The 57,671-nt window shown below is 64.8% G+C and carries 47 protein-coding genes, 2 tRNA genes and 1 pseudogene; 23 read left to right on the top strand and 27 right to left on the bottom strand.

Annotated elements, in window-relative coordinates; all coding sequences use genetic code 11:
- The first annotated feature begins 605 nt into the window (after positions 1-605).
- Both IAE37_RS14455 and rmuC read left to right on the top strand, forming a co-directional pair.
- Positions 606-968: a sel1 repeat family protein gene (locus tag IAE37_RS14455; RefSeq protein WP_201174650.1), complete on the top strand. Its 363-nt coding sequence runs from the start codon at positions 606-608 to the stop codon at positions 966-968.
- Between the two features lie 155 nt (positions 969-1,123).
- Positions 1,124-2,497 carry a DNA recombination protein RmuC gene (gene rmuC, locus IAE37_RS14450; protein ID WP_201174747.1) on the top strand — a complete coding sequence of 458 codons (1,374 nt, stop codon included), beginning with the start codon at positions 1,124-1,126 and terminating at the stop codon, positions 2,495-2,497.
- On the opposite strand, the gene IAE37_RS14445 is transcribed toward rmuC, so the two are convergent.
- Positions 2,469-5,945, bottom strand: a complete 3,477-nt coding sequence (locus IAE37_RS14445) for a PAS domain-containing hybrid sensor histidine kinase/response regulator (RefSeq protein ID WP_201174649.1) — start codon at positions 5,943-5,945, stop codon at positions 2,469-2,471. The two genes, rmuC and IAE37_RS14445, sit on opposite strands and share 29 nt — an antisense overlap.
- Positions 5,946-6,159: 214 nt before the next feature.
- On the opposite strand from IAE37_RS14445, the gene IAE37_RS14440 reads away from it, so the two are divergent.
- From IAE37_RS14440 to IAE37_RS14430, 3 genes are all read left to right on the top strand, one after another.
- Complete coding sequence (locus IAE37_RS14440) at positions 6,160-6,891, top strand: GntR family transcriptional regulator (RefSeq protein WP_201174648.1); 732 nt, start codon at positions 6,160-6,162, stop codon at positions 6,889-6,891.
- A 132-nt stretch (positions 6,892-7,023) separates the two neighbouring features.
- Positions 7,024-8,298, top strand: a complete 1,275-nt coding sequence (locus IAE37_RS14435; RefSeq protein WP_201174647.1) for an MFS transporter — start codon at positions 7,024-7,026, stop codon at positions 8,296-8,298.
- 36 nt (positions 8,299-8,334) lie between these two features.
- Complete coding sequence (locus tag IAE37_RS14430; RefSeq protein ID WP_201174646.1) at positions 8,335-9,168, top strand: amidohydrolase family protein; 834 nt, start codon at positions 8,335-8,337, stop codon at positions 9,166-9,168.
- A gap of 145 nt (positions 9,169-9,313) precedes the next feature.
- On the opposite strand, the gene IAE37_RS29210 is transcribed toward IAE37_RS14430, so the two are convergent.
- Together IAE37_RS29210 and IAE37_RS29205 are read right to left on the bottom strand one after the other, a co-directional pair.
- Positions 9,314-10,177 (bottom strand): methyl-accepting chemotaxis protein, encoded by an 864-nt coding sequence (locus IAE37_RS29210; protein WP_442967822.1) that lies wholly within the window; start codon positions 10,175-10,177, stop codon positions 9,314-9,316.
- Positions 10,169-11,233 (bottom strand): annotated as a pseudogene (locus IAE37_RS29205) (methyl-accepting chemotaxis protein); the annotation flags it as partial. The pseudogene IAE37_RS29205 and the gene IAE37_RS29210, both read right to left, overlap by 9 nt.
- Before the next feature lie 268 nt (positions 11,234-11,501).
- On the opposite strand from IAE37_RS29205, the gene IAE37_RS14420 reads away from it, so the two are divergent.
- The gene (locus IAE37_RS14420; protein WP_201174644.1) at positions 11,502-13,379 is read left to right on the top strand and encodes an MFS transporter; all 1,878 of its coding nucleotides are present in this window, start codon (positions 11,502-11,504) and stop codon (positions 13,377-13,379) included.
- A 9-nt stretch (positions 13,380-13,388) separates the two neighbouring features.
- Here IAE37_RS14420 and sugE read toward each other — a convergent pair whose 3' ends face one another.
- The 3 genes from sugE to rdgC form a co-directional block, all read right to left on the bottom strand.
- Complete coding sequence (sugE, locus tag IAE37_RS14415) at positions 13,389-13,706, bottom strand: quaternary ammonium compound efflux SMR transporter SugE (RefSeq protein ID WP_201174642.1); 318 nt, start codon at positions 13,704-13,706, stop codon at positions 13,389-13,391.
- A 204-nt stretch (positions 13,707-13,910) separates the two neighbouring features.
- Positions 13,911-14,876, bottom strand: coding sequence for a bile acid:sodium symporter family protein (locus IAE37_RS14410; RefSeq protein ID WP_201174639.1), 966 nt, complete (start codon positions 14,874-14,876; stop codon positions 13,911-13,913).
- A gap of 125 nt (positions 14,877-15,001) precedes the next feature.
- Positions 15,002-15,922 carry a recombination-associated protein RdgC gene (rdgC, locus tag IAE37_RS14405; protein WP_201174638.1) on the bottom strand — a complete coding sequence of 307 codons (921 nt, stop codon included), beginning with the start codon at positions 15,920-15,922 and terminating at the stop codon, positions 15,002-15,004.
- 217 nt (positions 15,923-16,139) lie between these two features.
- Here rdgC and IAE37_RS14400 point away from each other — a divergent pair.
- Both IAE37_RS14400 and IAE37_RS14395 read left to right on the top strand, forming a co-directional pair.
- Positions 16,140-16,215 (top strand) — tRNA-Val (locus tag IAE37_RS14400).
- A 13-nt stretch (positions 16,216-16,228) separates the two neighbouring features.
- Positions 16,229-16,305, top strand: a tRNA-Asp gene (locus IAE37_RS14395).
- 146 nt (positions 16,306-16,451) lie between these two features.
- Here IAE37_RS14395 and map read toward each other — a convergent pair.
- A complete protein-coding gene (gene map, locus IAE37_RS14390; protein ID WP_201174637.1) occupies positions 16,452-17,228 on the bottom strand; it encodes a type I methionyl aminopeptidase in 777 nt (258 codons plus the stop codon).
- A gap of 338 nt (positions 17,229-17,566) precedes the next feature.
- On the opposite strand from map, the gene IAE37_RS14385 reads away from it, so the two are divergent.
- From IAE37_RS14385 to nirD, 3 genes are all read left to right on the top strand, one after another.
- On the top strand, positions 17,567-21,595 hold the full coding sequence (locus tag IAE37_RS14385; RefSeq protein ID WP_201174636.1) for a bifunctional nitrate reductase/sulfite reductase flavoprotein subunit alpha: 4,029 nt from the start codon (positions 17,567-17,569) through the stop codon (positions 21,593-21,595).
- Between the two features lie 294 nt (positions 21,596-21,889).
- Positions 21,890-24,442: a nitrite reductase large subunit NirB gene (nirB, locus tag IAE37_RS14380; RefSeq protein WP_201174635.1), complete on the top strand. Its 2,553-nt coding sequence runs from the start codon at positions 21,890-21,892 to the stop codon at positions 24,440-24,442.
- Positions 24,442-24,804, top strand: a complete 363-nt coding sequence (nirD, locus tag IAE37_RS14375) for a nitrite reductase small subunit NirD (RefSeq protein WP_201174634.1) — start codon at positions 24,442-24,444, stop codon at positions 24,802-24,804. The genes nirB and nirD overlap by 1 nt, the downstream gene beginning before the upstream one ends.
- 11 nt (positions 24,805-24,815) lie before the next feature.
- On the opposite strand, the gene IAE37_RS14370 is transcribed toward nirD, so the two are convergent.
- From IAE37_RS14370 to IAE37_RS14345, 6 genes are all read right to left on the bottom strand, one after another.
- Positions 24,816-25,541, bottom strand: coding sequence for a DUF6708 domain-containing protein (locus tag IAE37_RS14370; RefSeq protein ID WP_236409961.1), 726 nt, complete (start codon positions 25,539-25,541; stop codon positions 24,816-24,818).
- Between the two features lie 74 nt (positions 25,542-25,615).
- A complete protein-coding gene (locus tag IAE37_RS14365) occupies positions 25,616-26,566 on the bottom strand; it encodes a T6SS effector BTH_I2691 family protein (RefSeq protein WP_328822738.1) in 951 nt (316 codons plus the stop codon).
- A 290-nt stretch (positions 26,567-26,856) separates the two neighbouring features.
- Positions 26,857-27,807 carry a 2-hydroxyacid dehydrogenase gene (locus tag IAE37_RS14360; protein WP_201174633.1) on the bottom strand — a complete coding sequence of 317 codons (951 nt, stop codon included), beginning with the start codon at positions 27,805-27,807 and terminating at the stop codon, positions 26,857-26,859.
- A 29-nt stretch (positions 27,808-27,836) separates the two neighbouring features.
- On the bottom strand, positions 27,837-28,601 hold the full coding sequence (locus IAE37_RS14355) for an SDR family oxidoreductase (protein WP_201174632.1): 765 nt from the start codon (positions 28,599-28,601) through the stop codon (positions 27,837-27,839).
- A 16-nt stretch (positions 28,602-28,617) separates the two neighbouring features.
- Entirely contained in the window at positions 28,618-29,328 is a 711-nt protein-coding gene (locus tag IAE37_RS14350) for a fumarylacetoacetate hydrolase family protein (protein ID WP_201174630.1), read from the bottom strand.
- 151 nt (positions 29,329-29,479) lie between these two features.
- Positions 29,480-30,823: an MFS transporter gene (locus IAE37_RS14345; protein ID WP_201174629.1), complete on the bottom strand. Its 1,344-nt coding sequence runs from the start codon at positions 30,821-30,823 to the stop codon at positions 29,480-29,482.
- 448 nt (positions 30,824-31,271) lie between these two features.
- Here IAE37_RS14345 and IAE37_RS14340 point away from each other — a divergent pair, with 448 nt between their 5' ends.
- The 9 genes from IAE37_RS14340 to IAE37_RS14300 all read left to right on the top strand — a co-directional run bounded on the left by IAE37_RS14340 (position 31,272) and on the right by IAE37_RS14300 (position 39,726).
- The gene (locus tag IAE37_RS14340) at positions 31,272-32,201 is read left to right on the top strand and encodes a helix-turn-helix transcriptional regulator (RefSeq protein WP_201174628.1); all 930 of its coding nucleotides are present in this window, start codon (positions 31,272-31,274) and stop codon (positions 32,199-32,201) included.
- 9 nt (positions 32,202-32,210) lie between these two features.
- Positions 32,211-33,143 (top strand): pca operon transcription factor PcaQ, encoded by a 933-nt coding sequence (pcaQ, locus tag IAE37_RS14335; protein WP_201174627.1) that lies wholly within the window; start codon positions 32,211-32,213, stop codon positions 33,141-33,143.
- Between the two features lie 226 nt (positions 33,144-33,369).
- Entirely contained in the window at positions 33,370-34,125 is a 756-nt protein-coding gene (locus IAE37_RS14330) for an FKBP-type peptidyl-prolyl cis-trans isomerase (protein WP_201174626.1), read from the top strand.
- 255 nt (positions 34,126-34,380) lie between these two features.
- Positions 34,381-34,821, top strand: coding sequence for a YkvA family protein (locus tag IAE37_RS14325; RefSeq protein ID WP_201174625.1), 441 nt, complete (start codon positions 34,381-34,383; stop codon positions 34,819-34,821).
- A gap of 100 nt (positions 34,822-34,921) precedes the next feature.
- Positions 34,922-35,260 carry a helix-turn-helix domain-containing protein gene (locus IAE37_RS14320; RefSeq protein WP_201174623.1) on the top strand — a complete coding sequence of 113 codons (339 nt, stop codon included), beginning with the start codon at positions 34,922-34,924 and terminating at the stop codon, positions 35,258-35,260.
- Positions 35,257-35,625, top strand: a complete 369-nt coding sequence (locus IAE37_RS14315) for a hypothetical protein (RefSeq protein WP_201174622.1) — start codon at positions 35,257-35,259, stop codon at positions 35,623-35,625. The genes IAE37_RS14320 and IAE37_RS14315 overlap by 4 nt, the downstream gene beginning before the upstream one ends.
- 174 nt (positions 35,626-35,799) lie before the next feature.
- Entirely contained in the window at positions 35,800-37,308 is a 1,509-nt protein-coding gene (locus tag IAE37_RS14310; protein WP_236409960.1) for an OmpA family protein, read from the top strand.
- A 15-nt stretch (positions 37,309-37,323) separates the two neighbouring features.
- Positions 37,324-38,895: a hypothetical protein gene (locus tag IAE37_RS14305; protein ID WP_201174621.1), complete on the top strand. Its 1,572-nt coding sequence runs from the start codon at positions 37,324-37,326 to the stop codon at positions 38,893-38,895.
- Positions 38,896-39,726 carry a hypothetical protein gene (locus IAE37_RS14300; RefSeq protein WP_201174620.1) on the top strand — a complete coding sequence of 277 codons (831 nt, stop codon included), beginning with the start codon at positions 38,896-38,898 and terminating at the stop codon, positions 39,724-39,726.
- A gap of 142 nt (positions 39,727-39,868) precedes the next feature.
- Here IAE37_RS14300 and IAE37_RS14295 read toward each other — a convergent pair whose 3' ends face one another.
- Positions 39,869-41,950 carry a carboxy terminal-processing peptidase gene (locus IAE37_RS14295; RefSeq protein WP_201174619.1) on the bottom strand — a complete coding sequence of 694 codons (2,082 nt, stop codon included), beginning with the start codon at positions 41,948-41,950 and terminating at the stop codon, positions 39,869-39,871.
- Between the two features lie 145 nt (positions 41,951-42,095).
- Between IAE37_RS14295 and IAE37_RS14290 the strand changes: the two genes are divergently transcribed.
- Positions 42,096-43,058 (top strand): NAD(P)H-quinone oxidoreductase, encoded by a 963-nt coding sequence (locus IAE37_RS14290; RefSeq protein ID WP_201174618.1) that lies wholly within the window; start codon positions 42,096-42,098, stop codon positions 43,056-43,058.
- Positions 43,059-43,160: 102 nt separating this feature from the next.
- Here IAE37_RS14290 and IAE37_RS14285 read toward each other — a convergent pair whose 3' ends face one another.
- The 13 genes from IAE37_RS14285 to minC form a co-directional block, all read right to left on the bottom strand.
- Positions 43,161-43,814 carry an HAD family hydrolase gene (locus IAE37_RS14285; protein ID WP_201174617.1) on the bottom strand — a complete coding sequence of 218 codons (654 nt, stop codon included), beginning with the start codon at positions 43,812-43,814 and terminating at the stop codon, positions 43,161-43,163.
- A gap of 10 nt (positions 43,815-43,824) precedes the next feature.
- Entirely contained in the window at positions 43,825-44,814 is a 990-nt protein-coding gene (locus IAE37_RS14280) for an ABC transporter ATP-binding protein (RefSeq protein ID WP_201174616.1), read from the bottom strand.
- A 1-nt stretch (position 44,815) separates the two neighbouring features.
- Positions 44,816-45,610 carry an ABC transporter permease gene (locus IAE37_RS14275; RefSeq protein ID WP_201174614.1) on the bottom strand — a complete coding sequence of 265 codons (795 nt, stop codon included), beginning with the start codon at positions 45,608-45,610 and terminating at the stop codon, positions 44,816-44,818.
- Positions 45,600-46,439, bottom strand: a complete 840-nt coding sequence (locus IAE37_RS14270) for an ABC transporter permease (protein WP_201174612.1) — start codon at positions 46,437-46,439, stop codon at positions 45,600-45,602. The genes IAE37_RS14275 and IAE37_RS14270 overlap by 11 nt, the downstream gene beginning before the upstream one ends.
- Entirely contained in the window at positions 46,436-47,242 is an 807-nt protein-coding gene (locus tag IAE37_RS14265; RefSeq protein WP_201174610.1) for an alkaline phosphatase family protein, read from the bottom strand. Before IAE37_RS14265 ends, IAE37_RS14270 begins: the two co-directional genes overlap by 4 nt.
- A gap of 66 nt (positions 47,243-47,308) precedes the next feature.
- Positions 47,309-48,373, bottom strand: coding sequence for an ABC transporter substrate-binding protein (locus IAE37_RS14260; protein WP_201174608.1), 1,065 nt, complete (start codon positions 48,371-48,373; stop codon positions 47,309-47,311).
- Between the two features lie 232 nt (positions 48,374-48,605).
- Positions 48,606-50,759, bottom strand: coding sequence for a mechanosensitive ion channel domain-containing protein (locus IAE37_RS14255; RefSeq protein ID WP_201174606.1), 2,154 nt, complete (start codon positions 50,757-50,759; stop codon positions 48,606-48,608).
- Positions 50,760-50,804: 45 nt separating this feature from the next.
- A complete protein-coding gene (locus tag IAE37_RS14250) occupies positions 50,805-50,972 on the bottom strand; it encodes a hypothetical protein (protein ID WP_201174604.1) in 168 nt (55 codons plus the stop codon).
- A 205-nt stretch (positions 50,973-51,177) separates the two neighbouring features.
- Positions 51,178-52,467 (bottom strand): M18 family aminopeptidase, encoded by a 1,290-nt coding sequence (locus IAE37_RS14245; protein ID WP_201174603.1) that lies wholly within the window; start codon positions 52,465-52,467, stop codon positions 51,178-51,180.
- A gap of 44 nt (positions 52,468-52,511) precedes the next feature.
- The gene (locus tag IAE37_RS14240) at positions 52,512-53,147 is read right to left on the bottom strand and encodes an RluA family pseudouridine synthase (RefSeq protein ID WP_201174602.1); all 636 of its coding nucleotides are present in this window, start codon (positions 53,145-53,147) and stop codon (positions 52,512-52,514) included.
- Between the two features lie 148 nt (positions 53,148-53,295).
- Entirely contained in the window at positions 53,296-53,550 is a 255-nt protein-coding gene (gene minE, locus IAE37_RS14235; protein WP_021782476.1) for a cell division topological specificity factor MinE, read from the bottom strand.
- 3 nt (positions 53,551-53,553) lie between these two features.
- A complete protein-coding gene (minD, locus tag IAE37_RS14230) occupies positions 53,554-54,366 on the bottom strand; it encodes a septum site-determining protein MinD (RefSeq protein WP_136913427.1) in 813 nt (270 codons plus the stop codon).
- 96 nt (positions 54,367-54,462) lie between these two features.
- A complete protein-coding gene (gene minC / locus IAE37_RS14225) occupies positions 54,463-55,224 on the bottom strand; it encodes a septum site-determining protein MinC (protein ID WP_201174601.1) in 762 nt (253 codons plus the stop codon).
- A 111-nt stretch (positions 55,225-55,335) separates the two neighbouring features.
- Here minC and IAE37_RS14220 point away from each other — a divergent pair, with 111 nt between their 5' ends.
- Positions 55,336-56,271, top strand: coding sequence for a lipid A biosynthesis lauroyl acyltransferase (locus IAE37_RS14220; RefSeq protein WP_136913429.1), 936 nt, complete (start codon positions 55,336-55,338; stop codon positions 56,269-56,271).
- Between the two features lie 146 nt (positions 56,272-56,417).
- Positions 56,418-57,584: a patatin-like phospholipase family protein gene (locus IAE37_RS14215; RefSeq protein WP_201174600.1), complete on the top strand. Its 1,167-nt coding sequence runs from the start codon at positions 56,418-56,420 to the stop codon at positions 57,582-57,584.
- Positions 57,585-57,671: the final 87 nt, after the last annotated feature.

Here is a 57,671-nt window from a genome sequence, read left to right as displayed (position 1 = left end):
GACTTTCAGCTGGGTACTAACGGGGCGCACCTTAACCCAGATGTGAGTGCTTGGCAAGCGTTTTTACTTTTCACCAGGCGAGCCGCACAGTATGGCGCTAATCGCGGTTGCTGTGAAGAGGGGGAAATTGGCCGACAACCTTCGCGATGTGCCGAGCCGGTGCATGGCAACGACCAGCGCAACGCAGTTGTGCACATTTGCGGTGCGGCTTGTAACGGGGCGGCGACAGCCTGGTCGAGGCTCGCCAATGACTTGACTGGACCCTTAAGTCAATGAAAAAAAACACTAATTTTTGCTGGTGAAAAAATCGTCAGTTTGACTGTAGCCCCCGTTTCACGGGGGTTTGAGAGGTCTTTGAAGGCGTTGTCCACCGACTTATCCACAGGAACTGTGGATTGTCCCGAGCGCTTGCTCTAGGACGGGCGTGCCAGCAATTTACAGAACTGTCCGACAATCAGAAGGCACCTGGCGACTGACTGGTCCTGGGCTTTGAAACGTCAAGAAAAGATCATTTAAATTTTTTTACATCCGAGCATGATCTGCACACGGTGAGGCAAAAAAGAGAGTAGAGTGGCGCGCTTTTCGAATTGCCATGCTGCTCACTCATGAAGTTTCGCGGTAAATCCCTCGCCACACCTGCCATGCCATCGTCGGCCGCGCCAGCCAAACGCTTTTCGCTGAAAGTCGCCCTGTGGCTGCTCGACAACCCGCGCCTGGGCGACAAGCCCCAGGTCAAACACATCGCTGGACGTCTTCTCAAGCAGCCGGCCCGCCAGGGTGTGGTGGTGGCGCAGAGCCGCCTGGGACAGATGCTGTGTCGCGATTGCGGCAACTCCCGCGACCGGCGTATCGGCCACGAGCTGCTGCGCCAGGCAGCCCGTGCCGGCGACCGGCAAGCCCAGCAGGAATATGCGCGGCTGTGCCAGGCCAGTGAGCCGGACCAGGCTCGCACAGACTCCGCAGACTGATAAGCTGCACCGCACTTGCATCAAGACCGATCGGGGTGACCATGGCAGTGGATCTGACCAGCATTCTGCTGGGCATCGTAATGGCGGCGCTGCCGTGCGTAGGCTGGGTCATCCAGCAACAACGTCGTTACAGCCGCCGCGAGGGTGAGCGAGCGCTGCTCGAAGAGCGCCTGAACAGCGCACAGCTGGCCCAGGAAGGTCTGCAGGCCCAGCTCGAAGCCAATCGCGACGAGATCAGCGACCTCAGTGAAGCCAACACCGTCAAGCAGACCCAACTCGCCGCCCAGGGGCGCGAGCTGGAGCTGTTGCAGGTCGAGCGCGACAACGCCCGCGATGCCGCCCACGCCTGGAACCTCGAACGCGCCAACCGCGAAGCCGAACTGCGCCGCCTCGAAGCCCAAACCGCACGCCTGGAAGCCGAACTGCGTGAACAGCAGGAAAGCCACCAGCAGCGCCTGGACGACCTGCAGGAAGCCCGCGACACCCTGCGTGCGCAGTTCGCCGACCTGGCCACCAAGATCTTCGACGAGCGCGAACAGCGCTTCGCCCAGACCAGCCAGCAGCACCTCGGGCAGTTGCTCGACCCCCTCAAGGAACGCATCCAGGCCTTCGAGAAACGCGTGGAAGAAAGCTACCAGCAGGAAGCCCGCGAGCGCTTCTCGCTGGGCAAGGAACTCGAGCGCCTGCAGCAGCTCAACCTGCGCCTGTCCGACGAGGCGACCAACCTGACCCAGGCCCTCAAGGGCCAGAAGACCCAAGGCAACTGGGGCGAGCTTATCCTCGAACGGGTGTTGGAGCACGCGGGGCTGGAGAAAGGCCGTGAATACCAGACCCAGGTCAGCCTCAAGAGCGCCGATGGCGAACGTTTCCAGCCCGACGTGCTGATCATGCTGCCGGGCGACAAGCAGGTGGTGGTGGACGCCAAGGTCAGCCTCACCGCCTACCAGCAGTTCGTCAGCAACAACGACGACAACGCCCTCAAGCAGCATGTGCAATCGCTGCGCAGCCACGTCAAGGGCTTGTCGAGCAAGGACTACAACCGCCTCGAAGGCCTGCACAGCCTCGACTTCGTGCTGCTCTTCGTGCCGATCGAAGCGGCGTTCTCGGCGGCCCTGCAAGCCGAACCGAACCTGTTCCAGGAGGCCTTCGATCGGCAGATCGTGATCGTCAGCCCGACCACCCTGCTGGCTACGCTGCGGGTCATCGACAGCCTCTGGAAGCAGGAACGCCAAGGTCAGAACGCCCGGGAAATCGCCGAGCGCGCCGGATGGCTGTACGACAAGTTCGTGCTGTTCATCCAGGACCTGGACGAACTGGGCAACCGCTTGCAGCAAGTGGACAAGGCCTATGCGGCGGCGCGCAACAAGCTGTGCGAAGGGCGCGGCAACCTGGTCAGCCGCAGCGAACAGCTCAAGCTGCTCGGCGCCCGGGCCAGCAAGAGCCTGCCGGCCGACCTGCTGGAGCGGGCGCTGTCCGACGAGGCCCTGGCGGGCGAGGCGGTTACTGAACCAGGCTCAGATGACGGTTGAGCAGGGCGCGTAAGGCGGCCGGCTTGACCGGCTTGGCCAGGTAGTCGAGCCCGGCGGCGTGCACCGAGGCAATGGTCTCGTTGCGCCCGTCGGCGCTGATCACCACGCCCGGCACCGGTTCACCCAGGCGCGCCCGTAGCCAGCCCATCAACTCGGTGCCAGTTTCGCCGTCATCGAGGTGGTAGTCCACCAGCGCCAGGTGCGGGCGCATGCCCTTGGCCAGCAGTGCCTCGCATTCCTCGCGGTTGCGCGCCGTCCATACCTGGCAGCCCCAGCGGCTGAGCAGGCTGTGCATGCCGATGAGGATGCTGTCTTCGTTGTCGACGCACAGTACCTGCAACCCTGCCAATGGCTGGCTGCTCTGTTCGACCACGGCGACCGGTGCCGGTGCGGCCTGCCTGGCGACCGGCACGCTGACCCGGAACACCGTGCCGCGCCCGGGCCACGAGCGCACTTCGAGCGGGTGGCCAAGCACCCGGCACAAACCGTCGGCGATCGCCAGGCCCAGGCCCAGGCCCTTTTCGGCGCGGGTCTGGTGGCTGTCCAGGCGTTTGAATTCCTGGAAGATCACTTGCAGCTTGTCGTCGGCGATGCCTGGGCCACGGTCCCACACTTCCAGCCACAGGCGCTCGCCCTGGCGGCGCACGCCGAGCAGGATCGGGCCCTTGCCGTAGCGCAAGGCATTGGTGAGGAAATTCTGCAGCACCCGGCGCAGCAGCTTCATGTCGCTGTCGATGCGCAGGCGGCTGCCGCGCAAGCGGAACTCCAAGCCTTTTTCCGCCGCCAACAGCTTGAACTCGGCGCCGAGGGTATCGAACAGCTCGTTGAGGGCGAAGGGCTTGGCATCAGGGGTGACCTTGCCGTTTTCCAGGCGAGAGATGTCCAGCAGGTCGCTGATCAGTTCCTCGGCCGAGCGCAGCGAGCTGTCCATGTGCTGCACCAGTTGCTGCGCCTCTTCGTTCATGGCGCCCTCGGCTTGCTGCGACAGGGCCGCGGAGAACAACCGGGCGGCATTGAGCGGCTGCATCAGGTCGTGGCTGACCGCCGCCAGGAAGCGGCTCTTGGACTGGCTGACCGCCTCGGCCTGGCTCTTGGCCTCGCTCAACGCCTGGTTCAGTTGCGACAGTTCATGGGTGCGTTCGGCCACCCGTTGTTCCAGGCTCTCGTTGGCCTCGCGCAGGGCCTGCTCGGCCTCGCGGAACGGTGTGATGTCGGTGAAGCTCATGACGAAGCCGCCGCCGGGCATGGGGTTGCCGATCAGCTCGATGACCCGGCCGTTGGGGAACAGGCGCTCGGAGGAATGCGCACGCCCCTGGCGCATCCAGTGCAGGCGCCGGGCCACGTGCACTTGCGCTTCGCCCGGGCCGCACAGGCCGCGCTCGGCGTTGTAGCGGATGATGTCGGCGATCGGCCGGCCGACGCTGATCAGCCCGTCGGGGTAGTTGAACAGCTCCAGGTAGCGGCGGTTCCAGGCCACCAGGTGCAGGTTCTGGTCGACCACGCTGATGCCCTGGTTGATGTTCTCGATGGCGCCTTGCAGCAGGGCGCGGTTGAACTGCAGCACCTCGCTGGCCTCGTCGGCGATGCGCACCACGTCCTCGAGCTGCATGTCGCGGCCTTCGATGGCCGCCTTGACCACGGCCCGCGTGGATGAGGTGCCGAGCACGCCGGCAAGCAGGCGCTCGGTGTGCTCGATCCAGTCGCCATCGGCGTTCTGGTTGGGGTTGAAGCCCTTGCCCTGACGATAGGCGAAGCGGATGAAGCTTTGCCGTGCGCGCTCCTCGCCGACGAAGCGTGCGGCCAGCTTGAGCAGGTCGTCGATCTGCACCGCCAACAACGGTTTGCCGCTGGGGCGGGTGGTCTGCTGGCCGATGAAGCGACCGGCTTGCCAATGCTCGGACACCCGTGTGCGCGACAGGATCGAAACCCAGGCGAACAGCGTGAAGTTGCCCGCCAGCGACAGCACCACGCCTTGGGTGAGCGGTGTGATCGGCAGGTTCAGCGGGTTGCCGTGCAGCCAGGCCAGGCCCGGGAACAGCGTCAGCGGCACGTTCAGGCTATGGGCGATGATCGGCAGCACCAGGGTGTAGAACCACAGGAAGATGCCGGCGGCGAGGCCGGCGAACACGCCGCGGCGGTTGGCCTGCTTCCAGTACAGCGCGCCGAGCATGGCCGGCGTCAGCTGGGTGACGGCGGCGAAGGCGATCTGGCCGATGGTCGCCAGGCTCGCGGTGGAACCCAGCAGGCGGTAGCTGACGTAGGCCAGCAGGAGGATGACCACGATGGTCACCCGGCGCACCGAGAGCATCCAGTGGCGGAACGCTTCGAACGGGCGTTCGGCGTTGTTGCGGCGCAACAGCCAGGGCAGCAGCATGTCGTTGGAAACCATGGTCGACAGCGCCACGGCCTCGACGATGACCATGCCGGTGGCGGCCGAGGCGCCGCCGATGAACGCCAGCAGGGCCAGGCTTGGATGCGCTTCGGCCAGCGGCAGGCTGATCACGAACGAGTCGGAGATCACCGTGCCCGGCAGCAGCATCTGCCCGGCCAGGGCGATCGGCACCACGAACAGCGCGGCCAGCGCCAGGTAGGCGGGGAACACCCAGCGCGCCAGGCGCATGTCCTGGGGCTCGATGTTTTCCACCACGGTGACGTGGAATTGGCGCGGCAGGCAGATGATCGCCATCATCGCCACGGCGGTCTGCACCACCATCGACGGCCAGTTGATGGTTTCCTGCCAGTAGCTGTCCAGCTGGACTGCCTGGCGCGCCTGGCTGAACAGGTCGTCGAAACCGTCGTACAGGTTGAAGACGATGAACACGCCCACGGCAAGGAAGGCCAGCAGCTTGATCAGCGATTCGAAGGCGATCGCCAGGACCATGCCGCGGTGGTGCTCGGTGACGTCCAGGCTGCGCGTGCCGAAGACGATGGCGAACAGCGCCAGCACCAGCGACACCACCAGCGCGGTGTCCTGCACGCGAGTGCCGGTGGCGTCGGCGTTGGCACCGATCAGCAGGTTGACGCCGAGCACGATGCCCTTGAGCTGCAGGGCGATATACGGCAGCACGCCGACCAGGCAGATCAGCGCCACGACCACCGCCAGGCTCTGCGACTTGCCGTAGCGGGCGGCAATGAAGTCGGCGATCGAGGTGATGTTCTGCTGCTTGCTGATCAGCACCATCTTCTGCAGCACCCAGGGCGCGAAGATCATCAGCAGCACCGGGCCCAGGTAGATGGGCAGAAACGCCCAGAGCTGCTCGGCGGCCTGACCGACCGCGCCGAAGAACGTCCAGCTGGTGCAATACACCGCCAGCGACAGGCTGTACACCCACGCACGCAGGCGCGGCGGCAACGGCGTGCTGCGACGGTCGCCGTAGAAGGCGATGGCGAACATGACGGCCATATAGGCCAGGGCGACCACGGCGATCAGCCCGCTGGACAACGACATGAAGACTCCGGAGCAAGAAAGATTACGCGGTCCCGATCAATCAGTCTGGCACGCAGGTGGCGGTTCGTCAGCGCCGACGTTGGTCGCAAGGGCAGGTTGTCGCAGGCTTCATTGTCGTGCGACCAGCGGAGGATTGACAGCCCCGCTGCCCACGGGGAATACTCTGCGCAGAATTCATATAGATGTTTATATAACAAGACGAGAGCGAGACCCCATGCACCCACTGTCCGGTGATGCTCGACTGCCCCGCTACCAACAGCTGCGCGACCACCTGGTCGAGCAGATCGCCAACAATCGCTGGCGCCCGGGCGAGGCGATTCCAACCGAGGCCGCGCTGGCCAGCGAGTTCGACATGTCCGTCGGTACCGTGCGCAAGGCAGTCGATGCCCTGGTGGCCGAAGGCGTGCTGGAACGCCAGCAGGGCCGTGGCACCTTCATTCGCCGCCCGCAGTTCCAATCCTCGCTGTTCCGCTTCTTCCGCTTCGAGGCCGCCGATGGCCAGCGGGTGATGCCGCAGAGCCGCATCCTGTCGATCGAGCCGCTGCAGGCGCCTTCGGCGGTAGCCCAGGCCCTCGGGTTGCCTGCCGAGGCCGAGGTGATCCGTCTCGTGCGTACACGTCTGCTCGGTGCACAACCGGTGCTGGCCGAGGAAATCTGGTTGCCTCGGCAGACCTTCCAGCCGCTGCTGGACGTCGACCTCGACCGCGAGGGGCCGTTGCTCTATCCCATCTACGAAGCCTTGTGCGGCCAGGTGGTCGCCTATGCCGAGGAGACCTTGACCGCCGAAGCGGTCGATGCGGTGCATGGCCGCCTGTTGCAACTGCCGGCCGACAGCCCGGTGGTGGTGATCGAGCGCCTGGCCCGTGACTACGCCGGCAAGCCTCTGGAATGGCGCCGCTCGCGCGGCCATGCGCAGCACTTCCGCTACCGCATCGACATTCGCTGAGCCGGCTGTTTCGCCCTGTTGCCCGTCTGCGCCGTTCTGCCACGGCGCAGCGGTTTTGCCTGCCCGGTCGCCAGCGTGCCAAGAGCTTCGGTGCGCCCGACCGCTACACACACGACTAGAAGGATAACAATCATGTTCAGCTGGTACCGCCAGATCACTTCCCGGGAGCGCAAGACGTTCTGGGCCTGTTTCGGGGGCTGGTCGCTCGATGCGCTGGAAGTGCAGATGTTCGGCCTGGCCATTCCGGCCTTGATCGCCGCGTTTTCCCTGACCAAGGGCGACGCCGGTCTGATCAGCGGCGTGACCCTGATCACCTCGGCCATCGGTGGCTGGCTCGGTGGCACCCTGTCCGACCGCTACGGCCGGGTACGCACCCTGCAGTGGATGATCCTCTGGTTCTCCTTCTTCACCTTCCTCTCGGCGTTCGTCACCGGCTTCTATCCACTGGTGTTCGTCAAAGCCATGCAGGGGTTCGGCATCGGCGGCGAGTGGGCCGCCGGCGCGGTGCTGATGGCCGAGACCATCAACCCGAAATACCGCGGCAAGGTCATGGGTACGGTGCAGAGCGCCTGGGCCGTGGGCTGGGGCCTGGCGGTCGGGCTGTTCGCGCTGATCTACTCGCTGGTGCCGCAAGAGTTCGCCTGGCGCGTGATGTTCTTCGTCGGCTTGCTGCCGTCCTTGCTGATCATCTGGGTACGGCGCAACGTACCTGAGCCCGACAGCTTCCAGCGCCTGCAGAAGGAAAAGGCCATTCCTGGCAGTTTCTTCAAGTCGATGGCTGGCATCTTCCGCCCCGAACTGCTGCGCGTGACCCTGCTTGGCGGCCTGCTGGGCCTGGGTGCCCACGGTGGCTACCACGCGGTGATGACCTGGCTGCCGACCTTTCTCAAGACCGAGCGCAACCTGTCGGTGCTGAACTCCGGTGGCTACCTGGCGGTGATCATCTTCGCCTTCTGGTGCGGCTGCGTGGTCAGCGGGCTGCTGATCGATCGTATCGGCCGGCGCAAGAACATCCTGCTGTTCGCCCTGTGCTGCGTGCTGACCGTGCAGGCCTACGTGTTCTTCCCGTTGAGCAACACGCAGATGCTGTTCCTGGGTTTCCCGCTCGGTTTCTTCGCTGCAGGTATTCCCGCCAGCCTCGGCTCGTTCTTCAACGAACTGTACCCGGCCGACGTGCGCGGCGCCGGAGTGGGCTTCTGTTACAACTTTGGCCGGGTGCTGTCGGCGGTATTCCCGTTCCTGGTCGGGCACATGAGCGAATCGATGTCGCTGGGTAGCGCCATCGGTATCGACGCCGGCATCGCCTATGGCGTGGCCATGGTCGCGGCGCTGTGCCTGCCGGAAACCCGCGGTCGCAACCTCGAAGCCAGCCCTGCGCCGCAGGCGAGCGGTGCGCTGGCCAAGTAATCCATTTTTAGTTCCCCTGACGCTTCGATGAGAACCATGCCCGACGTTGCTGCTTCACCCCTGACTGCCATCGATAGCCACGCCCACGTGTTCAGCCGTGGGCTGGACCTGGCCAGCGAGCGGCGCTACGCGCCGACCTACGACGCGCCGCTGGGCGATTACCTGGGCCAGTTGCAGGCCCCTGGTTTCAGTCATGGCGTATTGGTCCAGCCCAGTTTCCTGGGCACCGACAACCGTTACCTGCTCAGTGCCCTGCAGAGCGTGCCGGGACAGTTGCGTGGGGTGGTGATGCTTGACCGCGACGTCGAGCGCGAAGCCCTCGATGACATGGCGCGCCTGGGGGTCAGGGGCGTGCGCCTGAACCTCATGGGCCAAGCCCTGCCTGACCTGACTGACGCTGAGTGGCGGCCCTTGTTCGAGCGTATCGGCGAGCAGGGCTGGCACCTGGAACTGCATCGCCAGGTGGCGGATATCCCGACCTTGGTGCGTGCCCTGGAACCTTATGGCCTGGACATCGTGATCGACCATTTCGGCCGCCCCGATGCCCGTCTGGGCCTGGGCCAGCCAGGCTTTGCCGAACTGCTGACGCTGGGAGGCAAGGGTAGGGTGTGGGTGAAGGTGTCCGGCGTCTACCGCCTGGCGGGTACACCGGAGCAGAACCTGGCGTTCGCGCGTCAGGCGCTGGGCGCGCTGGAGGCGCACTACGGCGCCGAGCGGCTGATGTGGGGGAGTGACTGGCCGCATACTCAGCATGAGGCGACGGTGAGCTTCGGCTCGGTGGTCGAGCAGTTCGAGGCGCTGGGATGTTCGGCGGACTTGCGCCGGGCGCTGCTGGTGGAGACTGCGCGGGATTTGTTCGGTTTCAAGTGATGTAGCGCCTGTGCCGGCCTCTTCGCGGGTAAACCCGCTCCTACAGGGGTTAGGTCCTCTGTAGGAGCGGGTTTACCCGCGAAGAGGCAGGCACAGGCTGAAGATGTTCCCAGGGTGCCCCGCAATCGTAGGACACCCCTCCCGATCAGAACCGGAACCGGCTGATCATCTGCTGCAACTGCCCACCCAACCGCGCCAGCTCCACGCTGGATGCCGAGGTCTGCTGGCTGGCTTCAGCCGTCTGCTCGGAAATATCCCGTACCGTCACCACGCTCCGGCTGATTTCCTCGGCGACCGCGCTCTGCTGCTCAGAGGCGGCGGCAATCTGCTGGTTCATCGACTGGATCGCCGACACCCGCTGGGTGATGCCTTCCAGTGCCACCCCAGCTTCGCGCACCAGCGCGACGCTGCTTTCGGTCAGGCTCTGGCTTTCCTCCATCAGTTCGCTCACCGACAGGGTGCCTTGCTCCAGGCTGCCGATCGCCGACTCGATCTCCAGGGTCGAGGCCTGGGTCCGCTGCGCCAGGCTACGCACTTCATCGGCCACCACGGCGAAGCCACGGCCTGCCTCGCCGGCACGGGCGGCCTCGATGGCGGCATTGAGCGCCAGCAGGTTGGTCTGCTCGGCCACCGCCTTGATCACGTCCATGACCTTGCCGATGCGCTGGCTTTCGCTGCGCAGGGCGCCCATGGCTTCCCCAGTGGCATCCACCTGCTTGGCCAGGCGGCCGATCTGGGCGACGGCGCGGGTGACCACGCTGTCGCCTTCGCGGGCTTCCTCGTCGGTGGCGCTGGCGGCCTGGGAGGCCTCGCCGGCGTTGCGGGCCACTTCGTGCACGGTGGCGGCCATTTCCTGCATCGCGGTGGCGACCTGGTCGGTCTCGACCTTCTGGTTGTTGGCCCCGGCGCTGGTCTGTTCGGTGATCGCCGACAGCTCCTCGGTGGCGCTGGCGATCTGCGAGATGCCGTCGCGCACCTGGGCGATCAGCTCACGCAGGTTGCGGGTCATGCCTTGCAGGGCGTTCTGCAACTGGCCCACTTCATCGCGGCGGCGGCTGGTCGGTTGTTCACCGAGATTGCCGCTGGCCACCTGTTCCATGGCGCCGAGCACGTGGCGCAGGGGCTGGCTGATCTGGCGGGCGATCAGCAGCGCGGCCAAGGCACCGATCAGCAGGGCGAGCACGGTGGTGACGATCTGCAGGGTCCTGGCGAAGTCGCTGTCCTGACTCACCGACTGGGCCTGGGCATCGAGCAACTGGCCGATCAGGGTATTGAGGGAATCGACATCGTTGCCCATGGCGGTGCGGTAGCCGACCAGTTTGCTCACCTCGCCGCGGAAGGTCTCGACCGCCTCGGCATAGGTGCGCACCTGCGCGTTCAGTTGCTCGAACTCGGCGGCGAAGCTGCCGTTGAAGCGCGCCACCAGCCCTGGCAGTTCGTTCACCGTGGCTGCGATCTGCGTGTTCATCAGCTTTTCGGTGTCGGCGTTGGTGTTACCGGTGTAGCCGCGCACGTGGTAGCGCAGCAGGATGAGGTTCTCGCGGATCTGGTTGATCGCTTCGATGCGGGTGAAGCGCTGCTCGGCATCGGGCAGGGCACGGACCTGCTTGCGGATCTGCTCGATGCTGGCGAACGCATTGGTGGCCAGCACGCCCATCTGCTTCTGTGCCGCGCGCATGGCCTGGTACGACTGGAAACTCAGCGCCTGGTTGCTGGCGTAGGCCTGCAGGGTCTGGTCGGCCTGGCTCAGCAGTGCCCGGTTTTCAGGCTTGGCCAGGGTCTGGCGCAGCTTGGCCAACGGCGCCTTGAACGCATCCAGCGCCGCCTGCAGGGCCTTGCCCTCGGCTTCGTCACCGTTGGCCATGGCGTGGCGCAGGCGTGCTTCGCGCAGGTCGCCAAGGGCGTCGTTGAGCCCCGATACATCGCGGACCACCTCGCTGCGACGCACCAGGCTGCCCAGGCCATCCCAACTGACCAGCGACTGGGTCAGAGTGAGGGCCAATACCAGGCCGAAACCGAGGAAGAGTTTGTTGGCGATTTTCAAGTCGCCGAACCAGGTAAACATGCTGCTGAGCTCCTTTTCTTATGCGTTGGAGGAGACCGGAGGTCCATTCCTTCTTTTAGATATAGTCATCTATATGAATAGGTCGGCAGATGTAACAAATTCTGAACGTAGATTTCAATGAAAAATGATGGCATTGAGGCATCAGTCAACCCTGCGTTTCGTGAAACCCGTGCAGCGGGTTGCCAGCGGCGGGCTTTCCCGTGCAGATTTGTGGCTTGTGGCGGCCTGCGAGCCTCCAACCAGAACAAGCCCCCAGGGAAGAAGATTGATGAGTCAAAGCTCGCAATTCACATTGCTCGGCAAGCGGCGGTTCTTGCCGTTTTTCATCACCCAGGCGCTGGGCGCCTTCAACGACAATCTGTTCAAGCAGTCACTGATCCTCGCCATCCTGTTCAAGCTCGGCTTCAGCGAAGGCGCCAGCGCCATGTGGGTCAACCTGTGCGCGTTGCTGTTCATCCTGCCGTTCTTCCTGTTCTCGGCGCTGGGTGGGCAGTTCGGCGAGAAGTTCGCCAAGGACGCGCTGATTCGCATCATCAAGCTGGCCGAGATCGTGATCATGGCCATCGGCGCGCTGGGCTTCGTCACCCATCACCTGACGCTGATGCTGGTGGCGCTGTTCGGCATGGGCACTCATTCGGCGCTGTTCGGGCCGGTGAAGTACTCGATCCTGCCCCAGGCCCTGCGGGAACAGGAGTTGGTGGGCGGCAACGGCCTGGTGGAGATGGGCACGTTCCTGGCGATTCTCGCTGGCACCATCGGTGCCGGGGTGATGATGTCGGCCGACAGCTATGCCACGGTGGTCGCTGGCGGGGTGGTGGGCACTGCAGTGCTGGGCTACCTGGCCAGCCGCTGGATCCCCCGCGCCGCAGCGGCTTCGCCGCAAATGGCGCTGGACTGGAACATCGTCAAGCAGTCCTGGGCGATCCTGCGCATGGGCTTGGGGCAGACCCCGGCGGTGTCGCGCTCGATCGTCGGCAACTCGTGGTTCTGGTTCGTCGGGGCCATCTACCTCACGCAGATCCCGGCCTATGCCAAGGACTGGCTGCATGGCGACAGCACCGCGGTGACCCTGGTGCTGACCCTGTTCTCGGTGGGTATCGCCCTGGGCTCGTTGTTGTGCGAACGCCTCAGCGGGCGCAAGGTGGAAATCGGCCTGGTGCCGTTCGGCTCGTTCGGTCTGACCCTGTTCGGCCTGCTCTGGTGGTGGCACTCCGGCGACGTGCCGGTGGGCGCGGCGCCACACGACTGGCTGGCGTTGCTGGGCATGCACGAAGCCTGGTGGATCCTGCTGTCGATCGTCGGCCTGGGCGTATTCGGCGGTTTCTACATCGTGCCCCTGTATGCGCTGATCCAGGCACGCACCGCCGAGGGCGAGCGCGCCCGGGTGATCGCGGCCAACAACATCCTCAATGCCCTGTTCATGGTGGTCTCGGCGCTGTTGACCATGGTCCTGCTGGGTGTGGCCAAACTGAGCATCCCACAGTTGTTCCTGGTGGTGTCGCTGCTCAACGTGCTGGTCAACGCCTATATCTTCAGGATCGTGCCCGAGTTCACCATGCGCTTCCTGATCTGGCTGCTCAGCCACTCGATGTACCGCGTGGAGCACCGTGACCTCGAGCGCATTCCGGACGAGGGCGCGGCGCTGCTGGTCTGCAACCACGTGTCGTTCGTCGATGCGCTGCTGCTTGGCGGGGCCATCCGCCGGCCGATCCGTTTCGTCATGTACTACAAGATCTACAACCTGCCGGTGCTCAACTTCGTCTTCCGCACCGCCGGTGCGATCCCGATTGCCGGGCGCAACGAAGACCAGGCCACCTACGAACGAGCCTTCGCCCGCATCGCCGAGTACCTGGCGGCGGGCGAACTGGTGTGCATCTTCCCGGAGGGCAAGCTGACCGGCGACGGCGAGATCGATGTGTTCAAGGGCGGCGTCAGCCGCATTCTCGAGCAAACCCCGGTACCGGTGATTCCACTGGCGCTGCAGGGGCTGTGGGGGAGCTTCTTCAGTCGAGATCCGGCCAAGGGCTTCTTCAAGCGCCTGTGGTCGCGGGTGACCATCGTGGCTGGCGCCGCCATCCCGGTGGAGGCGGCGCAGCCCGAGGCGTTGCGTGAGCAGGTCAGCCGCTTGCGCGGCAGCCTGCGCTAGCTGGCGGGCTCAGCTGGCGCTGACTTTCAGGCCGACCAGGCCGGCCACGATCAGCGCCACACTGACCAGCCGTACCAGGGCCATCGACTCGCCGAACAGGATGATCCCGGCGATCACCGTGCCCACCGCGCCGACGCCGGTCCAGATGGCGTAGGCGGTGCCCAGGGGCAGCTCTTTCATGGCAAGGCCGAGCAGGCCGAGGCTGATGGCCATGGCCGCAACGGTGAGTGCGGTGGGAAGGGGTTTGCTGAAGCCGTCGGTGTATTTCAGGCCGACGGCCCAGCCGACCTCGAACAGGCCGGCGAAGAACAGGATGATCCAGGACATGATTGCGTCTCCATCGTTTTGAAGGATGGGGCCGTCCCCGGGATGGTCACGCGGTGCGTCGTGAGGTCGTCCTCACAGTGGGCAATATAGTGCACATTCGTAGAGGGTTGGGCAAGCCCGCTCCCACAGCCCCCCACAGTTCTGAACATTCATGGGATACCTGTGGGAGCGGGCTTGCCCGCGAAAAGGCCGGCACAGCCCACATCAATGACGGGCAGGTTCCACGCCCTCTACCTCTTCCCCAGGCGCTTCCATCCGCCTGAACCAGGTCGACAGCAACGCCCCGGAAATATTGTGCCAGACGCTGAACAACGCACTGGGCACCGCCGCCAGCGGCGAGAAGTGCGCCGCCGCCAACGCCGCACCCAGCCCGGAGTTCTGCATGCCTACCTCAAGCGCCAGCGACTTGCGCTGGGCCAGCGGCAGCTTGCACAGCTTGCCGGTGAGATACCCGAGCAAATAGCCAAAGCTGTTGTGCAGCACCACCACCGCCATGATCAGCAGGCCCGACTCGGCGATCTTCGCCTGGCTAGCCGCCACCACCGCACAGACGATCATCACGATGCTCACCACCGACACCAGCGGCAGCACCTGGACCGCTACCTGCACCCGTTCGCCCAGCAGACGCTGGGCGAGCACGCCGAGCACGATCGGCAGCATCACCAGCTGCAGAATCGACCAGAACATGTCCATGAAGGACACCGGCAGCCAGGCCGACGCCAGGAACCAGATCAGCGCTGGGGTCAGCAGCGGCGCCAGCAAGGTGGTCACGCCGGCGATGGCCACCGCCAACGCCAGGTCGCCCTTGGACAGCCAGACCATCACGTTCGAGGCGGTGCCGCTGGGGCAGCAGCCGACCAGGATCACGCCCACGGCGATTTCCGGCGGGAGGTGGAACAGCTGGCACAGCAACCAGGCCATGCCCGGCATGATCACGAAGTGTGCCACCACCCCCAGCAGCACCCGCCACGGCTGGCGGGCGAGGGCGGCGAAGTCGTCGAGCTTGAGGGTCAGGCCCATGCCGAACATCACCAGCCCCAGCAGCGGCACGATGGCGACCTTGAGGGCGATGAACCATTGCGGTTGCAGGAAGGCCAGGAGGGCGAACACCAGCACCCAGACGGCGAAGGTGTTGCCGACGAAGCGGCTGAAGGCGGCGAGGGCACGCATGGGGCAATTCCTTTTCTATTTATAACTTTGAGAATTTCATGGGCCTCTTCGCTGCGACTTGTCCCGCGAAGGGGCCGGTACTGGCGCCAGATGAACATCGGCCAGCACCGTTACTTCAAACGACCTCAAACCCCTTGCGGAATCTCTTCCCCACCCAGCGCCTCGAACAGCACCGGCAGGAATTCGGCAAAGGTCATCATCATCAGCTGGAAGCTGGCATCGAACTGCTGCGCCGCTTCATCGCCGCCATCCTGTTCGGCCTGCTCCTGCAGCAACTCCTCGAACTTCAGGCGCTTGATCACCATCTTGTCGTCCAGCACGAACGACAGCTTGTCCTGCCAGGCCAGGGCCAGCTGGGTGACCACCTTGCCGGTGCTCAGGTGCAGCTGGATTTCCTCGCTGGTCAGGTCCTGGCGCTTGCAGCGCACGATGCCGCCATCTTCGGCGGTGTCACGCAGCTCGCACTCGTCCAGCACATAGAAGCCTTCGGCGGCCTGCTGCGACTTGACCCAGTCGGTCATGGTCGCGCTCGGCGCGATCTTCACCGTGGCTGGGCGCACCGGCAGCGAGCCGATCACTTCGCGCAGGGTCGAGAGCAGGTCTTCGGCACGCTTGGCGCTGGCCGAGTTGACCAGGATCATGCCCAGGCGCGGAGCGATGGCGGCGAAGATCATCGAGCGGCGGATGAACGCACGCGGCAGGAAGGCCTGGATGATCTCATCCTTGATCTGGTCGCGTTCCTTCTTGTAGACCTTGCGCATCTGCTCGGTCTCGATCTCTTCGACCTTTTCCTTCACCGCGTCGTTGACCACGCTGCTCGGCAGGATGCGCTCTTCCTTGCGTGCGGCAATCAGCAGGAATTCACCGCTGACGTGCACCAGGGGAGCGTCTTCGCCCTTGCCGAACGGCGCGACGAAACCGTAGGTGGTCAGCTCCTGGCTGGCGCAGGGGCGGGCCGGCTTGGTGGCCAGGGCGGCTTCCAGCGCTTCAGCCTCGAACGGTACTTCCTGGGTCAGGCGGTAGGACAGCAGGTTCTTGAACCACATGAGGGGCAATCTCTCCTTAATGCATAAGGCGGGCATTATTCTCCGAGCAGCGGTCCCAGGCCAACCCTGTCAGAGGGCCAGCAGCTATATAGAAGGAAAGAAAAGCCCGACTGCGCTAGGTCTTTGAAAGGCCTGCAAATTTTTTTTGAAAAAGTTTAAAAAAGTGCTTGCCAGGGTGTCGGGTCGTCCGTAGAATGCGCGCCACACCGAGACGAAAGGGTGATTAGCTCAGCCGGGAGAGCATCTGCCTTACAAGCAGAGGGTCGGCGGTTCGATCCCGTCATCACCCACCACTCGATGTATAGCGCAGCGGTAGTTCAGTCGGTTAGAATACCGGCCTGTCACGCCGGGGGTCGCGGGTTCGAGTCCCGTCCGCTGCGCCATATTCAAGCTTCCAGGGCCCACTGAACACCCGGAAGCCACAGAGAAAGCGACCTTAGGGTCGCTTTTTTTGTTTGTGCTTTGCGCGGTTGATGCAGAAGCGGCCTTGCCGGGGCACTCCCACAGAGTGGACTGCCCCACCGCGCGGTCAACGACGACGCTCTTCCTCGCGCAACGTCAGCACCTCGACCCCATCCTCGGTCACCGCCACCGTATGTTCCCACTGCGCCGACAGCGCGTGGTCGCGGGTCACCACCGTCCAGCCATCCTTCAATGTGCGCGTGCCGCGCCCCCCCTGGTTGATCATCGGCTCGATGGTGAACACCATGCCTGGCTTGAGCTTCATACCCATGCCGCGCTGGCCGAAGTGCAGCACCTCGGGCCCTTCGTGCATCTGCTGGCCGATGCCATGGCCGCAGTACTCGCGTACCACGCTGTAGCCCGCCGCTTCGGCATGGGCCTGGATGGCGTGACCGATGTCACCCAGGGTCGCCCCGGGACGCACCTGCTCGATGCCTTTCCACAAGGCGTCGTAGGTAGTGTCGACCAGGCGCGTGGCCTCGTCGCTGATAGTACCGATGCGGTACATCTTCGACGAATCGGCGATATAGCCGCCCTGTTCGAGGGTGATGTCGACGTTGATGATCGAGCCTTCCTGCAACACCTCGTCGGCCTTGGGGATGCCATGGCAGACCACATGGTCGACCGAGGTGTTCAGTGAGTAGGGAAAGCCGTACTGGCCCTTGCTCGCGGGGCGGGCCTTGAGGGTCTCGACGATGAACGCATCGGCGCGGTCGTTGATCTGCATCGTGGTCACGCCGGGGCGGATGAAGCCGTCGAGTTCGGCGAACACCTGGGCCAGCAGCTGGCCGGCGCGGCGCATCAGGTCGAGTTGTTCGGGGGTCTTGAGGATCACCTGGGACATAAGGGGGAGGGTGGTTGCTCGTACTGGAGTTTGCCCCAGCATAGCGCCATGGGGCTGTGGGTTGCCACCGTGTGGTGCGTTGCCGTGCCGGCCTCTTCGCGGGTAAACCCGCTCCTACAGGATCATCACAGGCCTGAAAACTGCACCGTATCTGTAGGAGCGGGTTCACCCGCGAAGAGGCCGGCCCTGCTGGCCCATTATTTGCTCAATCCCACTCATCCAGGGCCATCAACGCCGATAGCCCTCACACACTCACGACAAAGGCGCCGTGTTGCCCCGCTTGCCAAGCAAGCCGGGGCAGCCGGCGCCTTTTTCCGTTCCTGAAGGGGAGACCACCCATGACCACCCGCGAAGTACGCAGCGTATGCCCTTACTGCGGCGTCGGTTGCGGCATCGTCATGACCGTGGCCGACGGCAAGGTGAGCAAGATCAGTGGCGACAAGCAGCACCCCAGCAATTTCGGTCGCCTCTGCACCAAGGGCCTGACTGCCCACCTGCCGTTGACTCGCGGTCGCATGGAGGACGCGTTCGTCCGCCAGCAGCGCAGCCAGGAGCCGGTGCGCAGCCCGTTGGACCAGGCCATCGCCCAAGCCGCCCAGCGCCTGCGCGATATCATCGACAGCCATGGGCCCGACGCCGTGGCGCTGTACGTGTCCGGGCAGATGTCGCTGGAGGCCCAGTACCTGGCCAACAAACTGGCCAAAGGGTTCATCGGTACCCGCCATATCGAGTCCAACTCGCGGCTGTGCATGGCCAGCGCCGGCACCGGCTACAAGCTCTCGCTCGGCGCCGACGGCCCGCCGGGCAGCTATCAGGATTTCGAGCACGCCGAGGTGTTCCTGGTGATCGGCGCGAACATGGCCGACTGCCATCCGATCCTGTTCCTGCGCCTGCTCGACCGGGTCAAGGCCGGCGCCAAGCTGATCGTCGTCGATCCCCGGCGTACCGCCACTGCCGACAAGGCCGACCTGTTCCTGCAGGTGCGCCCTGGCAGCGACCTGGCGTTGCTCAACGGGCTGCTCTATCTGTTGCACCAGAACGGCCATACCGACCCCGAATTCATCGCCCGACATACCGAAGGCTGGGACGAACTGCCAGCCTTCCTCGCGGACTACACCCCTGAGCGCGTTGCCGCCATCACCGGGTTGGCCGAGGCCGACCTGCGCCAGGCCGCCGAATGGATCGGCAGCGCCAGCGAATGGATGAGCTGTTGGACGATGGGCCTGAACCAGAGCATCCACGGCACCTGGCACAGCAACGCCCTGTGCAACCTGCACCTGGCCACTGGCGCCATCTGCCGCCCCGGCAGCGGCCCTTTCTCGCTGACCGGCCAGCCCAACGCCATGGGCGGTCGCGAGATGGGTTACATGGGGCCGGGCCTGCCGGGCCAGCGTTCGGCCCAGGTGCCAGCCGACCGAGCTTTCGTCGAACAACAGTGGGGCCTGGCACCGGGCAGCCTGCGCGCCGACGGTGGTGAGGGCACGATCGCTCTGTTCGAGCAGATGAAGGCCGGCGAGGTGAAGGCCTGCTGGATCATCTGCAGCAACCCGGTGGCCAGCGTCGCCAACCGTCAGCAGGTGATCGACGGGCTGCGCCAGGCCGAGCTGGTGATCACCCAGGAGGCCTTCCTCGATACCGAGACCAACCGCTACGCCGATATCCTTCTGCCCGGTGCGCTGTGGGCCGAGGGCGAGGGCGTGATGATCAACAGCGAGCGCAACCTCACACTGATGCCACGTGCCGTCGCGCCGCCTGGGCAGAGCCTGCCCGACTGGCAGATCATCGCCAAGGTCGCCTGTGCCATGGGTTATGCCGAAGCCTTCGACTATGCCGATGCCGAGGCGGTGTTCGATGAAATCCGCTGCTTCTGGAACCCCGCCACCGGCTACGACCTGCGTGGCATTGGCTATCCCGAGCTGCGCCAGGCCCCTCGGCAATGGCCCTGTGCGCCGGATCGCGCGGACCACCGCAGCCCGCTGCGCTACCAGAACGACGGCAGCAGTCAACGCCTGTTGCTCGATGCCCAGGGCAATCGGCCCGCGTTGGCCTTTCCTACCGCCAGCGGCAAGGCGCGGTTCTTTGCCCGCCCTTGGCTGCCGGCCCCCGAGCTGCCCGACGCCGAGTTCCCGCTGGTACTCAACACCGGCCGCGTGCAGCACCAGTGGCACACGCTGACCAAGACCGGCAAGGTGCCGGCGCTGAACAAGCTCGAGCCCGGCCCTTTCGTCGAGATCCACCCCGACGATGCCGAGCGCCTGGGCCTGCGCGACAAGGACCAGGTGGCCGTGCGTTCACGCCGCGGTCAGGCGCTGTTGCCGGCGCGGCTCAGCACCCGGGTGATGCCGGGCAACTGCTTCGCGCCGTTCCATTGGAACGACGTGATCGGCGAGCAACTGGCGATCAATGCCGTGACCTGCGATGCGGTCGACCCGCTGTCGCTGCAGCCGGCCTTCAAACACTGCGCCGTGGCCCTGGAACGGGTCGCCGGCGAACGCATCGACGCCCTTGACCTGGGCGCCGCCACCCACTTGCCGGAGCCTGTCCGCATGCCGACCGCCACCCTGTCCCGCCTGCTTGGCCTGGACGCGCTGCCTGCCCCGGTGCTGGCCGAGCAAGAGCGCCACTACCTGCAAGGCTTCCTGCTCGGGCTGCAGCAGGCCCGCGCCGAGGGCGTGCCCAGCCTGCCGGCCAATGCCCCGCTGGAACCGTCTCGTCGGCTGTTCGTCGATGGCTTGCTGGCGGGTGTGTTCGCGCAACCGGCCTCGCTCCCCGAAGCGCTGGCCGCGCCCGTACGGCACCAGGTGCTGTGGGCGTCGCAGACCGGCAATGGCGAGGCCTTGGCCGAACGTTGCGCCGAACGCTTGCGCAGCGCCGGCCATGCGGTGCAGCTCGCTTGCATGGATTCGCTCAGCCCGCGGCAGTTGCAAGGCGCCGCCAGCGTGGTGTTGATCGCCAGCACCTTCGGCGACGGCGATGCGCCCGACAGTGCCGGGGCGTTCTGGCAGGCATTGCAGGGCGAGGAGGGTGCCCACTGCGCCAACCTGCCCTACGCCGTGCTGGCCCTGGGCGATTCCAGCTATGACCAGTTCTGTGGTTTTGGCCGCAAACTCGACCAGCGCCTGGCCGAACTGGGCGGGCGCCGTCTGCTGCAGCGGGTCGACTGCGAGCCGGACTACGACGAGGCTTTCGCTGCCTGGCTGGAGGCCTTGCTGCCGCAATTGGGCAACGACGCTGCCGCAGTTGCGAGCGACAGCCCGGCCCCGAGCGCGACCTATGGCAAGCAACAGCCGTACCCGGCGCGCCTGCTGGAGAATCGTGTGCTCAATGGCCCCGGTGCCAGCAAGGAGACGCGCCAACTGGTGTTCGACCTGGCCGGCAGCGGCTTTACCTACGAGGCCGGCGATGCCCTGGGTGTGTGGCCGCGCAACTGCCCCGAGCTGGTCGAAGAACTGCTCGGCCTGATGCAGCTCGACGGCAGTATCCAGGTCGAGCTCAAGGCCCAGCCGACGATGCCGCTGGCGCAGGCTCTGGAGACGCAGTTGGAAATCGCCAAGGTCACGCCGCAGCAGTTGCAGGTCTTCGCCCACAATGCGCCCGACTTGCAGCGCCTGCTGCAACCCGAATGCAAGGCTGAACTACAGGGCTGGCTGTGGGGCCGGCAACTGGCCGATGTACTGCGCGCTTTCCCGCAACGGTTGCCGCTGGCCACCTGGCTGGAACTGCTCAAACCGTTGCAGCCACGCCTGTATTCGATCAGCTCCAGCCCCTTGGCCCACCCCGAGCAGGTGCACCTGACCGTGTCCACCGTGCGTTACGGCCAGCGCAAGGGGGTGTGCTCGACGTTTCTGGCCGACCGCGCGCAGGTGCTGGAGGTGGCGATCTTCCCCCAGGTGTCGAAGCACTTTCGCTTGCCCGAGGACGACGATACGGCGGTGATCATGGTCGGTCCTGGCACCGGCATCGCGCCGTTCCGGGCGTTTCTCGAGGAGCGCGAAGCGCGGGGGGCCAAGGGTGGCAACTGGCTGTTCTTCGGTGAACAGTGCGCCGCCACCGACTTCTATTACCAGGAGCAATTGCAGGCCTGGCAGGCGGCCGGGCATTTGCGCCTGGACACCGCGTTCTCGCGAGACCAGGCCGAGAAGATCTATGTGCAGCAGCGCCTACGTGAACAGGGCGCGCAGGTGTGGGCGTGGTTGCAGGGTGGGGCGTACTTCTATGTGTGTGGCGATGCCCAGCGCATGGCCAAGGACGTGGATGCGGCGCTGCGCGAAATCGGTGCCGAGCATGGTGGCATGGATGCGGGGGCGGCTGCGGCCTATGTCGAGGGGCTAGGCAAGGCCAAGCGGTATCGGCGTGATGTGTATTGATGTGCTCCAGGATGGGGAGGGGTGCACTGTAGATGTGCAGTGATGCCGATGGCCTCTTCGCGGGTGAACCCGCTCCTACAAGGTAGCGAAGCCAGCGCAACCCCCTGTAGGAGCGGGTTTACCCGCGAAGAGGCCGTAATGGGCACCCCACTTGGCACACTCCCTGCTTTACCCCAGATACAACAAAGCCCACTGGTCAACGGCGACCATCCCGGGCCCCACACCGTGATGAATACAGGCAAAGGCGCCTGGAGCTTCGGCTCCAGGCGCCTTTTTTTTGATCGAGGATCGGCTATGAAGGCAACAGTGAACGGCGGGCAACGAGAGCGACTGGTCATCGTCGGCAACGGCATGGTCGGTCACCACTGCGTCGAGCAACTGGTCGAGCGCGGTGCCCTGGCGCGCTTCGAATTGCGGGTGTTCGGCGAGGAGCGCCAGCGCGCCTACGATCGTGTGCACCTGTCGGAATACTTCGGCGGCAGTTGCGCCGAGACCTTGGCCCTGTGCGGGCAGGACTTCTACGACGGCCACGGCGTGCACCTGCACCTGGGCGAAGCAGTGCTGGAAATTGACCGCGAGCGCCAGGAAGTGGTCACTGCCGAAGGCCGCTACGGCTACGACCAATTGATCCTGGCCACCGGCTCGTATCCGTTCGTGCCGCCGATCGAAGGCTCCAGCGGCCATGCCCGCCTGGTGTACCGCACCCTCGACGACCTCGACGCGATCCGCGCTGCGGCCAGCGATGCCCGCCGAGGCGTGGTGGTCGGTGGTGGCTTGCTCGGCCTGGAAGCCGCAAACGCACTGAAGTCCCTTGGCCTGGAAGCCCACGTGGTGGAGTTCGCCCCACGCCTGATGCCGGTGCAACTGGACGGTGAGGGCGGCGCGGCGCTGAAGGCGCAGATCGAAGCCCTGGGTGTGGGCGTGCACCTGTCGCGCGCCACCCAGTCGATCAGCGCCGGTGAGGATTACCGCTACCGCATGAACTTCGATGGCGGCGAGCACCTGGAAACCGACCTGATCGTGTTCTCCGCCGGCATTCGCCCGCAGGACGCTCTGGGCCGTGCCAGCGGCCTGGACATCGCGGCCCGTGGCGGCGTGGTGATCGACAACCATTGCCGCTCCAGCGACCCGCGCATCTTCGCCATCGGCGAGTGCGCCTCGTGGAACGGCAGCGTGTTCGGCCTGGTCGCCCCGGGCTACAGCATGGCGCGCAACCTGGCGGCGCTGCTGCTGGGCGAGGCAGCCGGCGAATTCACCGGTGCCGACATGTCGACCAAGCTCAAGCTGCTGGGCGTGGATGTCGGCTCCATCGGCGATGCCCACGGTGCCACGCCGGGCGCGCGCAGCTACCGCTTCATCGACGAGGCCAACAGCGCCTACCGCCGCCTGGTGGTGGATGCCAGCGGCAAGCACGTGCTCGGCGCGGTGCTGGTCGGTGACAACAGCTACTACGACACCCTGCTGCAATACGCCCAGAACGGCATCGCCCTGCCGGCCGACCCGGCCGCCTTGATCTTGCCGCAAAGTGGTGGCGCGCCTGCCCTGGGCGCCGATGCCCTGCCTGACAGCGCGACCATCTGCTCGTGCCACAACGTCAGCAAAGGCGCGGTGTGTGCGGCCATCGACAGCGGCTGCGGCGACCTCGCCGCGGTCAAGGGCTGCACCAAGGCGGCCACGGGGTGCGGCGGCTGCGCGGCCTTGCTCAAGCAGGTCTTCGAGCACGAGCTGAGCGCCCGTGGCGTGACCGTGGACAAGAGCCTGTGCGAACACTTCGCCTACACCCGCCAGGAGCTCTACGGCCTGGTACGGGTCGAGGGCATTCGCACCTTCCACGACCTGCTCGCCCGCCACGGCAAGGGCCACGTCGGCTGCGACATCTGCAAGCCAGCGGTGGGCAACATCCTCGCCTCGTGCTGGAACCAGCCGATCATGGACCCGGCGCTGGTGCCGCTGCAGGACACCAACGACACCTTCATGGCCAACATGCAGAAGAACGGTACCTACTCGGTGGTGCCGCGCATCCCCGGTGGCGAGATCACCCCGGACAAACTGATCGTGATCGGCCAGGTGGCGAAGAAATACGACCTCTACACCAAGATCACCGGTGGCCAGCGCATCGACCTGTTCGGCGCCCAGCTGCACGAGCTGCCGCTGATCTGGGGCGAACTGATCGAGGCAGGCTTCGAGACTGGCCATGCCTACGGCAAGTCGACCCGCACGGTGAAGTCGTGCGTGGGCAGCACCTGGTGCCGCTATGGCGTGCAGGACAGCGTCGCCATGGCGTTGCGCCTTGAGGACCGCTACAAGGGCCTGCGCAGCCCGCACAAGCTCAAGTTCGCGGTGTCGGGCTGTACCCGCGAGTGCGCCGAGGCGCAGAGCAAGGACATCGGCGTGATCGCCACCGACAAGGGCTGGAACCTGTACATCTGCGGTAACGGCGGCATGCGTCCTCGGCATGCAGAGCTGTTCGCCACCGACCTGGACGACGAGACCCTGGTGCGCCTGATCGACCGGGTGTTGATGTTCTACATCCGCACTGCCGACAAGCTGCAGCGCACCTCGGTGTGGCGCGAAAGCCTCGATGGCGGCCTGGACTATCTCAAGCAGGTGATCCTCGACGACAGCCTGGGCCTGGCGGCCGAGCTGGAAGCGCAGATGCAGCATGTGGTCGACCAGTATGAATGCGAATGGGCCAACGCCCTGAAAGACCCGGAGAAGCTCAAGCGCTTCCGCACCTTCGTCAACGACCGGCGCGCCGACCCGGACGTGCACTTCGTCCGCGAGCGCGAACAACGCCGGCCTGCCGCACCGCTGCACCTGATCCCTACTGTCGAGGAGGCTGTCTGATGAACCTGTCCAATGCTGTTATGAAAACCCAACCGACCTGGCAGGCGGTGTGCCAGGCCGATGACCTGGTGGCCGATTCCGGCGTGGTGGTGTGGCTCGGGGGCGAGCAGGTGGCACTGTTTTACCTGCCGGGGCAGGCCCAGGCGGTGTACGCGCTGGACAACCGCGACCCGCGCTCCGGCGCCAATGTCATCGGCCGTGGGCTGGTGGGCAGTGTGCAAGGGGAGTTGGTGGTGGCGGCGCCGCTGTACAAGCAGCATTTCAGCCTGGAGAGCGGGCAGTGCCTGGAGGATGCCGGGCAGCGGTTGCGGGTGTGGCCGGTGCGGTTGAATGGCGGGGCGGTGGAGGTGGCGGTGGGCTGAGCTCACCGATTTCACTGCCGCACTTCTGGGATAGGGGCGGTGCGGGACTCCAGGTCCATTTCGGTGGGCCATTGAACTTTAGGGGCGCGTTGATTAAATGGGTTGGAATGAATGCCCTCGTTCCAGTCCCAAGGTGGGTGTACGAAATCAGGGAGGGCTTCGGCTCCTTCATGCATGAAAAGCCTCGCTGTGGCCCAGTACTGCTTGCCTGCTTCTATATCGTCTGTGAAAAATATTCGGTCGATTATTTCGTCAGTGCCAGGCTTTCTAACAGATATTCTAATTTCTTCTTTATAACCTCCGTAACCTAGTGGGGCGTAGAATTGATAGACTTCAACGGTAAGTTCGTTCCAGTTATAAGCAACTGGCTTTACCCCCCAGGTCTTACGGCTAAAAGGGTGCAGTCTGTCGATTCTGTATTGGTAGAAATAAACTTTTCGTCGGTGGCGGTTGAATCGAATAGGTTCGTCTCGCGGAAGTTTCAGGTCAAGGCGAATATAAGGAGTGAATGTGAAAATTGCACCCAAAAATATCCCTATTGATACGGCTATGTGTTCTAGGTCAATGCTTCTGGTCGAGTAGGTTTCAATGATCAATCCGAACAGAAGTGCCGCCGTTCCTGACAAGATCGCCAGTGCTCCGGTTACTATTCCTACACCTCTGACTCTCAAGAGCGTTCTAGGTAATTCAATGTAGTTCTGGTCAATGTGATTGGGTGGCGGCTCCAGATTACTCATGATCTCCTGTTGAGTTACTGGCGTCGAGGGGGCGGGTAAGTCGTATCGCCATCCGAGCCCGCGATGTGGCAGCGTCATGCATTATTCTCTACCACGCGTTGACGTTCTACCTCTGGATCGACGAATACCGGAGGCCCATCACCAGTCTGTGGTTGGAACGCTCGCACATCCTGAGCTGCCCAATCACGATGGGTTGCTCGGATGATCTGCAAGATCTGCGAGGTCTGCAATTGGTACGCACGCAGCGGGTCCTCGCGCCAAGCCTGGCGCTTCACGACCCAGTTCAGACGCTGGTGGTTGTATTCCTGGATGAGGCCGACAGTGTCATCGAGCACCACTGCCAGCACGCCATTCTCAAGCTGATGGCGGGCCATCGCATTGACCAGATAGCCGCGCAGGGCGGTCTTGCGCAGGAACCGGCTGTGGAAGCCATGGGCACTGTCGAAAGGGCCGTTCGCCTGCTGAGCGAATTCGAACACCTGGCGGTCGACCTGAAGGTTATCCGGAGTCATGGCCAGACCTAGCAGCTCGGGGTTGCTGCGGGCTTGGATCAAATCCAGTCCCTCGAATCGATGCGCCGGGGCCTCACCGCTGCGATAGGCGTGCAGCACGCTGGCTGGCCACGCATCGCTGGAAAAGGCCAGCCATGCCGAGCCATAGGTTTCAGTGTCAATGTTGAGAAAGGCTGAGGGGATATCGTGGTCCCGATGCATGCAGCGGTCGGGCAGCGACGGCACTCGCCCGAGCCTCGGCTCGTAGGGGTTGAAGCGACGCAGGTGACCCTGATCGGTGACCTCATAGGCGTGCCAGATGCGCTGATTGAGCAGTACATAGAGGTAGCCGCTACGTAACGTGCGCAAGCCCATCCGGGTTTGTGTGGTCGGGTCGTGGCCTGGACGGGTATCGGGTACCACGGCGCGGCGCAGCGGGAGGATCGGCAGGCCCTGACGTTCGCAGGCATTACAGGTGTTGGCCGGGGTGTGGACTTCGGTGAGCACGTCGGCAAGGGTCTGGCTGAAGCTCATGAAAAGGCCTCGCGTCTAGGGAGGATGATAACCAGACACTGCCAATTCGAATCGGATAAGCCCGTCGATGATGGTTTAGCGATCAGTTACCTCAAAGCTGAGGTTGAACACTAACGAGGAAGCAATTCGCATGGGAGTTCCGAACTTCCCAAAGATGAGTAGGAAAAGTCGTTATGTAGCTCTACGGCTCTTCGCGGCTAAAGCCGCTCCTACAGGATCACCACCCGCCCCATGAACGGTGCAGGACCTGTAGGAGCGGCTTTAGCCGCGAAGAGGCCAGCCCAGGCGACCTAGATCACCAACCCCTGCGGCCTACGCCCCGCAAACACCTCGACCAACCCATCGACCACCATCTCGCCCATGCGCGTACGGGTCTGCACCGTCGCACTGGCCCGGTGCGGCTGCAGCACCACATCCTCGCGCTCGAACAAGGCCTCCGGCGCGCGCGGCTCGTCGGCGAACACATCCAGCGCCGCCCCAGCGATCTCGCCGGCCTGCAACGCCGCGATCAGCGCTGGCTCATCCACCAGCTTGCCGCGTGCGATGTTGATCAGGTAGCCCTCTGAACCCAACGCCTGCAACACTTCGCGACCCACCAGCGCCTCGCCCTTGTCGGCCGCAGCCGCCAGGATCAGTGCATCGCTGTCCCGGGCCAGTTGCAGCAGATCGGCTTCGAAGCCGTACGGCACATCCAGCGCCTGCAGGTCGGTGTAGCGGATCGGACAACCGAACGCCGCCGCCCGTTGTGCCACCGCGCGGCCGACCCGGCCCATGCCGACGATGCCCACGCGCATGCCCGACACCTGGCGCGCCAGCGGCAACGGCGCCAGGGGCGTGGCGCTGGTGGCCCAGTGCCCGGCGCGGACGAAGCGGTCGCCGGTGCAGATGCCGCGGCATACACCGATCAGCAGGCCGATCGCCAGGTCGGCGACGTCCTCGGTCAGCGCGCCGATGGTCGCGGTCACCTGGATGCCGCGGTCGCGGGCGTAGGCCAGGTCCACCGCATCGGTGCCCACGCCATTCACCGCCACCACTTCGAGGTTGGGCAGGCGCGCCATCAGCGCCTGGCTGATACCGGTGTGCCCGCCGGTGACCACGCCACGGATGTTGGCGCCATGGGCGGCGATGCAGGCGTCCTTGTCGGCCTGCTCATAGTAGCGGTGCACGGTGAACAGTGATTCCAGGCGCTCGCGCACCGCCGGGATGAGGATGGGGCTCAGTTGCAGGATTTCAGGTTTCATCAAGACACTTCCTTCAAGACAGTCAGAGATCAGCCGCGCCCGACGAAGGGCATGTTGCTGGCCATCACGGTCATGTTCAGCACGTTGGCCTCCAGCGGCAGCGCGGCGATGTAGCGCACCGCATCGGCGACATGGCGCACGTCGACCATCGGTTCGGCGGCGATGTCGCCGTTGGCCTGGCGCACGCCGCGGGTCATGCGTTCGGACAGTTCGGTCAGGGCATTGCCGATGTCCACCTGGCTGCAGACGATGTTGTAGGCCCGGCCATCCAGCGCCAGGGCCTTGGTCAGGCCCAGCACCGCATGCTTGCTGGCGGTGTAGGGGGCGGTGAACGGGCGTGGGGTGTGCGCCGAGATCGAGCCGTTGTTGATGATCCGCCCACCCTGGGGCTGCTGGCGGCGCATCAGGCCGAAGGCGGCACGGGCGCACAGGTACACGCCATCGACGTTGGTGGCGATGACGTTGCGCCAGTTTTCCAGCGGCAGCTCGTCGACCGGTACCGCTGGGGCATTGATGCCGGCGTTGTTGAACACCACATCGAGGCGGCCATGCACTTCCTCGATGGTGGCGAACAACTGCGCTACGCTGTGCTCGTCGCGCACGTCGGTGGGCACGGCCAGGGCTTCGCCGCCGGCAGCCCGGGCCTGTTCGGCCAAGGCCTGCAGCGGTTCGGCGCGGCGCCCGGCGAGCACCAGGCTGAAACCGTCCTCGAGCAGGGCGAGGGCGACAGCGCGGCCGATGCCGCTGCCGGCACCGGTGACCAAGGCGATTTTCTTGTTTGGGGTTTGGCTCATGGAGTTCTCCAGTACGTCAGGCTGCGTTCGCGTGTGAGGCGGTCGGTCGTGGGCCGACCTGCAGGTGCAGTTCACCGATGCCGTCGATGCCGGCGTGGATCACATCGCCGGGGTTCAAGGGTGCCACGCCGGGCGGGCTGCCGGTCATGATCAGGTCGCCGGGACGTAGTGGCAGTTGCCGGGACAGTCGGCTGATCACCTCGGCCAGTGGCCAGGTCTGCTGGGCGAGGTGGGCGCGCTGGCGCTCCTGGCCATTGACCTGCAGCCACAGGCTGGCATCCAGCGGCCAGGCGCGCTGGCTGGCCGGCACGATGGCGGTCATCGGCGCCGAAGCCTCGAACACCTTGGCGCCTTCCCACGGCAGCCCTTCGGCCTTCGCCTGGCGCTGGCGGTCGCGGCGGGTCAGGTCGAGGCCTGCGGCAAAGCCGTAGACGTGCGTGAGGGCCTGCTCGGGGGCGATGTCGGCACCGCCTTCGGCAATTGCCACGACCAACTCGATCTCATGGCAGAACTCGTCGGTTTGTGGCGGGAAGGGCAGTTCGCCGGTGGCCTCGACGACATTGCAGGCTGGCTTCATGAAGAACACCGGCTCGCTCGGCGCCGGGCCTGCGGCCTCGGGCCAGGGGTAGTTGCGGCCCAGGCAGAATACCCGGCCCACGGGAAAGCGCGTGGTGCTGCCGTGGATCGGCAGGCTGACCGTGGGCGGTGGGGGGAACAGGTACGACATGAGTACTTCCTCCGTGCTGGAGTCACCAGCGTAAACAGCCGCTGGCGGGCAAAGTTGGAGATAAACGGGGTTGGCTTGGACTAATCCGGGGTCTTTGCTTGCGGCCGTTTCACCGCCGTGTAGGAGCGGCGGTGAAACGGCGGGTGGGTGTTCAAGCGGCCGTCTTCAACTCGATCCGGTACAGCTTCCCAAGCAGCAGCGAATACGACAGGGTGCCCATCAGCGCCACGCCACCGATGAACCAGAACGCCATGGCGAACGAGCCGCTGGCATGCACGATGGCGCCGATCACGATCGGCGTGACGATGCCGCCGATATTGGCTGCCAGGCTGGTGATACCGCCGGTGAGCCCGATCAGCTCCTTGGGCGCCACTTCCGACACCGCCGCCCACGACGACGAGGCGATGCCCTGGGCGAAGAACGCCAGGGTCAGCACGGCGATGCACAGCACGTTGGAGTCGGTGAAGTTCACCAGCACGATCGACATGCCCAGCATCGAACCGACCACCAGTGGCAACTTGCGGGCGAACGACAGGGAGTAGCCGCGGCGGATCAGCAGGTCGGAAACGATCCCTGCCAGGAGAATGCCCACGGTGGCGCCAATGAACGGCATCACCGCGAAGATGCCGACCTTGATCAGGGTCAGCTGGCGCTCTTCGATCAGATAGGTGGGGAACCAGGTGAGGAAGAAGTACAGCGCCGAGGTGCTGGCGAACTTGCCCAGGCAGATCGCCCACACCTGGCGATAGCGGAACAGTTCGGCCACCTGACGCCAGTCGAAGCGGGTGCGCTGCTGGCTGCTTTTCACCAGGGCGCCGCCATCCTCGATGTACGCCAGTTCTTCCTTGCTGACTTTCTTGCAGTTCAGTGGGTCGCGGTACAGCCACAGCCACAACACGCCGAACACGATGCCGACAACGCCAGTGCTGTAGAACACATGGCGCCAGTCGTAGGTGGTGGCCAGCCACAGCAGGGCGCCGGTGAACAGAGCCGTGCCCAGGTACTGGCCGCAGACGTAGATGCTGCTGGCCATGCCGCGTTCACGGGCGGGGAACCACACCGTCACCGCGCGGCTGTTGGCCGGGAAGGCTGGGGCCTCCATGGCGCCCACCGCCAGGCGTAGGCCGAACAGCGAGGCGAAGCCGCTGGCCAGACCCTGGGCGACGGTGACTGCCGACCAACTGATCAGCGACACGCCGTAAGTCAGGCGCGAACCGAAGCGGTCGGCGACGAAACCGGCAGGCACAAGGGCCAGGGCATAGGTCCAGGCGAAGGCGGAGAAGATCAGGCCCATCTCGACCTTGTCCAGGCCCAGGTCCTTGGACATGAAAGGCGCGGCGATGGAAATGTTGACCCGGTCGACGTAGTTGATGATGGTCGCCACCAGCAGCAGTGACAGCATGAACCAGCGGCGGCGGGTGGGCAGGCGTTGCGATGGGGCCGCGTCCAGGGCGAACGACGGCGCCGCGGAACGCGAGGTAGGCGTGCTCGACATGAGTCGACCTCGTTTGTTGTTGTTGGTTGAGGTTGGGCTGCAGTCCCTTTGTTAAGGTGGTCGTACAACTGCTGAAATGCAATGCTGGGGTTAGATCGTTTTTTGCAGATGGGCGGGGCGAGGACTGCGATGTCCAAAAAAATTTGTGGCGGGGGTTGGGACGTTTGTGTTTGAGCAAGATCTTGTTTTTTAAAGGATTTTTAAGATTCTAGCGGGGCGTGTTTTTGTAGAGGTGGGTAAGTTGCAGAGTTTGGACATCGTACAACCTGTTGCCAGCCTGATCGAATGCTGGTCAGAATTCGTTGGTACCTGGGCCGGCCCACTCGCGGGTAAACCCGCTCCTGCAGGGCCAACGCCGCCTTCTGTAGGAGCGGGTTCATCGGGGCGCCGAACCGCCGCGAAAAGGCCGGCACAGGCATCGCATCACCCATAGACCGGAGAAAGCCCAATGCCCCCCAAGCACGAGGTCCCGACCTACCTCATGCAGCAGCGCAGCGAGCTGATGGATTTCCACATCCGCGACCAGCGCGGCCGCCCGGCCGAAACCGCGCCGCATCGCCACGAGTATTTCCAGATCCAGGTCAATCTCGGTGGCGACACGGTGCAGCACCTTGGCAGCGTGCAGCGCCCGTTCCGGCGCAACACCCTGGCGTTCATCCTGCCGCACCGGGCCCACGTGATCCCGCACCCGGCCGACAGTGATTTCGTGGTGATCAACTTCGCCCAGACGTTCCTCCTGCCGCACCTTGCCTGCGACCCGATGGACCTGGAGGAAGTGTCGATCCTGCAGGCCCCCGAGCTGTCGCCGTTTCGCTTCCAGGAACACCTGGATTTTTGCCTCGATGACGTCGATTTCGCCGAGGTGCGACGGCTGCTCGAACGTATGCGCGAACTCGATGGCAACCGCCGGTTCGGCAGCCGTGAAGTGCTCAAGGGCCTGCTGCTGCAACTGATCGGCCAGGTCTGCGGGCTGTACGCCGAACCCCTGCGCGAACTGGCCGAAAGCAATGCTGCGCAACTCAGCCGCAGGGCGGCACTGGGACGCATGAGCGACTACCTGCGCCGGCACATCGACGATCCCGACCTCAACCTGCACAAAGTGGCGGCGGCCACCTACCTGTCGCCGACTTACCTCACCCACTGGCTGCGCAAGGAGATCGGCAAGACTTTCAGCGAGCTGGTGCTGGAGCGGCGCATGCACACGGCGCGCAACTACCTGCTCAATGGCAGCCGCCCGGTGGGCGAGGTGGCGCGGCTCTGTGGCTTCGCCGACGAGGCCTACTTTTCCCGGCGCTTCCGGCAGATCCACGGCCTGCCGCCGGGGCAATTCCGCCGCCAGCAGCGCGACCCGGATACGCCGCAGGTGGCGATGCGGTAAGCTTGCCGCATGAACCTCGACACCCGCATCAAGTACCGCCACCTGCTGTGCTTCCTGGAGATTGCCCGGCAGGGCAGCCTGGCCAGGGCCGCCGATATCCTCGCCATCAGCCAGCCGGCGATCTCCAAGACGCTCAAGGAACTCGAGGACCTGCTCGAAACGCGGCTGTTCGAGCGCAGCCGCCAGGGCGTCGAGCTGACCCCCGCCGGGACCCGCTTCATGCGCTACGCCGGCCCCAGCGTGCAAGCCCTGCGTGATGGCGTGAGCAGCCTGCGCGGTGAGGCACGGGCGCCATCGCAGGTGCGCATCGGCGTGCTCTCGACCGTCGAGAGCCTGCTCATGCCCGAGGTTCTGTGCCGCCTGCATCAGCGCCACGAGGCGCTGCTGATCAGCGTGGTCACCGGGGTCAGCGCGCAACTGCTGGGGCAGTTGCACCTGGGCGAGCTGGAGCTGGTGGTCGGGCGCATGACCGACAGTCCGCAGATCCAGGGGCTGTCCTTCGAGCATCTGTACAGCGAGTCGATGGCCCTGGTGGTGCGCCCCGGTCACCCTCTGCTGGCCAGCACGCCGGTGGAGCGGGGCAGGCTGGGCCGTTACCCGCAGGTGCTGCCGCCGCCGGGTACCACCATCCGCCAGCATGCCGACAGCCTGTTCGTACAATGTGGCATCCAGCCCTCGGCGCAACGCCTTGAAACCCTCTCGCTGGCGCTCAGCCGGCGCTACCTGCTGGGTAGCGACGCGGTGTGGGTGGCGCCGCGCGATGCGGTGCTCATCGACCTGCGCCGTGGCGAGCTGGCCGAGCTAGACCTGGGCGTGCGCGAGCCGGGTGGTTCTGTAGGCATCTGCCGCAACGCGGCCCTGGCGCAGAGCCTGCCGGGGCAGTGGGTCTGCGAGGTGTTGCGCGAGGTGGCTGGGGAGTATCGCGATGGCCTCTATCCTTGAATTCGCTGCTCAGCGCCAATGGAATAAATCAACGGGCGCAACGGGCGAAACCGGCACAAAGGGTCAATACTGGCCAGTGGCTGCAGGCCTGCACATGAAGAAGCTTTTAAGTACTGAACTTATGGGCCCAAACCCGCTCTTATGCCGGTAGCCATTGGTTAGGGCCGCCTGCTAAGCTCGCGGCTTTACCCTGATTGCCCCTATGGCGCATGAACAAGGAAATAGCATGAAACAGCATCGTTTGGCGGCTGCGGTTGCCCTGGTAGGCCTGGTACTGGCTGGCTGCGATCAGCAGGCCAGCACTCCCGAGCTGAAGACTCCGGCACAGAAAGCCTCCTACGGTATCGGCCTGAACATGGGCAAGAGCCTGGCTCAGGAAGGCATGGAAGACCTTGATTCGAAAGCGGTAGCCCTTGGCATCGAAGACGCTGTCGGCAAGAAAGAACAGCGCATCAAGGACGACGAGTTGGTTGAAGCCTTCACCGCGCTGCAGAAGCGCGCCGAAGAGCGCCTGGCCAAGGCCAGCGAAGAAGCCTCTAGCGCCGGCAAGAAATTCCTCGAAGAAAACGCCAAGAAGCCTGGCGTGGTCACCACCGCTTCGGGCCTGCAGTACGAAGTGGTCAAGAAGGCCGATGGCCCGCAGCCCAAGGCCACCGACGTGGTCACCGTCCACTACGAAGGCAAGCTGATCGACGGCAAGGTGTTCGACAGCTCCGTCGAGCGCGGCAGTCCGATCGACCTGCCGGTCAGCGGCGTGATCCCAGGTTGGGTCGAAGGCCTGCAACTGATGCACGTTGGCGAGAAGTACAAGCTGTACATCCCGGCTGACCTGGCCTACGGTGCCCAGAGCCCGAGCCCGCTGATCCCGGCCAACTCGGTGCTGGTGTTCGACCTCGAACTGCTCGGCATCAAGGACCCGGCCCAGCTGCAGGGCGATGCCCCGGCCCCGGCCGAAGCACCTGCCGAAGCGCCGGCCAAGTAACACGCCCGGCCTTGCCGACAACGCCCCGCCTCGGCGGGGCGTTGTCGTTTTTGCCGGAACGAACCTGGCCGGGCCTGGGTGGTCCTAGCCAATGCGACCTGGCATCAAAACGTTTGCGAGCCTTGAAACGGCTGTGTAAAAAACGCCCGATCTGACCGGGGCCCTTGCCTCGTGGGCACATGACGTCGGAAAATTCGCCCTGTTCACAAGGTTATCCACAATAAATGTGGATAACCTCTCGCTGTTGGAGGCCCCATGAGCGCACCTTGGAATTTCGCCCGTTTCCTGCCCCTGGCCGAGCGTCTGCTCAGCCGTGGGCGGTTGCCGGCCTTGCTGTTCGCCGTGGCCCGCAAGGGCCCGCGGCTCGGCCAGCTGCGTGACGATGTGCGGCTGCTGCAGTCGCTGTGCCTGGCTTGGTGGCGCGGTGAGTACCGGGCCATCAGCCCCAAGGCGCTGGTGACCATTGTTGCCGGCCTGCTGTATTTCGTCAGCCCCATCGACGCGATCCCCGACTGGTTGCTGGGCGTCGGTTTCCTCGACGACATCGCCGTGCTGGGCTGGGTGCTCAAGACCGTGGCCGACGAACTGGCGCGCTTCAAGGCCTGGCGCGACAGCCAGGCACCGGAGCGTCTGCGCGTGGTGGAGCGCCTGCCGGACACCCCGGAAGCCCTGCGTCTGGAACGCAACACCCGCTGAATTTGCCTTGAGCTGCACAGACTCCCGCGCTTGGTAATATAATTGGCATAAGGATTATGCCTACGGATTACATGCCGCAGGCCTACGTGAGGGGGTGGTAATGGGTATTCAGGTCATCAGCCGGGACGGTCAGCCGGAGTACGCAGTCGTTCCCTGGGAGCAGTATCAGGCCTTGCTCAAGGCGGCAGGGCAGGCGCCTGCAGTGGTCGAGGCAGACGAACCGGCGGCTTCGAGCGAGGCGCTCAGCCTGCCGTCGTTCAGTGAAGTGGCGCAGTTGCGCCAGGCCAAGGGCATCGCGCCCGAGCAACTGGCACGCAACGTCGGTGTCAGCCCGGCCTACCTGGCCATGATCGAATCGGGCGAGCGCCAGCCGGATGCCGCCATCCGCCGTGCCTTGGCCTGGCACCTGGGTGTGGCCGGCTGGAGCGAGCCGTCATGAGCCAGGTCAGGATCAGCCGTCAGCATTGGCAGAGCCTGCTGGACGAGCTTGACCTGGCCCGCCGTCAACGCCACTTGCTGACCTATCGAGCGCTGCTGGAGCGGCTGCAGCTGCCCACGCCGGCGATGCAGACGCTTACGGCCGCGCTGGAATACCTGGCGCTGCTCGATGCCCGCGCCGAGCAACCGCTGCGCAGCTCCCTGGTCATCAGCCAGGGCGCCAGCCGCCTGCCGCGTACTGGCTTTTTCGAGTGCGTCGAGCGCCTGGGCCGCTTCTCCGGCCCGGTCGATGGCATGGAAGCGGCGTCCTGGCATGCTTCCGAGGTGGTTCGGGTGTTCGAGTACAGCTATCCCGAAGAGGCCTGAGTCGACTCACCACTTGGATGCGGCCAAATAATATTGAAATGGCATCATCGCTGTGATGAAATCCGCCGCACTTTAGCCGCCCCAATGCGGCATTTTTCGTTCAGGGATGAACGACAACCAGCAGTCTCTGCCTGTTGGTCCCCCTGAGCGCATGGATATTCTCAGGAGACCGGTTTGTCACCTTCATCGCTTTCCCTGCGTAGCCCCAACCTACGTGGAACCGCCCTGGCCGTGGCGATCGCCGTTGGTGTCAGCGGTTGCGCCAGTGTCGAAGAGTTTTCGCGCTCCCACAGCCGCACCACCAACTGCCTGGTCGGCGGTACCCTGGGCGCCCTGACCGGCGCGGCGGCTGGCGCCCTGAGCAACAAGGGCGACGGTGCCATCATCGGCGGTGCGCTGTTGGGCGCAGCTGCTGGCTGCGGCGCTGCATTAGCCTACAAGGATCGTATCGACCGCCTGCAGCGGTTGGCTGAGGAAGAGCACCTGAAGCTCGACGTCGAGACCCTCAACACCCCGGCCGCCACGGCCAGTGCCGCGCCCCAGGAGGCGGGCTTCGTCGCCCAGGTGCAGGACCAGGGCATGTTCCCGGTCGGTAGCGCGCAACTCAGCGCCGAGGGCGAGCGGCAGGTCCGCAAACTCGCCAGTGCCTTCACCGGCCAGCGCCAGACGGCGATCCTGGTGGTCGGCCACACCGACGCCACCGGCAACGCCAGCTTCAACCAGCAGCTGTCCGAGCGCCGCGCCCGTGCCGTGGCCAGCATCCTCGCCGAGCAGGGCATCGCACCCCAGCGCATGTACTTCCAGGGCGCCGGGGCATCACGGCCGATCGCCGACAACGCCGACCCGCTGCAGCGTGGCAAGAACCGTCGGGTCGAGTTCGTCGAGGTCAACGACACCGCGACCCTGGTCAAGCGGGTCAATGCCGAGCAGAACAACCCCAAGTATCTTGCTCATGGTACCGCCACGGTGGTGAAGGCCCCAGTCCGCCGCAGCAAGCCAGCGGTCGCCGAGCAGGCTGCCAAGCCCGCCAAGTCCAGCACGCCGGTCGCCAGCGAAAGCGTCGCCAAGGCCAAGCCCGGCAAGCCGACATTCACGCCGCATACCGGCCCCGTGGTCGATTTCGGCGGCACGGCGGTGAGTGCCAGCCAGTGGACACTGGGCCAGACCATCACGCCCAAGTCCGGCGGCTTCTCGCTGATCTCCTCAGCCTATGCCAGCAGCATCCCGGTCAGCAGTTGCGAGGCCGACCAACCCCGCGAGAGTGGCAAGGTGATCAACCTGGCCAGTGGCCAGGCCCTCGACACCCACCCGACCACCGACTACCTGCCAGGCTACAACAACCGCGTCTGGGCACAGACGGTCAACGGCCACCTGGTGACCATCTCGCCGGTGTCGATCCTGCGCGTCGATGCCGCCGTCGACCGCCAGCCGTTCATCCAGGTCGTCACCGACTACAGCCAGGGCAACCGCAAGGCGCTGGTCAAGGCCGACGCGGTGGCCAACACCTACGAAGGCGAGGACCGGGTGCTCTACCGGGTCTTCCTCAAGGATCCGCAGGCGCCGGTGTCGTGCATGGACGTGGTGTTCAGCAAAGGCAGCGCGCAGGCCACCGAAGGCGCCTTGTTCTACCCACTGCGCAATGGCGAAACCTATACCGCCCGGTTCGTACCGGTTCGTACCTGACACAAGGGATTAGAGATGCAAGAGTTCAGTTTCAACGCCTTGATGGCCCTGGTATGGGCCAACAAGCTGATCAGCGGCGCCGTGCTGTCGACGCTGCTGGCCATCATCGCCATCAAGGTCTACTGGGAGCAGGTGGCGTACTTCGTCATGCGTGCCTGGCATGGACTGCCGCTGATCGGCACGGTGGCCCGCCTGGCGCGCAAGAACACCAGCACCGACGACCACAAGTGGCTGCTCAGCGAAACCTCGCTGTGCAACGACTACTACGACTACTACCAGGACGTCGGCGGCAAGACCTCCGACTCCTACAAAAAATGTCAGTCCTATCTGGCCACCATTGGCGAAAGTGATCGGCGAGAGCGGCCAATTTGGGTATTGGTGCTGGTATTCCTCCTGATCCTGTTCGAAGCGGTGGGCTTCGCCTATGTGTTGGTGCCGTTCATTAACCAGAACCTGTCCAGCAATGACCAGACCTACCTGGGCTGGATGGCTGCGTTCCTGCTGTCGATCATTTCCGCAGGCTTTGCCGAGGCTGCCGGGCGCGCAATTCACCACAACACCCTGGTGAGCAAAGCCCGTCATTGGTGGGAGAGCGACCCAGAGCGCGGCAACCAGGCACTCAAGATGCAACGAGTGGTCGGCATCGAAGATACCTACACCGATGCCGAGGCCAAGGATTACACCCGCATCCTCAATCGCCTCAACACCAACCACACCGTCACCCCCAAGCGTGGCTGGATCATCGGCTGTGCCCTGGTGGTGGTGATCATGGCCTGCGCTGCCTTCGGCATCCGCGCCTACCAGCTCAAGAGCATCGAGACCGAGATGGTCGGCAACCCCGACGTCTTCGCCCAGCAGAGCGCCGAGACCAGCGCCAGCCCGTTCGAGCTGCCCGACGAGTCGGCCACGTTGAACCAGCAGGCCAGCGACAGCACCCTGACCGACAAGATGGACGCCATCCGCAGCGCCTCGCTGATCACCTTCGTCGTACTCTCGGTGATCTACATCGCCATCCAGGCGGTGAGCGTCTGGCTGGCATCGATCTTCGGCTTTGCCGGGATCGAGTCGAAGAAGGCCTGGGAATACACCCACAAATTCAACAACGCCGCCGAGCTCGAGCGCTGGATGGAAACCCAGCGCATCAAGATCAGCGCGCACGCCGACCACAAGCTGCGCATGCTGCAGCTGAAGCTGTCGCGTCGCCCGACCACCGACCCAGAGGTGGCCGTGGCCATCAGCGGCGCGCAAAGCCGCGACTTCAACGCCTACGTGCGCCGCAAGCAGGCCGACACCACCCACCGCTCAGTGGCCGCCGAGGCGCCGCAGGTGGCCAAGGCCGCCGCGCCCCAGCCTGTCGCGCAGCCTGCGCCGGCGCCCCTGGCGGTAAGCGAGCCGTTGTCGCAGCCCGTCGAGCAACCGGCGCCGGCTGCTGCCGCCACGCCGCTGGACGCCCTGCGCAACAAGGATCTGACCGTCTACAGCGAGGAGCAATTGCGCAAGGTCTGCCAGACCAAGGGCTACGACGAGGTGGCGGTGCTCGCGCTACGCGCCGAACAGCAGGTGCTCAAAGATTTCGAAGGCGTCTGAATGAAACTCAAGCTACTGATCGCCCTGTTGTTCTGCCTGCCTGCGGTGGCGCAGGCAGGGGAGCGCAACGACATTCCCGACTGCTATGCCTACGCCAAGGCCGACGCTTTCCGCCAGCCCGGTTCTGGCCGTGAGCTGACGGTGATCGTCGACCAGACCATCCCCATGCCCGAGAGCATCCAGAAGGCTGCCTGGGCCCAGATCAACCGCTTCATTGGCCCCGGCGACAAGCTGCGCCTGTACAGCTTCTCGGCCTTCGTGCCGGGGCAATACATGCAGCTGCGCTTCGCCGGCGAGTTGAATGCGCCGCTGGCGGGCAAGGTCCGCGACGATGTCGGCATGCAATCGCTGCGTACCTTCGACAAGTGCGTGGCGCAACAGCAGGCGTTCTTGCAGAAGAAGTTCGGCCAGGTGTTCGTGCAGGCCCTGCGCGAGGCCAGCGAAGACATTCCGCGCAGCGAGATCTTCCACTCGTTGCGTGACATTGGCCAGGACCTGGCGACCCGTCCTGCCGACGAACGCGTGATCCTGCTGCTCTCTGACATGCTGGAAAACAGCGATTTCGGTAGCTTCTACGCCAACAACCGGATCCGCGACCTCGATCCCCAGGCCGAGCTCAAGCGGGTAGGGGAGCGTCAGTTGTTCGCCGATCTGCAAGGTGCGCGGGTGTACGTGGCGGGGGCCGGGCTGGTGACCAAGGACGTCAAGCACGCCTATCGCTCGGGCAAGACCATGGAGCAGCTGCAGTACTTCTGGAGTGGCTACTTCGCAGGCTCCAATGCGTCCTTGGCAGCGTTTGGTACGCCGAGCCTGAATGTGGATCTGAAGTAGTCGCTTGTCGTCAGTATTGGGTTGGGTTTGCGATCGAGCGCCGCCCGCGCGGCGCTCGATCTCCCGGCCAATACAAGGCTCAAGACAAACAGAAAGGGGCGAAAATCTGCATGTTCGCCCCTTTTTCGTTACATCATTCGCCTCAGTGCTTGGCCACCTGCGAGCTCGCGCTCAGGTAGTCGAGCAGGATGCGACCGGTCTCGGACAGGTAGGCGTCGTCTTCCGGCTTGGTGTCTTCGTCTTCCGCCGGCAGGGCGTCCTCGTCCTCTTTCTTCAGTTCCTTGAGCGGCTCTTCGCCCTTGGCCTTGCGCCGGACGTTCTCCAGGGCCAGTTGCTTGGCCTCGATCTCGTCATGGCGCGCACGGCGCTCCTGCTCGTTGAGGCTGACAGTCTTCTCGTTCATCAGCTTCTGGGTCAGCGCCAGGCGGTCACGGATGTAGGTGAACTCGGCATCCTTGGCGCTGCGCGCCTCATGCTGCGCCTTGAGCTGGGCCAGGTAAGGCTTGAACGGGTCGGCCGCTGGCTTGACCACCGGGCGGATGGTGTCCCATGGCATGGCTTCGGGCAGGGCGCTCTCGCCGATTTCCTTGGTGTCGATGATCGACGGGTAGTCGATGTCCGGCAGCACGCCCTGGTGTTGGGTGCTCTGCCCGGAAACCCGGTAGAACTTGGCCAGGGTCAGCTTCAGCTCGCCATGGTTGAGCGGCTGGATGGTCTGCACGGTGCCCTTGCCGAAGGTCTGGCCGCCGATGATCAGCGCACGGTGGTAGTCCTGCATGGCGCCGGCGAAGATCTCCGAGGCCGAGGCCGACAGGCGGTTGACCAGCAGCGCCAGCGGGCCTTTGTAGAAGGCGCCGGTGTTTTCGTCCTCGAGCACATCGACCCGGCCGTCGCTGTTGCGCACCAGCACGGTGGGGCCCTTGTCGATGAACAGGCTGGTCAGCTCGGTGGCTTCCTGCAGCGAGCCGCCGCCGTTGTTGCGCAGGTCGATGACCACGCCGTCGACTTTTTCCTTGCGCAGCTCGGTCAGCAGCTTCTTCACGTCGCGCGTGGTGCTCTTGTACTCGGGGTCGCCGGCACGGTAGGCCTTGAAGTCAAGGTAGAAGGCCGGGATCTCGATGATGCCCAGCTTGTAGTCACGCCCATCCTGCTTGAGCTTGAGCACCGACTTCTTGGCCGCCTGCTCCTCGAGCTTGACCGCCTCGCGGGTGATCGCGACGATCTTCGTGGTCTGGTCGTTCGGCGCATTGCTGGCCGGAATGATCTCCAGGCGCACCACCGAGCCTTTCGGGCCACGGATCAGCTTGACCACTTCGTCCAGGCGCCAGCCGACCACGTCGACCATTTCCTTATTGCCCTGGGCTACGCCGATGATCTTGTCGGCCGGTGCCACTTGCTTGGTCTTGGCCGCCGGGCCTGCTGGCACCAGGCGCACGATCTTGACCTGGTCGTTGTCGCTTTGCAGCACCGCGCCGATGCCTTCGAGCGACAGGCTCATGTTGATGTCGAAGTTCTCGGCGTTGTCTGGCGACAGGTAGTTGGTGTGCGGGTCGTAGGACTGGGCGAAGGTATTGATGTAGGCCTGGAAGATGTCCTCGGCACGGGTCTGGTCCAGGCGCGCCAGCTGGTTCTTGTAGCGCTTGGTCAGGGTTTCCTGGATCTGCTTGGGTTCCTTGCCGGCCAGCTTCTGGCGCAGTACCTCGTCCTTGACGCGTTTGCGCCAGAGGTCGTCGAGCTCGGCCTGGTTCTTCAGCCACGGCGCGTCCTTGCGGTCGATCAGCAAGGTCTCGTGGGTGGTGAAGTCCATCTTGTCGATGCCCTTGGCCAGTTCGGCCAGGGCGAAGTCCAGGCGTGACTTGACGCGGTCGAGGTAGCGTTTGTAGATGGTGAAGCCGGGTTCGAGGTTACCGCTCTTGAGGAAGTCGTCGAACTGCGTCTTCCACTTGTCGAATTCGGCGATGTCGGCGGCGGTGAAATAGCTGCGTGCAGGGTCGAGCAGTTTGATGTAGCTGTCGTAGATGATGACCGAGCGGGCATCGTCCAGCGGCGGCTTGCTGTAGTGGTGGCGCTTGAGCAACTCGACCACGTTGAGGCTGGCGACGATTTCGTCACGGTCCGGCTGCAGGCTGTCCCATTTGTTGGCGGCCGATGCATTGCCGCCGAGCGCGAGGCTGCCAAGGCCGATGACCATGGCGAGGGCGGTGCTGGGGAGGAAATGCTTCATGCTGATTCGACGTGGAGGCAATTGATCACGCATAGTAGGCCGTCTTTTCCGTTCGCCGGTTCCAAAAGAGCCGGTCGCATACTGCAAAAAGCCTGGGGACGTGGCGTTCCCAGGCTCGGTCATATGATTCAACTATGGAGGCACTGTGAAGGCATTGCAAGGCGTTGACGGACATGTGGCCTGGGTCGAAGCCGAACGACCGACCTGTGACGCTGGCCAAGTGCGCATTCGCGTGGCTGCCGCTGGGCTGAACCGCGCCGATCTGCTGCAAAAGGCCGGGCTTTACCCGCCGCCGCCGGGTGCCAGCCCCTACATGGGCCTGGAGTGCGCCGGGGTCATCGAGGAAGTCGGCGCCGGCGCCGACTGGCGCGTGGGTGATCGCGTGTGCGCGCTGCTGGCCAGCGGCGCGATGGCCGAGGAAGTGGTGGTCGATGCCCGTCACGTGCTGCCGGTGCCCGAGGGGCTGAGCCTGCAAGAGGCGGCGGCATTGCCCGAGGTGTACGCCACCGCCTGGTTGAACATCTTCCAGCTCGGTGGCGTGAAGGCCGGCGAGAAGGTGCTGGTGCATGCCGGTGCCAGTGGCGTGGGCAGCGCGGCGATCCAGCTGTGCAAGGCTTTCGGCAGCCCGGTGTGGGTCAGTGTCGGTTCCAGGGACCGCCTGGACTACTGCCAGGCCTTGGGCGCTGCGGGTGGTGTGGTGCGCAACGAAAACCTCGACGACCTGGAAGGCTTCGGCCCGTTCGACGTGATCCTCGACCCGGTGGGCGCCAGCTATGGCCAGCTCAACCTCAAGCTGCTGGCGCGGGACGGGCGCTGGGTGATCATCGGCCTGATGGGCGGGCGCAAGGTCGAGCTGGACCTCGCCCAGGTGCTGGGCAAGCGCCTGCAGGTCACAGGCTCGACGCTGCGCAACCGTGACGACGGGTACAAGGCCGAATTGCTGCGCGACCTGCAGCAGCAGGTGTGGCCGCTGTTCGCCGAAGGGCGTTTGTCGCCGCAACTGGTCGATACCTACCCGGTGGAGTTCGCCGAGGCGGCGTATAAAGAGCTCGAGGGTAACCAGGTGTCGGGCAAGCTGGTGATGATCATCGACCCGAGTTTGGTGTAAGCAGGCCAGGCCTCTTCGCGGGTGAACCCGCTCCTACAGACGGCGCAGCAGCTGTAGGAGCGGGTTCACCCGCGAAGAGGCCGGCACAGGCCATAAAGACTTTCAGCTCCAGCTCAGGACCGGCCAGCCATTGGTCTGGGCATGCTCGCGCAGTACCGCATCGGGGTTGACCGCATGCGGATGGTCCACCCTCAACAGCAGCGGCAAGTCGTTGCGCGAATCAGAATAGAAACTCGCTCCCTCCAGGTTCTCCTGCTCCTGGTCCAGCCACTCCATCAGCCGGGTGATCTTGCCCTCGCGGTAGGTCAGCACGCCGTGGGTCTTGCCGGTATACACCCCATTCACCGCGTCCAGTTCGATCGCCAGGTATTCGTCCACGCCCAGGCGTGCGGCGATCGGCCCGACCAGATGCGTGCCACTGGCCGAGATGATCAGGATGCGGTCGCCGCGCTGGCGGTGCTCGGCGATGCAACGGCAGGCATCGCCATAGATGATCGGCTCGATCACGTCCTCGACCCAGGGCTCCACCAGGTGATCGACCTCCTCCAGGGTGCGCCCGGCAATCGGTTCCAGGCTGAAGGCCATGTACTCCTCCATGCGCAGGTGCCCCTTGCCGTAGGCCTCCATCAGTTCATGGTCGCGGCGCACGAACGTCTTGCCATCGACCCAACCCAGCCGGGCCATCTGCTCGCTCCAGAGCGAAGAGCAATCACCGTGGATCAGGGTTTCGTCCAGGTCGAAAATCGCCAATGCCATCTGTATCTCCTTAAGCCACTTCCCGTAGCGCCGTGGGATCGATCGACAATGCCACCTGCTGGCCGTCCTTGTACAGGTCGGCCGACGAGCGATTGAGCACGTCGACCACCAGTTCCACGTCGCGCACCTGAACCCGGTAGCGGATCACGTTGCCGAGCAGACTATGGCTGCGCACCACGCCTTGCAGTTCACCTTCGCGGCCCAGGCTGATGGCCTCGGGGCGGATCGCCAGGCGGCTGTCGATCGGGCGTTGCAGCAGGCGGCTGGCGCTTTGCGGGTCGAGCAGGTTGTAGTTGCCGATGAAGCCGGCGGCGAACAGGTCCACCGGCGCGGTATAGAGGGTTTCGGCATCGCCGCTCTGGACGATGCGCCCTTCGTTCATCAGGAAGATGCGGTCTGACATCGTCAGCGCTTCTTCCTGGTCGTGGGTGACGAAAATGGTGGTCAACCCAAGTTCGCGCTGAATGGCGCGAATCTGCTCGCGCAGGTGCTTGCGGATGCGCGCATCCAGTGCCGACAGGGGCTCGTCGAGCAACAGCAGGCGCGGGCGGGTGACCAGCGAGCGGGCCAGGGCCACGCGCTGGCACTGGCCACCCGAAAGCTGGTGCGGGTAGCGCCCGGCGAAGCTGCCCAGCTCGACCAGTGCCAGGGCCTCGGCCACCCGCGCCTGGCGCTCGCTGCCAGCGACCTTCTGCATGCGCAGGCCGAACGCCACGTTCTGCTCCACGGTCATGTTGGGGAACAGCGCATAGCTCTGGAACACCATGCCGATGCCGCGTTTTTGCGGACTCACCGGCACCAGGTCCTGGCCATCGAGCAGAATGCGGCCGCTGTCCACCGGGGTCAGCCCGGCGATGCAGCGCAGCAGCGTGGACTTGCCGCAGCCCGAGGGGCCGAGCAGGGTGACGAATTCGCCGCGTTCGATCTGGCAATCGATGTCCTGGAACACCGGGCTGCCTGCGTAGCTCTTGTGCAACCGTTGCACGCTGACGAAGCTCATGTCAGGTCTTGTCCTTGTTCAGGCGGTTGGCGATCCAGGTCATGACCAGCACGAAGGCGAAGTACGAGATGACCAGGGCGCTGTTGAAGTGGCCGCTGCTGTTGCGCATGTTGTTCAGGTAGACCTGCAGGGTCTCGTAGCGCGTGCCGACCAGCAGGTTGGCGAACACGAACTCGCCGAACAGGAACGAGAACGACAGCAGCAGCGCCACCATCAAGCCCTTGCGCAGGTTCGGCAGCACCACCAGCAGGGCCGCTTGCCAGGTACTGGCGCCAAGCAGCTGGGCGGCGTCCATCAGGTCGCGCAGGTTGATGGCCTGCAGATTGTTGGTGATGGCCCGGTACATGAACGGCAGGGCGATGGTGAAGTAGCAGCCGATCAGGATCCACGGCGTGCCGACCATGGCCATCGGCCCGCTGCCATAGAGTTGCAACAGCCCTACCGACGACACCACAGGCGGTACCGCGAACGGCAGCAGGATGAGGATGTTCATCAGCGCGTCGAGCCTGGGGAAGTGGTAGTGCACCACGAACAGCAACGGCAGGATCAGCACCACCGACAGCACCAGCGCGCCCACGCACACCAGCAGTGACTGGCCGAACGCCGCCAGGAAGCGCGGCTCGCTCCACAGCGCCAGGTACCACTTGAAGGTCAGGCCGCTGGGCAACAGGCTCGCCGACCAGCTGGTGGCCAGCGAGTAGAGCAGGGTGCCGGCCAGCGGCAGCAGCAGGATCAGGAACAGCAGATACACCACCAGGCGGTGATACAGGCCGGCCGAGAGCGGCTTAGCGCGCATGGTAGCTCCTCTTCAACAGCCATTGGTGAACCACCGTGACCAGCGTCATCAGCCCCACCAGCACCATGGCCAGGGCGCTGGCCAGGTTCGGGTCGAGGCTGATGTCGCCCGCCACCAGGCTGGCGATGCGGATCGGTAGCACGTTGAAGTTGCCGGTGGTCAGTGCGTACACCGTGGCGTAGGCGCCCAGGGCGTTGGCCAGGAGGATGACGAAGGTGCCGAGCAACGCCGGGGCCAGCACCGGCAGGCCGATGTGCCGCCAGAATTGCCAGTGGTTGGCGCCCAACAGCGCGGCCGACTCGCGCCAGTCCTCGCGCAGGGCATCGAAGGCAGGGTAGAGCAGCAGCACGCCGAGTGGGATCTGGAAATAGGTGTACACCAGGATCAGGCCGCTCTTGGAATATATGCTGAAGTCCTGCAGCAGGCCCACCTGCTTCAGCAGCAAGGTCAGCGCGCCATTGAAGCCGAGCAGGATGATGAAGGCGAAGGCCAGCGGCACACCGGAGAAATTGCTGGTCATGTTGGCGAAGGCGCTGACGAAGTCACGCAGCCGCGAGTCCACCTGGCGCAGCGAATAGGCCCCCAGGGTGGCGATGACGATGCCGAACAGGCTGGACCAGAAGCTGATTTCCAGGCTGCGCTGCAGGGCTTGCAGGTAGAACTTCGAGGCGAATATCTTGCTGAAGTTGTCCAGGCCCCAGCCGGCCTCCGATTGCAGGCTGCTGATGGCCACCCAGGCCAGCGGGGCGATCTGGAAGATGACGAAGAACACGGCGAACGGCAGCAGGCACAGCAGGGCGAGATAGCGTGCGCGGTTGCCGACCCTCACTTGAGCAGTTCCCGGCACACGGTCTTGTCGTGCGCTGCGCCGAGCAGTTCGCAGATGCTGCCGCACAGTTCGGTCTGCAGGGGCTTGGCGGCGGGGTCGAGGCTGAACGCCTCGCCGAACACGAACAGCGGCACCTCGCGTTCCTCGGCCAGCAGGCCGTTGTGCGAACGGTCGTTGTTCATGCCGTGGTCGGCGGTGACCAGCACCTGGTAGCCCTCTTCGAGCCAACCCGGCAGATAGTCGGCCAGGAGGATGTCGACGCTGCGTGCGGCGTTGCGGTACTGGCTGCTGTCCAGGCCATGGCGATGGCCGATGTCGTCGACGCTCATCGGGTGAACCAGGAGGAAATTCGGTGCATGGCGACGGCGCAGGTATTCGGCATCGGCCAGCAGGTGCGAGTCGGGGTAGCGGTCGTCCCAGTAGAACAGCCCATGCTGGATCGGCAGCTTGGGGGCATGGGTGTGGCGGTCGCGCTGCGGGTCGAAGGGCGAGCGGTTGTACAGCTCGCTCATCCAGTGGTAAGCCGCCGCCGCAGTGCCCAGGTTGGCCTCGCGGGCGTAGTGGAACACGCTGCGCTGGTTGGACAGGCGGTTGACGTTGTTGTGCACGATGCCGCTGTCGATGGGCGGCACGCCGGTGAGTATGCATTCGTACAAGGGCCGCGACAGCGATGGCAGCTCGCATTCCACGCGGTACAGCGCGGCACGATCGGCCTCGACGTAGGCGTGCAGGTGGCCCATGGCGTGATGGGCCACCTGGTAGTTGAGGCCATCGAGCAGGACCAGGATGACGTTGTGTTGCATGGTGGCTCCAAATCAATAACCGCGTTGCCTTCTTCGCGGGTAAACCCGCTCCTACAGGTTGGGGCCTCACTCCATTTCTATGATCACCTGCTCCTGCCACATCTGCGGCAGTGTCTTCGAGGTGGCTTCCCAGGCCTCGGCATTCTTGATCGGCTGCTCGGCCTTGTATTGCTCGTTGGGCAGCAGCTTGGCCTGGACGTCTTCCGGCAGCTTCATGTGCTTGGCGCGGATCGGCCGGGCGTGGCCCTTGGCCAGGTTGATCTGCCCGGCGTCGCTGAAGATGTACTCACGCGCAAGCTTCGCCGCGTTCGGGTGCTTGGCGTACTTGTTGATCACGGTGGTATAGCCGGAGACCACCGAACCGTCGGACGGGATCAGCACCTCGAAGCGCTTGGGGTCGATCTGTTCGCGGTAGCTCAGGCCGTTGAAGTCCCAGACCACGCCCACCTCCACTTCGCCCTTCTCGAGGGTCTGGATGGTCGGGTTGGCCAGCGACAGGCGCTTCTGCTGGGCCAGCTTGGTGAACAGTTGCAGGCCCGGCGCCACGTTGCTCTCGTCGCCCTTGTAGGCGATGGCTGCGGCCAGCACCCCGTTGGCGGCCTGGGCGGCGGTGCCGACATCCCCGATGGCGACCTTGTACTTGCCTTTTTCCAGGTCGTGCCAGGAGGTCGGCCGCTCGTCTTCCTTGACCAGGTCCTTGTTGATGATGAAGGCGATGGTGCCGGTGTAGGCCAGCACCCAGTGGCCGTCCTTGTCCTTGGCCCAGTCGGGTACCTGGTCCCAGGTGCTGGGCTTGTAGGGCTGGGTTACGCCCTCGGCCGCGGCAATCGGGCCGAACGCTGCACCGACATCGCCGATGTCGGCGCTGGCGTTGCTTTTCTCGGCTTTGAACTTGGCGATTTCCTGGGCCGAGCTCATGTCGGTGTCGCTGTGCTTGAGGCCATACTGGCTGGCCAGGTCATCCCAGGTGTCTTTCCAGTTGGCCCAGGCATCGGGCATGCCCACGCTGTTGATCTGGCCTTCCTTGCGGGCAGCGTCCTCCAGAGCCTTGAGGTCGGGCCCGGCGGCCAGCGCCGAGGTGCACAGGGTAATGGCCGAGCCGAGCAGTGACGCCATGAACAGCTTTTTCATCCGAAGCTCCTTGGGTGGGTGCTTGTGTGACCGTCGTTGGATGGGGTTATGGAAAGCGCCTTGCTGGAACCCCTCGCTTCGGGCAAGCAAACCTGCACCACGATAGCGGCGTCGTGTGGCAGTTTGATGTAGGAGAAGGCATGCATAGAAGGTTCCAGTTTCCTGGAATTACAGCGTAGACCAGTTCCAGGCGGTGGCTTCACCGCCTTGTCACAGGATGTTCATCGGCGTTTCAACTGGCGGGGCTGGGCTCGCTCATGGCGCCACCGCCGGCGGTCACCACCTGCACCGACAGGCGTGGGGTCGCCAAGTCCAGCCCGGCTTCGTCGAGCTGGCGCTTGAGGGCCAGGTTGAAGGCGCGCGACACTTCCCACTGCTTGATTGGCGCGGTCTTGAAGCGTGCCCGCAGGATCGCCGAGCCCGACTCGAAGCTTTCCACCCCTTGCAGCTCCAGCGGCGACCAGATGTTGCGACGCATCAACGGGTCGTTGCGCAGCTTCTGACCGACCTCGCGAATCAGGCTGATGGCGCGGTCGATGCTCATGTTGTGGGGGATGGCCACGCGGAAGATGGCATAGCCGAACTCGCGTGAGTAGTTCTTGATGCTCTTGATCTCGCTGAACGGGATGGTGTGCACGATGCCATCGATGTCGCGCAGGCGCACGGTACGGATGGTCAAGCCTTCGACGGTGCCGAGGTGGCCGCCGACATCGACGTAGTCGTCGATGGCCAGGGAGTCCTCGATGATGATGAACAGGCCGGTGATCAAGTCGGCCACCAGCGACTGCGCGCCGAAACCGATGGCCAGGCCGATGACACCGGCACCGGCCAGCAGCGGGGTGACGTTCATGCCCATGTTGGCCAGGGCGACGATCACCGCGATGATGAAGATCACCACGAACATCACGTTGCGGATCAACGGCATCATGGTCTGCGCACGGGCGTTGGCCAGGCCCCGGCGCGAGCGCACCAGGGCGTGGTGCACGGCGGTGTCGGCGAGGATCCACACCAGCCAGGCGACGATCAGCGTACCGGCCAGGCCCAGCAGGCGCAGGCTCACGTCATGGCCTTCGCCCTCGGCGAAGCTGATCATCGACAGGCCCCACACCCGCAACCCCAGCTCGATGAACACCAGCCAGATGAACAGGTGCACCAGCAGGTAGCCGAAGTTGCGCAGGCGCTCGGCGTACACCGCCTGGCGCTTGTGGGTGCGCTTGGGATTGGCGGCATGCCGGCGCACCAGGCCGTTGAGCACCATGCACACCACCACCAGCACGGTGCACATCAGCGACTGGCGCAGGGCGGTGCTGGTGTCACCGGCGGAAATGAACGTCGCGAACAGCGAGATGGCTACCAGGATCAGTGCCGGCACGAACCAGAAACTGCCGAGGATCTCGATGGTGTCGCTCAAGGTGCGCCGGGTCAGGCGCCGGGCCAGTGGCTGGTTGCGGATCAGGTGGGCGATCGGCCGGCGGAAGCGCAGGATGAACAGGCCGGAGGAAAGCGCCGCGATGACATTGGCCAAGGTTGCCAGGGCATGCGCCAGATGGGTACCCAGGGCGACCAGCATGCGCGGGTCGCTCATCGCCTCGCCGAAGGCGGCGAAGCTACCGATCAGCCACAGCGGGCGGAAGGCCTGGTGCCGCAGGATATGCAGGGCACGGTGGCGATGCGGGCCGTCGAGCAGCGAGAAGGCGATCACGCAGATGGCCGAGAAACAGGTGCCGACCACCAACGCATAGGCCAGCACCATGGCCAGCGATTTGCCCAGCGAAGGGGGCAGGGCGAAGCTCAGGTACACGGTGAAGATCAACGCTACCAGCCAGGGCCCCAGCTTGCGCAGGGCGAAGCGCACCAGGTCCCAGGTGCGCGGGTGTTGCGGCAGTTCCTCGGTCAGGCCGAAACGCACGCGCACGCGGTGGCCGATCCAGTTGAACACCCACGCCAGCAGGCTCCAGACGGCGATGACGGCAGCGAAGCCGAAGAGGATCGCCGGCCATTGATGCACCGGTACGATCAGCTCAGCCAGCTCGGCCTGGGCCTGCTCGATTTCCAGCGCCCAGCGATGGAACGGGCTGGCATTGCCGCTGAACTGTTGTTCGAAATCGTGCAGTACGCCGCCGATCAGGCCGAGCACCCCCTGCTCGACGCTGGGTTGCGTCTGCTTGGTGGCGTCGCGCAGCTTCTTCAGGTCGGCCAGCAACTTGGTGCGCTGCTCGTCGTTTTCCAGGTTCTTGATCACCTCGTCCAGCGACTTGCCCAGCGGTTCGGTGGCTTGTGGCTGGGCCGGCGTGCTCGAGCCGAGCAGGCTGGGCAGGCCCGCGGCGTGGGCGGGGACGACGAACAGGGTGAACAGCAGGATCAGGCAACGGAAAAGGGCAGGCACCGGGAAATCTACCTCAGGGTCGAACAATTGACCGAGTGTAGAGGTTTATGTCGGCAGTTGCTCCAGGATCTTCCAGCAGGTGAGGCCGAAAATGCCGAGGGTGCCGATCCACATCATCACCACGCCGATGTTGCGCTCGCGCAGGCTGAAGCCGATGGTGAGCAGCAGCAGGAACAGGAACACCGGCACGAACAGGGACAGGAAGGGGGACATGGGGAGCAATCCTTTTGCGGTGGGGCCATGTAAACAAGCATAGCGGGTTGCGTGCTCGTGGGGGTTGATCCGGAGCAGTCGTTGCCGTTGCGGGCCTCTTCGCGGGTAAACCCGCTCCTACAGGTGCGGCACAGGTTTCAGAATCTGTGCGATACCTGTAGGAGCGGGTTTACCCGCGAAGAGGCCAGGCCTGCCTAAAGCAATATCACGGCAACTCGCGACTACCGTAGAACGCCGTCAGCACCTTCACCAGGTGCGCCAGGTCATGGCTGCCGCACAGCTCGCGGATCGAATGCATGGCGAAGGTCGGCAGGCCGATGTCGACCGTGCGCACACCCAGGTGGCTGGCGGCGATCGGGCCGATGGTCGAGCCGCAGCCCATGTCGCTACGCACCACGAAGCTCTGTACTGGCACCTCTTCGGCCATGCACAGGTGGCGGAAGAAGCCGGCGGTTTCGCTGTTGGTGGCGTAGCGCTGGTTGTTGTTGACCTTGATCACCGGCCCGGCATTGAGCTTGGGCCCGTGGTTGCCGTCGTGCTTGTCGGCGTAGTTGGGGTGCACGCCGTGGGCGTTATCGGCCGAGACCATCAGCGAGCGCTGGATGGTACGCACGTATTCGTCGCCGCCCGGCAGCAGGCGCTGCAGGGTCTGTTCGAGCATCGGGCCGTCGGCGCCGCAGGCCGAGCACGAGCCTACTTCCTCGTGGTCGTTGCACACCAGCACGCAGGTCTCGTCGCTGTCGGCGGCGAGCAGGGCCTGCAGGCCGGCGAAGCACGACAGCAGGTTGTCCAGGCGGGCTGCGGCGATGAAGTCGCCGTTCAGGCCGATCAACGCGGCGTCCTGGGTGTCGTAGAAGCTCAGTTCGTAATCCAGCACCACGTCGGCATTGAGGTCGTGTTCGCGGGCCAGCTGCTCGGTGAGCAGGGCGCGGAAGTCGATGCGCTCGTCACCGGCGACCTGGGCCAGGATCGGTGGCAGCTCGGTCTGCGGGTTGATCTGCCAGCCTTCGTTGGCCGTGCGGTTGAGGTGGATGGCCAGGTTGGGGATGACCGCGATCGGCAGCTTGAAGTCGATCAGCTGGCTCTCGACCTTGCCGTCGCGGCGGAAGGTGACCCGGCCGGCCAGCGACAGGTCGCGGTCGAACCACGGCGCCAGCAGCGCGCCGCCGTACACTTCGACGCCCAGTTGCAGGAAGCCCTGGCGCTGCAGTTCGGGTTGCGGCTTGACCCGCAGGCACGGGCTGTCGGTGTGCGCGCCGACCATGCGGATGCCGTTGAGCACGGGCGCTTGCTTGCCCAGCTTGATGGCGATGATCGAGGAATCGTTACGGGTCACGTAGTAGCGACCGCCGGGCACCGTGGCCCAGCTGTCGCGCTCGTCCAGGCGCTGGTAACCGGCGGCCTCGAGGCGCTGGGCCATGCTGGCGGTGGCGTGGAAGGGCGTCGGGGAGGCCTTGAGGAATTCGATCAGGCCGGTATTCAGTGCATCGCGCATAGGTCACTCCAGACAGCAGTGGCGCGAGTTTAGCGCAGATGCCTTCAGAAGGGGGCGGGGCACTCGAACTTCAACCGCTGTCCGGAAACCGGGTGGGTGAAGCTCAGCATCGAGGCGTGCAGGCACAACCGCTCATGGGCGGCCAGCGCCTCGGGGTTGGCATACAGCCGGTCGCCCAGCAGCGGGTGGCCGATCGACAGCATGTGCACGCGCAGCTGGTGCGAACGCCCGGTGATCGGCGTCAGCTCGACCCGGCAATGATCGCCGCAACGTTCCACGATCCGCCAGAAGGTCAGCGCATGCTTGCCCTGCTCGTGGTCCACCACGTGCCGTGGCTTGGTCGGTGGGTCGTAGCGCAATGGCAGGTCGATGCTGCCGCTATCCAGCGCCGGCTGGCCCCAGCACAGCGCGGTATAGGCCTTCTCGGTCTCGCGGTCATGGAACTGGCGGGACAGCTCGCGGTGGCTGTCGGCATCGCGGGCCAGCAGGATGATGCCGGAGGTTTCCCAGTCCAGTCGATGGACGATCAGCGCATCCGGGTAGCCGTTTTCCTGCAGGCGGGTGATCAGGCAGTCCTTGTTGTCCTCGGCACGGCCTGGCACCGACAGCAGCAGGGTCGGTTTGTTGATTACCAGGATGGCGGCGTCTTCATGGAGGATCTGGACGTTTGACAGCGGCATTGCGGGGTCTCTATGGGGTTGGGAAAGCATTGGGGCCGCTTTGCGGCCCATCGCGGCGCAAGGCCGCTCCTACACAGGGATCGCATACCCCTGTAGGAGCGGCCTTGCGCCGCGATGGGCTGCAAAGCAGCCCCAGCTTCTAGCCAGATCAGCGATCAGGCAAAGTGATGTTCAGTTCCAGAATCGAGCAGCTACCCTGGTTTTCCAGCTCGATGTGCACATCGTCGTTGCCGATGTTCACATACTTGCGGATCACCTCGAGCAGTTCCTTCTGCAAGGCCGGCAGGTAGTCGGGCTCGCTGCGCTGGCCGCGCTCGTGCGCCACGATGATCTGTAGACGCTCTTTCGCTACCGACGCGCTGCTTTGTTTCTGCCTGCCACGAAAGAAGTCAAAAAGGTTCATGGTTTATTTGCCTCCAAACAGGCGCGCGAAGAATCCTTGCTTCGGCACGTCGATAAAGCGCAGTGGCTTTTCTTTGCCCAACAGACGGTCGACGGTGTCGCTGTAGGCCTGGCCGGCATCGCTCTGGTCGTCGAGGATGACCGGGATACCCTGGTTGGACGCCTTCAGTACGGCCTGCGACTCGGGAATCACGCCCTTGAGCTTGATGGCGAGGATTTCCTCGACGTCGGCGATGCTGAGCATTTCGCCCTTCTCGACGCGCTCGGGGTGGTAGCGGGTGATCAGCAGGTGTTCCTTGATCGGCTCTTCGCCGTTCTCCGAGCGCCGCGACTTGCTCGACAGGATGCCCAGCATGCGGTCGGAGTCACGCACCGAGGAGACTTCCGGGTTGGTCACGACGATGGCTTCGTCGGCGAAGTACATCGCCAGGTGCGCGCCTTTCTCGATACCGGCCGGCGAGTCGCAGATGACGTAGTCGAAGGTTTCCTTCAGCTCCATCAGCACTTTCTCGACGCCTTCCTGGGTCAGCGCGTCCTTGTCGCGGGTCTGGCTGGCGGCCAGCACGAACAGGTTCTCGAGGCGTTTGTCCTTGATCAGGGCCTGTTGCAGGTTGGCCTCGCCGTTGACCACGTTGACGAAGTCGTACACCACGCGGCGCTCGCAGCCCATGATCAGGTCGAGGTTACGCAGGCCCACGTCGAAGTCGACGATGACCGTCTTGTAGCCGCGCAGTGCGAGGCCGGTACCGATAGCGGCGCTGGTGGTGGTCTTGCCCACGCCCCCCTTGCCGGAAGTAACGACGAGAATCTTGGCCAAGGTGTTTCACCCCTAAATAAACGGGACGCGAGTCCCTGCAAATACAAAAAACGGCAACGAGAAAAAAGTTGCGCTAAAAATGCCGGCAAGTATCCGTTAAAGACGGGTGATGTTCAACACATCGCCAGACAGGCTGACCTGCACCCCAGCACCCCACAGCGGGTCGCGGCGCAGGTCTTCGCAGACCTTGTACTGGCCGGCGATCGAGACCATTTCGGCGGTCATCTGGTAGCAGAAGATCCGTGCCTTGGTGTTGCCCTTGATACCCGCCAGGGCGCGGCCGCGCATGGCGCCGTACACATGGATGTTGCCATCGGCGAGAAGTTCCGCGCCTGGGCTGACCGAACCGACCACCACCAGGTCGCCGCCCTGGGCGTAGATCTGCTGGCCGCCACGCACTGGCGTGGTGATGATGCGGGTCGGGCGCACCTCCGGTTCGGCCGGTGGTGGCGGCGGTGGTGGGGTGGGTTCGGGCTTCTTCACCTCCGGCTCGGGCTCCAGCGGCCGCTCGCGGGCGCCGGAAGGCGGCAGCACCGGCAGGTCGATGGCGATCGCTGCGGCGATGTCCTCGATGCGGCTGGCGCGGATGGCCAGGGTGCGCAGGCCATGGTGGCGACAGATGCGCATCAGCCCGGGCAGGTCGATGGCGCCTTCGCTGGCCGGCAGCTTGTCCAGGGCCAGCACCAGCGGCGTGTTGCTGAAGAAATTCGGGGCCTGGGCCACTTTCGCCGCCAACTGGCGGTCGAGGGCTTCCAGGTCGTTGCGCCCCAGTTCCAGCACAGTGATGGCGAGCATGCTGCCCTTGAGCTGGAACACGGAGGCGGTGTCGGGTGTTGGGTTTGTGCTCATGGTCTGCATAGACGGCTTGTTGCGAAAAAAGTGCCCTGACTTATAACGATAAGACCGTTTGGCCGCAACCGATGCCGAACCGTTGTAGAATGCCCGGCCTTTGTCTTACCGGAAGCTTCAATGGAACGCCCGCGTTTTCGACCCTATTTCCTCCACCCACGTTTCTGGGGCCTGTGGCTGGGCCTGGGCTTGCTGTGGCTGGTCGTGCAGTTGCCGTACCGCGCCCTGCTGGGGCTCGGCAGCGCGCTGGGCGCGGTGATGTACCGCCTGGCCGGTGAGCGCCGGCGCATCGCCGCGCGCAACCTGGAACTGTGCTTCCCGGAAATGTCCGACGACGAACGGCGGCGTTTGTTGAAGGCCAATTTCGCCTCCACCGGCATCGCCTTCTTCGAAATGGCCATGAGCTGGTGGTGGCCCAAGGCCAGGCTGGCGCGCCTGGCGCACATCGAAGGCATCGAGCACCTGCAGGCGGCGCAGCAGGCCGGGCAGGGCGCGATCCTCATGGCCGTGCACTTCACTACCCTGGAGATCGGCGCCGCATTGCTGGGCCAGGCCCACACCATCGATGGCATGTACCGCGAGCACGGCAACCCGCTGTTCGACTTCATCCAGCGCCGTGGCCGCGAGCGGCACAACCTCGATTCGTTGGCGGTGGAGCGCGAGGATGTGCGCGGCATGCTCAAGCTGCTGCGTTCCGGGCGGGCGATCTGGTACGCCCCGGACCAGGACTACGGCGCCAAGCAGAGCCTGTTCGTGCCGTTGTTCGGTATTCCGGCGGCGACGGTCACCGCCACGACCAAATTCGCCCGCCTGGGCAAGGCGCAGGTGATTCCGTTCACCCAGAAGCGCCTGGAGGATGGCAGCGGCTATCGTCTGGTGGTGCATCCACCGCTGGCCGACTTCCCGGGGGAGAGCGAAGAGGCCGACTGCCTGCGCATCAACCAGTGGGTCGAAGGGGTGTTGCGCGAGTGCCCGGAGCAGTACCTGTGGGCGCACCGGCGCTTCAAGTCGCGGCCTGAAGGGGCACCGCGGCTGTACGACAAGAAGAAACGCTAGTATCAGGTTGCCTGTGCCGGCCCTTTCGCGGGCAAGCCCGCTCCCACAGTGACCGCGATAGCCTCAGGCGATACGCGGACCTGTGGGAGCGGGCTTGCCCGCGAAAGGGCCGGAACAGGCAACCTAGTTCATCCAGGAATCCACGCATGGCCCCACCCCCGGTAACCGGTCTCATCCTCTCTGGCGGCGGCGCCCGCGCCGCCTACCAGGTCGGCGTCCTGGCCGGCATCGCCGAACTGCTGCCGGCCGGTGCGCCGAACCCGTTTCCGGTCATCGTCGGCACCTCGGCCGGGGCCATCAACGCTGTCGCCCTGGCCAGCGGCGCCACCCGCTTCGGCGAGGCGATCGAACGCCTCACCACGTTCTGGCAGAACTTCCGCAGCCACCTGGTGCTGCGCAGCGACTGGCCGGGAGTCATCCGCCAGGCCAGCCGTTTCGTCGGCCATAGCCTCCTGGGCCTGGGCGGCCAGGCACCAGTGGCACTGCTCGACAGCAGCCCGTTGCGTGGCCTGCTGACCGCGCACCTGAACCTCGACGGCATCGGCCACGCCCTGGCCGCCGAGCAGTTGCGCGCGGTGGCGGTGACCGCGTTCGGCTACGAGTCGGGCCAGGCGGTAACTTTCTACCAGGGCGGCGGCACCATCGACGCCTGGCTGCGCCACCGCCGCATCGGCGTGCCGACGGCGTTGTCGATCGACCACCTGCTGGCCAGCGCGGCGATCCCGCTGCTGTTCGCGCCGGTGCGGCTGGGCGACGAGTACTACGGCGATGGTGCCGTGCGCCAGTCGGCGCCGATCAGCCCGGCCCTGCACCTGGGGGCCAGCCGCGTACTGGTGGTCGGCGTCAGCGGCAACCCGCAGCGCCCGGCTTCGCCGTTGCCCGCCCAGCGGTTGTTCAGCGGCCAGCAGCCGAGCCTGGCGCAGATCGGTGCGCACATGCTCAACAGCACCTTCATCGACAGCCTCGAGGACGACATCGAGCTGTTGCAGCGACTCAACCACCTCAGCCACCTGCTGCCGGCACACCTGAACGCGCGACGCCTGGGGCTGGCGCCGATCGAGGTACTGGTGGTGGCGCCCAGCCAGCCACTGGACGAAATCGCCGCGCGGCATCGGCGCGAGCTGCCCTCGGCGCTGCGCACCTTCCTGCGTGGGCCGGGGGCGACGCGCACCAGCGGGGCGGGGGTGTTGAGCTATTTGCTGTTCGAGGCGAGTTATTGCAGCGAGCTGATCGAGTTGGGGCGCAGGGATGCCCTGGCCAAGCGGCGGGAGCTGGGGCAATTCCTGTTTGCCCCAACGGCAACCCAACTGTAGGAGCGGGGGGGGGGGGGGGGCGCCGGGGGGGGGGGCGGGGGGGGGGGGGGGGGGGGGGGGGGGGGGGGGGGGGGGGGGGGGGGGGGG

The sequence above is a fragment of the Pseudomonas sp. S31 genome, from assembly GCF_016648105.1.
Taxonomy (GTDB): domain Bacteria; phylum Pseudomonadota; class Gammaproteobacteria; order Pseudomonadales; family Pseudomonadaceae; genus Aquipseudomonas.
This window is presented reverse-complemented; position numbering and strand designations above follow the sequence as displayed.

Bases quoted from the DNA above. Each gene is read 5' to 3' on its own strand.
- IAE37_RS14215 (WP_201174600.1), top strand. From the start codon at position 56,418: ATGGCCCCACCCCCGGTAACCGGTCTCATCCTCTCTGGCGGCGGCGCC.
- nirB (WP_201174635.1), top strand. From the start codon at position 21,890: ATGAAGGCAACAGTGAACGGCGGGCAACGAGAGCGACTGGTCATCGTC.
- sugE (WP_201174642.1), bottom strand. From the start codon at position 13,706: ATGTCCTGGATCATCCTGTTCTTCGCCGGCCTGTTCGAGGTCGGCTGG.
- IAE37_RS14360 (WP_201174633.1), bottom strand. From the start codon at position 27,807: ATGAAACCTGAAATCCTGCAACTGAGCCCCATCCTCATCCCGGCGGTG.
- IAE37_RS14275 (WP_201174614.1), bottom strand. From the start codon at position 45,610: ATGCGCGCTAAGCCGCTCTCGGCCGGCCTGTATCACCGCCTGGTGGTG.
- IAE37_RS14320 (WP_201174623.1), top strand. From the start codon at position 34,922: ATGGGTATTCAGGTCATCAGCCGGGACGGTCAGCCGGAGTACGCAGTC.
- IAE37_RS14420 (WP_201174644.1), top strand. From the start codon at position 11,502: ATGAGTCAAAGCTCGCAATTCACATTGCTCGGCAAGCGGCGGTTCTTG.
- IAE37_RS14385 (WP_201174636.1), top strand. From the start codon at position 17,567: ATGACCACCCGCGAAGTACGCAGCGTATGCCCTTACTGCGGCGTCGGT.
- IAE37_RS14295 (WP_201174619.1), bottom strand. From the start codon at position 41,950: ATGAAGCATTTCCTCCCCAGCACCGCCCTCGCCATGGTCATCGGCCTT.
- IAE37_RS14370 (WP_236409961.1), bottom strand. From the start codon at position 25,541: ATGAGTAATCTGGAGCCGCCACCCAATCACATTGACCAGAACTACATT.
- IAE37_RS14350 (WP_201174630.1), bottom strand. From the start codon at position 29,328: ATGTCGTACCTGTTCCCCCCACCGCCCACGGTCAGCCTGCCGATCCAC.
- IAE37_RS14245 (WP_201174603.1), bottom strand. From the start codon at position 52,467: ATGCGCGATGCACTGAATACCGGCCTGATCGAATTCCTCAAGGCCTCC.
- IAE37_RS14285 (WP_201174617.1), bottom strand. From the start codon at position 43,814: ATGGCATTGGCGATTTTCGACCTGGACGAAACCCTGATCCACGGTGAT.
- nirD (WP_201174634.1), top strand. From the start codon at position 24,442: ATGAACCTGTCCAATGCTGTTATGAAAACCCAACCGACCTGGCAGGCG.
- IAE37_RS14315 (WP_201174622.1), top strand. From the start codon at position 35,257: ATGAGCCAGGTCAGGATCAGCCGTCAGCATTGGCAGAGCCTGCTGGAC.
- IAE37_RS14435 (WP_201174647.1), top strand. From the start codon at position 7,024: ATGTTCAGCTGGTACCGCCAGATCACTTCCCGGGAGCGCAAGACGTTC.
- IAE37_RS14280 (WP_201174616.1), bottom strand. From the start codon at position 44,814: ATGAGCTTCGTCAGCGTGCAACGGTTGCACAAGAGCTACGCAGGCAGC.
- map (WP_201174637.1), bottom strand. From the start codon at position 17,228: ATGTCCCAGGTGATCCTCAAGACCCCCGAACAACTCGACCTGATGCGC.
- rdgC (WP_201174638.1), bottom strand. From the start codon at position 15,922: ATGTGGTTCAAGAACCTGCTGTCCTACCGCCTGACCCAGGAAGTACCG.
- IAE37_RS14330 (WP_201174626.1), top strand. From the start codon at position 33,370: ATGAAACAGCATCGTTTGGCGGCTGCGGTTGCCCTGGTAGGCCTGGTA.
- IAE37_RS14345 (WP_201174629.1), bottom strand. From the start codon at position 30,823: ATGTCGAGCACGCCTACCTCGCGTTCCGCGGCGCCGTCGTTCGCCCTG.
- minE (WP_021782476.1), bottom strand. From the start codon at position 53,550: ATGAACCTTTTTGACTTCTTTCGTGGCAGGCAGAAACAAAGCAGCGCG.
- pcaQ (WP_201174627.1), top strand. From the start codon at position 32,211: ATGAACCTCGACACCCGCATCAAGTACCGCCACCTGCTGTGCTTCCTG.
- IAE37_RS14265 (WP_201174610.1), bottom strand. From the start codon at position 47,242: ATGCAACACAACGTCATCCTGGTCCTGCTCGATGGCCTCAACTACCAG.
- IAE37_RS14430 (WP_201174646.1), top strand. From the start codon at position 8,335: ATGCCCGACGTTGCTGCTTCACCCCTGACTGCCATCGATAGCCACGCC.
- IAE37_RS14445 (WP_201174649.1), bottom strand. From the start codon at position 5,945: ATGTCGTTGTCCAGCGGGCTGATCGCCGTGGTCGCCCTGGCCTATATG.
- IAE37_RS14365 (WP_328822738.1), bottom strand. From the start codon at position 26,566: ATGAGCTTCAGCCAGACCCTTGCCGACGTGCTCACCGAAGTCCACACC.
- IAE37_RS14220 (WP_136913429.1), top strand. From the start codon at position 55,336: ATGGAACGCCCGCGTTTTCGACCCTATTTCCTCCACCCACGTTTCTGG.
- IAE37_RS14260 (WP_201174608.1), bottom strand. From the start codon at position 48,373: ATGAAAAAGCTGTTCATGGCGTCACTGCTCGGCTCGGCCATTACCCTG.
- IAE37_RS14325 (WP_201174625.1), top strand. From the start codon at position 34,381: ATGAGCGCACCTTGGAATTTCGCCCGTTTCCTGCCCCTGGCCGAGCGT.
- IAE37_RS14455 (WP_201174650.1), top strand. From the start codon at position 606: ATGAAGTTTCGCGGTAAATCCCTCGCCACACCTGCCATGCCATCGTCG.
- IAE37_RS14305 (WP_201174621.1), top strand. From the start codon at position 37,324: ATGCAAGAGTTCAGTTTCAACGCCTTGATGGCCCTGGTATGGGCCAAC.
- IAE37_RS14250 (WP_201174604.1), bottom strand. From the start codon at position 50,972: ATGTCCCCCTTCCTGTCCCTGTTCGTGCCGGTGTTCCTGTTCCTGCTG.
- IAE37_RS14355 (WP_201174632.1), bottom strand. From the start codon at position 28,601: ATGAGCCAAACCCCAAACAAGAAAATCGCCTTGGTCACCGGTGCCGGC.
- IAE37_RS14240 (WP_201174602.1), bottom strand. From the start codon at position 53,147: ATGCCGCTGTCAAACGTCCAGATCCTCCATGAAGACGCCGCCATCCTG.
- IAE37_RS14300 (WP_201174620.1), top strand. From the start codon at position 38,896: ATGAAACTCAAGCTACTGATCGCCCTGTTGTTCTGCCTGCCTGCGGTG.
- IAE37_RS14410 (WP_201174639.1), bottom strand. From the start codon at position 14,876: ATGCGTGCCCTCGCCGCCTTCAGCCGCTTCGTCGGCAACACCTTCGCC.
- IAE37_RS14440 (WP_201174648.1), top strand. From the start codon at position 6,160: ATGCACCCACTGTCCGGTGATGCTCGACTGCCCCGCTACCAACAGCTG.
- minC (WP_201174601.1), bottom strand. From the start codon at position 55,224: ATGCAGACCATGAGCACAAACCCAACACCCGACACCGCCTCCGTGTTC.
- IAE37_RS29210 (WP_442967822.1), bottom strand. From the start codon at position 10,177: ATGACCCGCAACCTGCGTGAGCTGATCGCCCAGGTGCGCGACGGCATC.
- IAE37_RS14340 (WP_201174628.1), top strand. From the start codon at position 31,272: ATGCCCCCCAAGCACGAGGTCCCGACCTACCTCATGCAGCAGCGCAGC.